This window comes from Neoalteromonas facilis (assembly GCF_002807665.1).
Classification (GTDB): Bacteria; Pseudomonadota; Gammaproteobacteria; order Enterobacterales; family Alteromonadaceae; genus Alteromonas_E; species Alteromonas_E facilis.
Genome location: NZ_PEAY01000001.1, coordinates 1095759 through 1153429, shown reverse-complemented (window position 1 = coordinate 1153429; position 57671 = coordinate 1095759). Strand labels below are relative to the sequence as shown.

58 protein-coding genes and 3 tRNA genes (2 of these 61 cut by a window edge) are annotated in these 57671 nt (G+C 45.4%); 52 read left to right on the top strand and 9 right to left on the bottom strand.

What is annotated here, in order from left to right; genetic code table 11:
• The 32 genes from CSH93_RS05270 to CSH93_RS05115 all read left to right on the top strand — a co-directional run.
• Positions 1-1023 carry the 3' portion of a sigma-54-dependent transcriptional regulator gene (locus CSH93_RS05270; protein WP_100642126.1) on the top strand. 327 nt of this gene lie to the left of the window's left edge, so 1023 of the gene's 1350 nt are visible here — the last part of the coding sequence; its start codon lies off the left edge, out of view; its stop codon occupies positions 1021-1023.
• A gap of 188 nt (positions 1024-1211) precedes the next feature.
• The gene (gene fliE / locus CSH93_RS05265) at positions 1212-1538 is read left to right on the top strand and encodes a flagellar hook-basal body complex protein FliE (RefSeq protein ID WP_100642125.1); all 327 of its coding nucleotides are present in this window, start codon (positions 1212-1214) and stop codon (positions 1536-1538) included.
• Positions 1539-1549: 11 nt separating this feature from the next.
• Positions 1550-3244, top strand: coding sequence for a flagellar basal-body MS-ring/collar protein FliF (fliF, locus tag CSH93_RS05260; RefSeq protein WP_100642124.1), 1695 nt, complete (start codon positions 1550-1552; stop codon positions 3242-3244).
• An 11-nt stretch (positions 3245-3255) separates the two neighbouring features.
• On the top strand, positions 3256-4296 hold the full coding sequence (gene fliG / locus CSH93_RS05255) for a flagellar motor switch protein FliG (protein ID WP_100642123.1): 1041 nt from the start codon (positions 3256-3258) through the stop codon (positions 4294-4296).
• A 23-nt stretch (positions 4297-4319) separates the two neighbouring features.
• Positions 4320-5096, top strand: a complete 777-nt coding sequence (gene fliH / locus CSH93_RS05250; RefSeq protein ID WP_100642122.1) for a flagellar assembly protein FliH — start codon at positions 4320-4322, stop codon at positions 5094-5096.
• A complete protein-coding gene (gene fliI / locus CSH93_RS05245) occupies positions 5089-6453 on the top strand; it encodes a flagellar protein export ATPase FliI (protein ID WP_100642121.1) in 1365 nt (454 codons plus the stop codon). Before fliH ends, fliI begins: the two co-directional genes overlap by 8 nt.
• Positions 6453-6896: a flagellar export protein FliJ gene (gene fliJ / locus CSH93_RS05240; protein ID WP_100642120.1), complete on the top strand. Its 444-nt coding sequence runs from the start codon at positions 6453-6455 to the stop codon at positions 6894-6896. Before fliI ends, fliJ begins: the two co-directional genes overlap by 1 nt.
• A gap of 128 nt (positions 6897-7024) precedes the next feature.
• Positions 7025-9013, top strand: a complete 1989-nt coding sequence (locus tag CSH93_RS05235; RefSeq protein WP_100642119.1) for a flagellar hook-length control protein FliK — start codon at positions 7025-7027, stop codon at positions 9011-9013.
• A gap of 77 nt (positions 9014-9090) precedes the next feature.
• Positions 9091-9615, top strand: a complete 525-nt coding sequence (gene fliL, locus CSH93_RS05230) for a flagellar basal body-associated protein FliL (protein ID WP_100642118.1) — start codon at positions 9091-9093, stop codon at positions 9613-9615.
• Positions 9616-9627: 12 nt separating this feature from the next.
• The gene (fliM, locus tag CSH93_RS05225; protein WP_100642117.1) at positions 9628-10686 is read left to right on the top strand and encodes a flagellar motor switch protein FliM; all 1059 of its coding nucleotides are present in this window, start codon (positions 9628-9630) and stop codon (positions 10684-10686) included.
• 15 nt (positions 10687-10701) lie between these two features.
• Positions 10702-11127 (top strand): flagellar motor switch protein FliN, encoded by a 426-nt coding sequence (gene fliN, locus CSH93_RS05220; protein ID WP_100642116.1) that lies wholly within the window; start codon positions 10702-10704, stop codon positions 11125-11127.
• Entirely contained in the window at positions 11087-11581 is a 495-nt protein-coding gene (fliO, locus tag CSH93_RS05215) for a flagellar biosynthetic protein FliO (RefSeq protein ID WP_100642115.1), read from the top strand. Before fliN ends, fliO begins: the two co-directional genes overlap by 41 nt.
• Positions 11582-11637: 56 nt before the next feature.
• Positions 11638-12333, top strand: a complete 696-nt coding sequence (gene fliP / locus CSH93_RS05210; RefSeq protein ID WP_240615506.1) for a flagellar type III secretion system pore protein FliP — start codon at positions 11638-11640, stop codon at positions 12331-12333.
• A gap of 9 nt (positions 12334-12342) precedes the next feature.
• Positions 12343-12612, top strand: a complete 270-nt coding sequence (gene fliQ, locus CSH93_RS05205) for a flagellar biosynthesis protein FliQ (RefSeq protein WP_100642113.1) — start codon at positions 12343-12345, stop codon at positions 12610-12612.
• A 25-nt stretch (positions 12613-12637) separates the two neighbouring features.
• Positions 12638-13396, top strand: a complete 759-nt coding sequence (gene fliR, locus CSH93_RS05200; RefSeq protein WP_100642353.1) for a flagellar biosynthetic protein FliR — start codon at positions 12638-12640, stop codon at positions 13394-13396.
• Positions 13397-13402: 6 nt separating this feature from the next.
• Positions 13403-14527, top strand: a complete 1125-nt coding sequence (flhB, locus tag CSH93_RS05195) for a flagellar biosynthesis protein FlhB (protein ID WP_100642112.1) — start codon at positions 13403-13405, stop codon at positions 14525-14527.
• 114 nt (positions 14528-14641) lie between these two features.
• Positions 14642-16741, top strand: coding sequence for a flagellar biosynthesis protein FlhA (gene flhA, locus CSH93_RS05190; RefSeq protein WP_100642111.1), 2100 nt, complete (start codon positions 14642-14644; stop codon positions 16739-16741).
• Positions 16742-16770: 29 nt separating this feature from the next.
• Complete coding sequence (flhF, locus tag CSH93_RS05185) at positions 16771-18105, top strand: flagellar biosynthesis GTPase FlhF (protein WP_100642110.1); 1335 nt, start codon at positions 16771-16773, stop codon at positions 18103-18105.
• Positions 18102-18968 (top strand): MinD/ParA family protein, encoded by an 867-nt coding sequence (locus CSH93_RS05180; RefSeq protein WP_100642109.1) that lies wholly within the window; start codon positions 18102-18104, stop codon positions 18966-18968. The genes flhF and CSH93_RS05180 overlap by 4 nt, the downstream gene beginning before the upstream one ends.
• On the top strand, positions 18965-19696 hold the full coding sequence (locus CSH93_RS05175; RefSeq protein ID WP_100642108.1) for an RNA polymerase sigma factor FliA: 732 nt from the start codon (positions 18965-18967) through the stop codon (positions 19694-19696). The genes CSH93_RS05180 and CSH93_RS05175 overlap by 4 nt, the downstream gene beginning before the upstream one ends.
• Before the next feature lie 36 nt (positions 19697-19732).
• Positions 19733-20116, top strand: coding sequence for a chemotaxis response regulator CheY (gene cheY, locus CSH93_RS05170; protein ID WP_100642107.1), 384 nt, complete (start codon positions 19733-19735; stop codon positions 20114-20116).
• Positions 20117-20149: 33 nt separating this feature from the next.
• Positions 20150-20896 (top strand): protein phosphatase CheZ, encoded by a 747-nt coding sequence (locus tag CSH93_RS05165; protein WP_100642106.1) that lies wholly within the window; start codon positions 20150-20152, stop codon positions 20894-20896.
• Between the two features lie 12 nt (positions 20897-20908).
• Positions 20909-23167, top strand: a complete 2259-nt coding sequence (locus CSH93_RS05160) for a chemotaxis protein CheA (RefSeq protein ID WP_100642105.1) — start codon at positions 20909-20911, stop codon at positions 23165-23167.
• Positions 23168-23232: 65 nt separating this feature from the next.
• Positions 23233-24360 carry a protein-glutamate methylesterase/protein-glutamine glutaminase gene (locus CSH93_RS05155; protein ID WP_100642104.1) on the top strand — a complete coding sequence of 376 codons (1128 nt, stop codon included), beginning with the start codon at positions 23233-23235 and terminating at the stop codon, positions 24358-24360.
• Between the two features lie 2 nt (positions 24361-24362).
• Positions 24363-25130 carry a ParA family protein gene (locus CSH93_RS05150; RefSeq protein ID WP_100642103.1) on the top strand — a complete coding sequence of 256 codons (768 nt, stop codon included), beginning with the start codon at positions 24363-24365 and terminating at the stop codon, positions 25128-25130.
• Positions 25131-25133: 3 nt separating this feature from the next.
• A complete protein-coding gene (locus tag CSH93_RS05145; protein WP_100642102.1) occupies positions 25134-25889 on the top strand; it encodes a chemotaxis protein CheW in 756 nt (251 codons plus the stop codon).
• Positions 25890-25916: 27 nt separating this feature from the next.
• Positions 25917-26411: a chemotaxis protein CheW gene (locus CSH93_RS05140; RefSeq protein ID WP_100642101.1), complete on the top strand. Its 495-nt coding sequence runs from the start codon at positions 25917-25919 to the stop codon at positions 26409-26411.
• 78 nt (positions 26412-26489) lie between these two features.
• Positions 26490-26933, top strand: a complete 444-nt coding sequence (locus tag CSH93_RS05135; RefSeq protein WP_100642100.1) for a DUF2802 domain-containing protein — start codon at positions 26490-26492, stop codon at positions 26931-26933.
• Between the two features lie 94 nt (positions 26934-27027).
• Entirely contained in the window at positions 27028-27954 is a 927-nt protein-coding gene (gene metA, locus CSH93_RS05130) for a homoserine O-acetyltransferase MetA (protein WP_100642099.1), read from the top strand.
• A gap of 32 nt (positions 27955-27986) precedes the next feature.
• Positions 27987-29039 (top strand): homocysteine S-methyltransferase family protein, encoded by a 1053-nt coding sequence (locus CSH93_RS05125; protein ID WP_100642098.1) that lies wholly within the window; start codon positions 27987-27989, stop codon positions 29037-29039.
• A 9-nt stretch (positions 29040-29048) separates the two neighbouring features.
• Complete coding sequence (gene metH, locus CSH93_RS05120; RefSeq protein WP_100642097.1) at positions 29049-31676, top strand: methionine synthase; 2628 nt, start codon at positions 29049-29051, stop codon at positions 31674-31676.
• A 4-nt stretch (positions 31677-31680) separates the two neighbouring features.
• On the top strand, positions 31681-32274 hold the full coding sequence (locus tag CSH93_RS05115) for a DUF938 domain-containing protein (protein ID WP_338063492.1): 594 nt from the start codon (positions 31681-31683) through the stop codon (positions 32272-32274).
• A gap of 38 nt (positions 32275-32312) precedes the next feature.
• Here CSH93_RS05115 and CSH93_RS05110 read toward each other — a convergent pair whose 3' ends face one another.
• Together CSH93_RS05110 and CSH93_RS05105 are read right to left on the bottom strand one after the other, a co-directional pair.
• Positions 32313-34394, bottom strand: coding sequence for a M13 family metallopeptidase (locus tag CSH93_RS05110; RefSeq protein ID WP_100642096.1), 2082 nt, complete (start codon positions 34392-34394; stop codon positions 32313-32315).
• Between the two features lie 43 nt (positions 34395-34437).
• Positions 34438-35583 (bottom strand): GNAT family N-acetyltransferase, encoded by a 1146-nt coding sequence (locus CSH93_RS05105; RefSeq protein ID WP_100642095.1) that lies wholly within the window; start codon positions 35581-35583, stop codon positions 34438-34440.
• A 71-nt stretch (positions 35584-35654) separates the two neighbouring features.
• Here CSH93_RS05105 and CSH93_RS05100 point away from each other — a divergent pair, with 71 nt between their 5' ends.
• The 14 genes from CSH93_RS05100 (at position 35655) to CSH93_RS05035 (ending at position 47179) form a co-directional block, all read left to right on the top strand.
• Positions 35655-36128: a regulatory protein RecX gene (locus tag CSH93_RS05100; protein WP_100642094.1), complete on the top strand. Its 474-nt coding sequence runs from the start codon at positions 35655-35657 to the stop codon at positions 36126-36128.
• A gap of 98 nt (positions 36129-36226) precedes the next feature.
• A complete protein-coding gene (gene alaS, locus CSH93_RS05095) occupies positions 36227-38824 on the top strand; it encodes an alanine--tRNA ligase (RefSeq protein ID WP_100642093.1) in 2598 nt (865 codons plus the stop codon).
• A gap of 123 nt (positions 38825-38947) precedes the next feature.
• Positions 38948-39148: a carbon storage regulator CsrA gene (gene csrA / locus CSH93_RS05090; RefSeq protein ID WP_100642092.1), complete on the top strand. Its 201-nt coding sequence runs from the start codon at positions 38948-38950 to the stop codon at positions 39146-39148.
• A gap of 200 nt (positions 39149-39348) precedes the next feature.
• A tRNA-Ser gene (locus CSH93_RS05085) sits at positions 39349-39439 on the top strand.
• A 12-nt stretch (positions 39440-39451) separates the two neighbouring features.
• Positions 39452-39528, top strand: a tRNA-Arg gene (locus CSH93_RS05080).
• A gap of 41 nt (positions 39529-39569) precedes the next feature.
• Positions 39570-39646: transfer RNA gene (locus tag CSH93_RS05075), tRNA-Arg, on the top strand.
• 332 nt (positions 39647-39978) lie between these two features.
• Complete coding sequence (locus CSH93_RS05070) at positions 39979-40638, top strand: response regulator (RefSeq protein ID WP_100642091.1); 660 nt, start codon at positions 39979-39981, stop codon at positions 40636-40638.
• Entirely contained in the window at positions 40638-41987 is a 1350-nt protein-coding gene (locus tag CSH93_RS05065; protein WP_100642090.1) for a sensor histidine kinase, read from the top strand. Before CSH93_RS05070 ends, CSH93_RS05065 begins: the two co-directional genes overlap by 1 nt.
• Positions 41984-42340 (top strand): cupredoxin domain-containing protein, encoded by a 357-nt coding sequence (locus tag CSH93_RS05060; protein ID WP_100642089.1) that lies wholly within the window; start codon positions 41984-41986, stop codon positions 42338-42340. Before CSH93_RS05065 ends, CSH93_RS05060 begins: the two co-directional genes overlap by 4 nt.
• Entirely contained in the window at positions 42330-43118 is a 789-nt protein-coding gene (locus CSH93_RS05055; protein ID WP_100642088.1) for a hypothetical protein, read from the top strand. The genes CSH93_RS05060 and CSH93_RS05055 overlap by 11 nt, the downstream gene beginning before the upstream one ends.
• Positions 43105-43806 carry a hypothetical protein gene (locus tag CSH93_RS05050; protein ID WP_100642087.1) on the top strand — a complete coding sequence of 234 codons (702 nt, stop codon included), beginning with the start codon at positions 43105-43107 and terminating at the stop codon, positions 43804-43806. Before CSH93_RS05055 ends, CSH93_RS05050 begins: the two co-directional genes overlap by 14 nt.
• 179 nt (positions 43807-43985) lie before the next feature.
• The gene (locus tag CSH93_RS05045; protein ID WP_100642086.1) at positions 43986-44246 is read left to right on the top strand and encodes an OadG family protein; all 261 of its coding nucleotides are present in this window, start codon (positions 43986-43988) and stop codon (positions 44244-44246) included.
• Positions 44247-44261: 15 nt separating this feature from the next.
• A complete protein-coding gene (gene oadA / locus CSH93_RS05040) occupies positions 44262-46046 on the top strand; it encodes a sodium-extruding oxaloacetate decarboxylase subunit alpha (protein ID WP_100642085.1) in 1785 nt (594 codons plus the stop codon).
• Between the two features lie 2 nt (positions 46047-46048).
• Positions 46049-47179 carry a sodium ion-translocating decarboxylase subunit beta gene (locus tag CSH93_RS05035; RefSeq protein WP_100642084.1) on the top strand — a complete coding sequence of 377 codons (1131 nt, stop codon included), beginning with the start codon at positions 46049-46051 and terminating at the stop codon, positions 47177-47179.
• Positions 47180-47355: 176 nt separating this feature from the next.
• On the opposite strand, the gene CSH93_RS05030 is transcribed toward CSH93_RS05035, so the two are convergent.
• Complete coding sequence (locus CSH93_RS05030; RefSeq protein WP_100642083.1) at positions 47356-47880, bottom strand: winged helix-turn-helix transcriptional regulator; 525 nt, start codon at positions 47878-47880, stop codon at positions 47356-47358.
• Positions 47881-47993: 113 nt separating this feature from the next.
• Here CSH93_RS05030 and CSH93_RS05025 point away from each other — a divergent pair, with 113 nt between their 5' ends.
• Both CSH93_RS05025 and CSH93_RS17820 read left to right on the top strand, forming a co-directional pair.
• A complete protein-coding gene (locus CSH93_RS05025) occupies positions 47994-48362 on the top strand; it encodes a hypothetical protein (protein ID WP_100642082.1) in 369 nt (122 codons plus the stop codon).
• 71 nt (positions 48363-48433) lie between these two features.
• The gene (locus CSH93_RS17820; RefSeq protein ID WP_124748937.1) at positions 48434-48673 is read left to right on the top strand and encodes a hypothetical protein; all 240 of its coding nucleotides are present in this window, start codon (positions 48434-48436) and stop codon (positions 48671-48673) included.
• A gap of 96 nt (positions 48674-48769) precedes the next feature.
• On the opposite strand, the gene CSH93_RS05020 is transcribed toward CSH93_RS17820, so the two are convergent.
• From CSH93_RS05020 to pspF, 6 genes are read right to left on the bottom strand one after another with little or no spacing between them, the layout of a single operon-like run.
• Positions 48770-49588: an ATP-binding cassette domain-containing protein gene (locus CSH93_RS05020; protein WP_100642081.1), complete on the bottom strand. Its 819-nt coding sequence runs from the start codon at positions 49586-49588 to the stop codon at positions 48770-48772.
• Positions 49585-50580: an oligopeptide/dipeptide ABC transporter ATP-binding protein gene (locus tag CSH93_RS05015; protein WP_100642080.1), complete on the bottom strand. Its 996-nt coding sequence runs from the start codon at positions 50578-50580 to the stop codon at positions 49585-49587. The genes CSH93_RS05020 and CSH93_RS05015 overlap by 4 nt, the downstream gene beginning before the upstream one ends.
• Positions 50580-51473: an ABC transporter permease subunit gene (locus CSH93_RS05010; RefSeq protein ID WP_100642079.1), complete on the bottom strand. Its 894-nt coding sequence runs from the start codon at positions 51471-51473 to the stop codon at positions 50580-50582. The genes CSH93_RS05015 and CSH93_RS05010 overlap by 1 nt, the downstream gene beginning before the upstream one ends.
• Positions 51460-52470: an ABC transporter permease subunit gene (locus tag CSH93_RS05005; protein WP_100642078.1), complete on the bottom strand. Its 1011-nt coding sequence runs from the start codon at positions 52468-52470 to the stop codon at positions 51460-51462. Before CSH93_RS05005 ends, CSH93_RS05010 begins: the two co-directional genes overlap by 14 nt.
• Complete coding sequence (locus CSH93_RS05000; RefSeq protein ID WP_100642077.1) at positions 52463-54073, bottom strand: ABC transporter substrate-binding protein; 1611 nt, start codon at positions 54071-54073, stop codon at positions 52463-52465. The genes CSH93_RS05005 and CSH93_RS05000 overlap by 8 nt, the downstream gene beginning before the upstream one ends.
• Positions 54066-55184, bottom strand: a complete 1119-nt coding sequence (gene pspF / locus CSH93_RS04995) for a phage shock protein operon transcriptional activator (protein WP_100642076.1) — start codon at positions 55182-55184, stop codon at positions 54066-54068. The genes CSH93_RS05000 and pspF overlap by 8 nt, the downstream gene beginning before the upstream one ends.
• Before the next feature lie 189 nt (positions 55185-55373).
• On the opposite strand from pspF, the gene pspA reads away from it, so the two are divergent.
• The 4 genes from pspA to phhA form a co-directional block, all read left to right on the top strand.
• Positions 55374-56048 carry a phage shock protein PspA gene (pspA, locus tag CSH93_RS04990; RefSeq protein WP_100642075.1) on the top strand — a complete coding sequence of 225 codons (675 nt, stop codon included), beginning with the start codon at positions 55374-55376 and terminating at the stop codon, positions 56046-56048.
• Between the two features lie 49 nt (positions 56049-56097).
• Complete coding sequence (gene pspB, locus CSH93_RS04985) at positions 56098-56337, top strand: envelope stress response membrane protein PspB (protein ID WP_100642074.1); 240 nt, start codon at positions 56098-56100, stop codon at positions 56335-56337.
• The gene (gene pspC / locus CSH93_RS04980) at positions 56334-56780 is read left to right on the top strand and encodes an envelope stress response membrane protein PspC (RefSeq protein WP_100642073.1); all 447 of its coding nucleotides are present in this window, start codon (positions 56334-56336) and stop codon (positions 56778-56780) included. Before pspB ends, pspC begins: the two co-directional genes overlap by 4 nt.
• A gap of 170 nt (positions 56781-56950) precedes the next feature.
• A protein-coding gene (gene phhA / locus CSH93_RS04975) for a phenylalanine 4-monooxygenase (RefSeq protein ID WP_100642351.1) crosses the window boundary here: on the top strand, positions 56951-57671 show its 5' portion. It continues 80 nt past the right edge of the window; only the first 721 of its 801 coding nucleotides appear in the window; it begins with the start codon at positions 56951-56953; its stop codon lies off the right edge, out of view.

Genomic DNA, 57671 nt, shown 5'->3' with positions numbered 1-57671 from the left:
GTGTTACTTAACCTTGTTAGTCGCTATGCACCTGCTCAAAAAGTCGTGTCGCGCACCCCGGTTGTGGGCGATACATCCAGTAAAGCATTACTTGAGTTAGCCGGCAAAGTCGCGCGCTCTGATGCCACTGTAATGGTACTTGGCCCGTCGGGCTCGGGTAAGGAAGTTATATCACGCTACATTCATGATTTATCGCCTCGCGCTGAGGCACCCTTTGTCGCGATTAACTGTGCCGCCATCCCTGAAAATATGCTTGAGGCCACATTGTTTGGCTATGAAAAAGGTGCCTTTACAGGCGCGATTCAAGCGTGCCCTGGTAAGTTCGAGCAGGCACAAAACGGAACCTTGTTACTCGACGAAATTACCGAAATGGATATGTCGTTGCAGGCGAAATTATTAAGGGTTTTACAAGAGAAGGAAGTTGAGCGCTTGGGTTCGCGAAAAACCGTAGCGTTAGATGTAAGAGTTATTGCAACGAGTAACCGTGATTTACGACAAGCTGTTGAGCGCGGAGAGTTCCGCGAGGATTTATATTATCGCTTGAATGTATTCCCTATTACTTGGATGCCATTACACAAACGCGTTGGTGATATTTTGCCTTTGGCAGAGCATTTGATCCAGCGCCATGCAACAGCCAATGGACAAGAAGTGCCCAAGCTCACCGCAGCTGCACGCAATAAATTATTGAGTCATAAATGGCCTGGGAATGTGCGAGAGCTTGAAAATGTGATCCAGCGTGCGTTGATCCTGTGTGATCCTAGCCAGATTGATGCCAATGATTTGATGATTGAATTTAACGATGGGGCTGACTTGAATAGAGCTATCGAGCCGTCTGCTCCTGCAGACGACGCTAGTTTATTAGGCTCTGAGCTTCGCCAGCAAGAGCATCAAATAATTCTCGATACCTTAGTATCTTGTAACGGGAAGCGTAAAGATGTCGCTGAGAAACTGGGTATTAGTCCAAGAACGTTGCGCTATAAACTTGCCAGAATGCGGGAAGACGGTATTGACGTACCAGCATAAATGCTAGTTCTTTGACGCATTCTTCGTTTTAAAAAACCGCTTCGAGCGGTTTTTTTATGTCAAAAAAATGACTGAATCATAACAGTCGCAGCAAATGTGTGTAACCTATTGAAAATTAAGGGGTATTAATTTTGGCTTATGTTTTGCAGTGTCAATTCAGCGTAATTTAATTGTTTCAGGTGTATGTGATGGATATTAAAGCAAATGCCCTTTATCAAGAGATGCAGTCCATGATGGTTGAAGCTCGACCAAACATTGAGCAAGTACCAGGCGTCAACGTGAACAAAGGCAGCGACAACTTCGCAGACATGCTGGCTGATGCGGTTAACAATGTGAACAACCTACAGCTCGAATCTCGCAATACTCAGAAAGCATTCGAAATGGGTGCGCCAGGGCTTAGCCTCGCTGACGTGATGGTAATGAAAGAGAAATCGGGCATTGCCTTTGAGGCGACTCTTCAAGTGCGGAATAAGTTACTTGAAGCCTATAAACAAATCATGAACATGCCAGTATAAGGTGATTAATTGTGGCTGAGGCAACCAGTACAGAACTTGCTGTCAGTGACGGTTACGGAAACGACACTGAAGTAGAACAAAAATCGGGGTTTATGGACACCCTTGGATCCGCTGACATGATGCGCCAGCTGATGTTAGTCGTGGCCTTGGTTATTTGTGTCGCTATCGCTATATTTATTTTGATGTGGACTCAAGAGCCAGATTATCGCCCATTGGCTAAGATGGAAACGGCTGAGCTCATCGAGACACTGGATTATTTCGATCAAAATCAAATTGACTATCGCTTGGACGGTAACATTGTTTATGTCCGAGATGATCAAATTCAAAACATTCGCTTGGGCATGGCACGTCAGGGCATTACACAAGACGCTTCCCAAGGCACCGATATCATCATGCAAGATATGGGGTTCGGGGTTAGTCAACGCGTTGAGATGGAGCGCCTCAAGCATGCCCGTGAACAACAAATTGCCAGAACCATAGAAGATATTGCTGCGATATCAAAAGCCCGTGTATTGCTGGCTATGCCGAAAGAAAATGTTTTTGCTCGTCGAGAGAAGAAAGCTAGCGCGACAGTGGTTCTTACCCCGATGCGCGGCTCTGTGATCTCAGGCGAAGAAGTCGATGCTGTGGTGGACATCGTAGCCTCTGCGGTACAAGGCATGGAGCCTAGTCGCGTAACAGTAACAGACAGCAATGGCCGCTTACTCAACTCGGGTTCACAAGATTCAATGAGTGCACGTGCTCGTAAAGAATATGAAATCGAGAAAGCGCGAGAAGACGAGTATCTGCAGAAAATTGATTCTATTTTGATCCCGGTATTAGGTGTGGGGAATTACACTGCTCAGGCTGATGTAACCATGGACTTTACCGCGGTGGAGCAAACCCAGCGCCGCTACAATCCAGATTTACCTGCTGTGCGCAGTGAAATGATCATCGAGGAAAACAGTACCGGTTCAAGCGTAGGCGGTATACCCGGCGCATTAACCAATCAACCACCACTGGACTCCAATATTCCTGAAAATGCGACTGGTGGTAATGCTCAACAATCAGTACCTGGACGCAATAGCAAAGAGCAAACACGTAATTATGAACTCGATACAACCATCAGCCATACTAAACAACAAACGGGTGTAATTCGCCGATTGAGCGTATCGGTTGCTGTTGATTATGTGTCAAGCACGGGTGAAGACGGTACGGTTACCAGTTCACCTCGCGAGCAAGCTGAACTGTTAAATATTCGTCGTTTATTGCAGGGCGGTATAGGCTTTGATGTCACTCGCGGTGATAGTTTAGAAGTCGTCAGTATTCCCTTTAGCCGCATTGATACCGGGGAAGTTGCTGAGGTGCCAATTTGGGAGCAACCTCAGTTCATGCCTATACTTAAAATTGTGGTAGGTGGGCTAGTTATTATCGTGTTGATCCTAGCGGTTGTGCGCCCAATGCTTCGTAAGTTGATACACCCAGATGCCGATATTGATGCGGATAATTTCGAAGCTGATTCAGCGCTAGATTTAGGTGACGAAACAATCAGTATGTTGTCGCAGGAGTTTGATGAAGGGCAGGTAGGTTTTGCGCCAGATGGTTCGTTGATGTTACCTGACTTACACAAAGATGAAGATGTATTAAAAGCAGTTCGAGCGTTAGTCGCTAATGAACCTGAGTTGTCTGCGCAGGTTGTAAAGGGCTGGTTGTTGCAAGATGAATAGAGGATAAGCGTATGGCAAATGAACTCGCCCCTGCAGATGATGTAACCTATGATGTTGGCAAGCTCGAAGGTGTCGATAAAGCGGCTATTTTATTACTCAGTTTATCCGAAGAAGATGCTGCACAGATCCTCAAGCACTTAGAGCCCAAACAGGTTCAAAAGTTAGGTACAGCCATGGCCAAAATTGAGGACATGACACAACCTAAAATAACCGCAGTACATAAACACTTTATCGAAGAAATCCAAAACTACAGTACCATTGGTTTCCAAAGTCAGGATTTCGTCAAGCGTGCTTTAACAGCAGCATTGGGTGAAGATAAAGCTGCCAACTTGATTGACCAAATTCTAATGGGATCTGGTGCGAAAGGTTTAGACTCATTGAAATGGATGGATTCCAAGCAAGTCGCCAGTATTATTCGTAACGAACACCCGCAAATACAAACCATTGTTATGTCATATTTAGAGCCGGAGCAATCAGCTGAAATTTTATCTCAGTTCCCGGAAAAAGTGCGTTTGGATTTGTTGATGCGTGTGGCGAATTTAGAAGAAGTTCAGCCAGCTGCACTGCAGGAATTAAACGAGATCATGGAGAAACAGTTCGCCGGTCAAGCGGGTGCTCAGGCTGCGAAAATGGGCGGCTTGAAGTCTGCTGCCGATATCATGAACTACCTCGATACCAATATCGAAGGTCAGTTAATGGATGCTATTCGTGAGCAAGACGAAGAAATGAGTCAGCAAATTCAAGATCTTATGTTTGTCTTCGACAATCTTGTGGATGTGGATGATAGAGGGATACAAACTATCTTGCGTGAAGTTCAACAAGAATCTCTACTCAAAGCTATCAAAGGAGCAGACGAAGAACTCAAACAGAAAATCACCAAAAACATGTCTAAAAGAGCGGCTGAGATGTTACTTGACGATCTTGAGGCATTGGGGCCAGTGCGCGTTAGTGAAGTGGAAACTGCCCAGAAAGAAATTTTGTCTGTTGCTCGACGCTTGGCTGATGCTGGAGAGATCATGCTTGGCGGCGGTGGCGGTGACGAGTTCCTATAACAGAACAAGAATGAGTATCGCAAATGAGTAGTTCACGGTTGCATAAGTTGTCGGCTGAAGATGCCCGTTCATGGGACCTACCTTTTGTTGAAGAAGAACTTGATGTTGATGAAAGCAAAACCAATGCTTTTAACCGCCGTTCAGATTGGAAATACGAACCGCCGGAAGAAGATGAGGAAGTCCTTCCTCCCACTGCCGAAGAGATAGAGCAGATCCGAGCTTCGGCCTATCAAGAAGGTTATGAAGAGGGCAAACAAGCCGGACTGCAAGCGGGTCATGCTGAAGGGTTAGAGCAAGGACGGCAAGAAGGTACGGAGCAAGGGCTGGAAGAAGGTCGAAACGAAGGGCTAGCTCAGGCGCAAGAGGATATTGAACGTCAACGTCAAACGTGGGAAGCGCTGATCAATGAGTTACACAAACCCGTCGTGTTGGCACAAAAGGAAGCTCAAAGACAATTAGTTTTGCTTGCCGTATCGCTGGCTAAAGCTGTTATTCGTCGCGAGGTTGAGACACAGCCTGATGTTATTCAGACTGCGCTTGAGGAAGCGATCAAAACGCTCCCTATCAATGATCAAAGTATACATATTCGGATGCATCCAGACGATATCGCATATATCGAAGAACAATTTGGCGCAGAAGCCATTGCGGAACGCCATTGGCACTTAGTTAGTTCACCCGATATGTCGCGCGGTGGGTGTGATATATCGACTCAAAACAATGCGGTTGATCACTCTATTGAGCGCAGAAGCAAAGCGGTTCTTGATACATTCCTAGTCCAGCAAGGCTTGACTGATGGTTAACGAAAATACGACAGAAGATGTCAAAATTTTCATTGAGCATGTCACTAAATTAGCTCAACAAGTACCACAATCAGCGCCGTTATGTGCGGGTAAATTAGTCAGAGGGATCGGCTTGACACTTGAAGCTGTGGGTTGTCAGTTGCCGGTTGGCAGTCAGTGCCTGGTACAAACAATTGACGGTCAAATTGAAGCTGAAGTGGTCGGGTTTGGAGAAGATATTACTTATTTAATGCCAACCGAGGCGGTCAAAGGTATCGTGCCAGGCTCCAGAGTAGAGCCGTTGTCGAGAGAACCTGGTTTACCGGTAGGTTTAGGGCTGCTAGGTCGCGTTGTGGATGCCAACGCTCAACCTTTGGATGGTTTAGGGGCCATTGAAACTCAAACACGAGTATCAACCAATAAACCGCCCATCAACCCGTTGACGCGCCGTCCAATTGAGCAGCCACTCGATGTTGGTGTACGTGCAATCAATAGCATGATAACGGTGGGTACAGGTCAGCGAATGGGACTGTTTGCGGGTAGCGGTGTAGGTAAGAGTGTGTTACTCGGTATGATGACTCGAGGAACCAGCGCTGATGTCGTTGTCGTGGGCTTAGTTGGGGAGCGGGGTCGAGAAGTTAAAGAATTCATTCATGATATTCTGACTGAAGAAGAGCGCAAGCGGGCTGTTATTGTTGCATCACCCGCGGATACCTCACCCTTAATGCGTTTAAAAGGCTGTGAAACCGCAGTTACGATTGCTGAGTATTTTCGAGACCAGGGGCTTAATGTGTTATTGCTGGTTGATTCTTTAACGCGGTATGCCATGGCACAACGAGAAATCGCGCTCGCTGTCGGCGAGCCGCCTGCAACTAAAGGCTATCCGCCTTCAGTCTTCGCTCGATTACCGGCACTGGTAGAACGGGCTGGAAATGGTGGAGATGGTCAAGGTTCTATCACTGCTTTTTTCACCGTTTTGACAGAAGGTGACGACCTACAGGATCCTATTGCGGATGCTGCCAGAGCGATCCTTGATGGGCATATTGTATTGTCGCGTGAACTTGCCGACAGTGGTCACTATCCCGCAATCGATGTGCCATCATCGATTAGTCGTGTAATGCCACAAGTCGTGAGTGAAGAGCACTTAAATAGTATGCGTCGCATTCGACAAGTGTATTCACTATATCAACAGAACCGCGATCTTATTGCCATTGGGGCCTATACCAAAGGAACGGATCAGCGAATTGATCTGGCCATTCAAGCAGAACCTGCGATTAATGCGTTTTTTCAGCAAGGAATGAAGCAAGTTATCCCGTACGATGAGTGTATGCAGGCTATGCAAGCGCTCTTTGCCGGCTTACAAGGCGGTGGCAACTAATGGCTAATGAGCAATTGCAAAAGGTCGCCGATTGGGAACGTCAAAAGGAAGAGCGATGCGCAGGCGCGTTTCATTTGGCACAACAATATGTGCAACAACAACGCGATCGCTTAAGCAGCATTGAGCGATACCGCATCGAATACATTCAATCCATTACACAGAATGGCCAATCTGGTCTGCAGGCGCGAACTTATACTCAGCATTTGAGTTTTGTTGCCCAGCTTGATCAGGCGTGTCATCAACAAAATAAGATCATAAGCCAAGCTATCTTGGTCGCAGACCAACGAAAACAGGAATGGTTGGTGCAACAGCGCAAGCGAAAAGCGATAGAACATGTGATTGAGAAAAAACGCTTGGCACGCGAGCACCGACTGGCAAAGTATGAGCAACAGCAAGCCGATGAGTTCGCCCTGCAACGCTTTATTCGTAACGCCTCAGCATAGTGTTAGGTTAGATTTTAATAGGTTGGAACGGTCTTTGCACAATACATCCTTAAGAATGCAAACAAAACCGACATTTATTTGTAACGTGTTGAAAATTAATAAAATGTTGGGCTGAGGAATTTCGTATTATGCAACAAATTGCCCCTTTGCAAACAGATATTGCCGCTAAGTCTGACGCTGTATTTGAAGCTGACAAACAATGGTTCGCTAGCGCAGACAATAGGCAAGACCAATTTGGTTCTTTGTTGGGTCAAGAAAGAGCCCAACAAGAGAGAAATGTGCGCTCTACGACCTCTGAACGGCCAAATGCAGCCTCAGCTAAAGAAAAAACGCGAGAATCAAGTTCTACTCACAGAAGTGAAGACAAGCAAGAGGCTGGTGCCACACGTAAAGATCCTGCTGAACGTACAGAGCAAGAGAAACCCGTTGCCAAGGACGAGGTTGCGGAGAAAACGACAGCAACCGCTAAAACCGGGGATAAAACTGCTGAGGCGGAAAAGTCCAATGGCGATCAGGCTGAAATTGAGCAACCCGATGTTGTGGCAACTGACAGCGTGGCGGATAGCCCTGAAGTGGTGGAAGAAGAAATTAATTGGGTTGATTGGATTGAGCAAGTTAAAGCCATAAATCATGGGGACGGTGAAAAGGCGATTGATTGGGATGGCGAAATTGCGGATTTGAAAGCACTTAAAGACAAGACGCTACCGATAGAAATCACAGTGAATGAAGAGGGTGAGAAAACCATCACCATTACGTTGCCAGAAGATTTAGATCTTCGTCCTTTGGATGCTTCTGCTTTGAAGGATTTTATTAAAGATATTGTCAAACAAATCAATCAGCAAGAAGGGGATTCAGACGTAATTCCCAATGACTTGTACATCAGCCCTGTGGATCCTAGTTTGGAGTCTTTACTCGCCGATCTTGCCCCACAGAATGGATCTTCAGATGCCGATGAGCATGAGCAGTTGAATGATGCTTTACTGGCTATTTTATTCTCCAATCAGTCTCAAGGTGAGCTAGATGATTCATCTGATATTCACGATCAAGTGAGTGCTGAAGATGCTGCCATTCCATTGGATATTGAAACCGACGTTATAGTGCAAGAGGAAGAGGTAGACGAGCTCATTGCGCAAGTTTTAAATGACGTTGAGGTGAACGCTAACACTCCAGAGATAGCGACAGACGCATCGCTGCCAAGTAATAGTGAAACCCAAGAAAAAGTAGATAACAATGTTATTGTTGTGGATGTATCCCCTAAAAAAGCGATTGAGTTGATAGTTGAGTTGCCTGAGCAACAGCAGCGTCAAGCGGTGCAAGCAATCGTTGAGGATATTGTTGCCAAAAGCCCGGTACCCGTAACCCCTCAACAGCAACAGTCGTTTATCAATGCGTTGCAAGCGGGGATTGAAGAATTTAAGCAGCAACTGAGTCAAGGGCGAGAGCCGGGACTGAATTTAAAAGCCATAATTTCTGACGCAATTGCGGCTTCCAGTATTACAGAACAAGCGCCGTTGCAAGCTACAGTCTCACAAGTGACGGATCAAGTGTTGCAAACCTTGTCGCTAGCAGATGCAATTAAGCAACAAGGTAAAACTCCTGGTGAGTATTTGGCGGCCGCTACTCGAGCCGATGCTATAAATGTAGATAGTGCGGTCCAGACTGAAAATCAACGCAGCGCTGCAGCGCAAAGCTTGATTGATAAACCTGTCAATATTATTAAACCTGAAGGTCAGACTCAGTTCGCAGAAAAAATACGCTGGATGGTAAATGCCCGCTCATCGTTTGCGGAAATTCGACTAGATCCACCCGATCTTGGCAGTGTCAAAGTGAAAGTGAGTATGTCAGGCGAAGCGGCACAGGTGAATTTCATTGTCCAATCTCCACAAGCGCGTGACGCTTTAGATCAGGCGATTCCGCGTTTAAAAGACATGCTGAATCAGCAAGGCATTGAATTAGGACAGTCATTTGTTCAGCAAGATAGCCAACAACAGCAAGGAGAGCAGAGTGGAGAGTTTAGTCAAGGTCACGCTGATGAAGCAATGGAAGAAGTTGCCAGTGAGGTTATTGAACAGCGTGTTGTGAACGGCAGAGCTGGTGGTATCGATTTTTATGCCTGATGCAGTAATTGATCTAAACATTGTGATTTATCGTCAAGCTACCGATAATACTAATATCCCAATGTGAGAAATAAGTCATGGCTGAAGAAGAATTAAAAATCGAAGAAGGCGGTAAAAAAGGCAAGTTGATCTTAATTATTGCCATTGCACTGGTTGTTGTAATTGGTGCGGGTGCTGCATATTTCCTGATGGGCGGTGATGATGCTGATATGGGAGATGTTTCAGCAGTGCAAACCAGTGGCGGAGGTGGTTCTTCAAGCTCATCTTCGTCTGCAAATAATGGAACTGCTCTGTATGTTGCGATGCCACGGCCTTTTGTACTGAATGTGCCAGGCAATGGTCGTGATAGGTTGGTCGAAATAAAAGTGCAATTGATGGTAAGAGGCTCGGATAGTGAAGAAATTGCAAAGTCTCATATTCCGTTAATTGAAGGAACATTGTTGCAAGTGTTTAGCAGTAGTAACGCAGATGATCTGGTTACCGAAGCGGGAAAAATTGCTTTGCGGGAACAATCAGTAAGAGACGTTCAAGCTAAGATGCAGGAAGTAGCTGGCAAGAATATCGTTGAAGAAGTGTTATTCACTGGTTTTGTAATGCAATAGTTAAGGTGAATTGTGAGCGATTTATTATCTCAAGATGAAATAGACGCACTACTCCACGGAGTTGACGACGTCGAAGAGGAAGAAGTTAACGAAAGTGACGTTGATTCTGACGCGCTGGAATATGACTTCTCCTCACAGGACCGTATTGTCCGTGGTCGGATGCCGACTCTTGAGATCGTTAACGAGCGGTTTGCCCGTCACATGCGTGTTAGCTTATTCAACATGATGCGTCGTTCGGCTGAAGTGTCAATCAATGGCATTCAGATGATCAAGTTTGGTGAATATATTCATACGCTATTCGTTCCAACCAGTTTAAACATGGTGAGATTTCGCCCTCTAAAGGGGACCGGTCTGATTACCATGGAAGCACGACTCGTGTTTATTTTGGTGGACAACTTTTTTGGCGGAGATGGGCGTTATCATGCCAAAATTGAAGGGCGTGAATTTACTCCGACGGAGCGTCGGATTATCCAGATGCTGCTTAAGTTGATTTTTGAGGACTACAAAGAAGCCTGGGCCCCAGTTATGGATGTGTCTTTTGAATATTTGGATTCAGAAGTTAACCCTGCTATGGCCAATATTGTAAGCCCTACTGAAGTGGTGGTGATCAGTTCATTTCACATCGAGTTAGACGGCGGGGGCGGTGATTTCCACGTCAGTTTACCGTATTCGATGTTAGAGCCGATTCGAGAGTTGCTCGATGCGGGCGTACAAAGTGATAAAGAGGATACTGATTTCCGTTGGTCTAAAGCCCTGCGTGATGAAATTATGGATGTTCACGTGGATTTGAGTACGCACATGTTGGACGTAGTCATTCCGCTGCATCAAGTGATGGAATTAAAAGCCGGCGACATCATTCCAATAGAGATGCCAGAACACATTACGGTAATGATTGAGGAATTGCCTACATTCCGGGCTAAGTTAGGTCGCTCTAGAGATAATATAGCGCTGAAAATAACGGAAAAGATTGAACGACCCACTTCTGTTAAATCGGAGCTGCAGCTATTGACCCGTGGTGGTCGAGTAATAGATAACGATGCCGAATTATCGGTATTAGAAGAAGATTTGTAATAAGAGGATAACGTCATGAGTGAAGAAGACGGTATGGACGATTGGGCTGCGGCCATGGCTGAACAGGCGGAGTCTGAAGAAGGCGAACAAGCCGAACCAGCCGAGACCGCAGAGGGTGATGACGTTCAAGTCGCTGAGTTAGATGAGTTATCCAGCGAAGAGTCGATTACACCTGCCGAAAAGAAAAAACTGGATACCATTCTTGATATTCCTGTCACTATCTCGATGGAAGTGGGGCGAAGCTCGATTAGTATTCGAAACTTGCTCCAATTGAACCAAGGGTCTGTGGTTGAATTAGACCGAGTTGCGGGTGAACCGTTAGACGTATTAGTGAATGGCACGTTGATTGCTCATGGAGAAGTAGTAGTGGTCAACGATAAATTCGGTATTCGGTTAACGGATGTTATTAGTCAAATCGAGAGAATCAAAAAGCTCAGGTAGCTTAAATAAAAAAAGCGTAGTCAAATCAATTGGCTACGCACTTCCTTTCATCGCCCTTAGTAGCTTCTCCTCCGTCGCGTTTGCGACAGAAACCCAAAGCAGCATGTCTAGCGCTGGCGATATAGTGTCAATTTTTCTATCACTTTTGGTGGTTGTCGGCATTATTTTCGCGCTCGCCTTTGTTATGCGTCGGTTTAATGTCGCTCATACTGGTCAGGGTGACTTAAAAGTGGTTGCCAGTATGGTAGCGGGCACTAAAGAGCGCGTAATGGTTGTCGAAGTGGGCGACGAGCAGTATCTACTGGGAGTGACGGCACACAACATCAGCCATTTGGCGACGTTACCCAATAAAATTACGCCTAAAAAGTCCGAAGTGGCGGATCAGTTTAAACAAAAACTGGTTCAAGCTATGGCCGGGAAGCTCAACCCCGCCAGCATCGGAGAAAAACCATGAAGTTTATTGGGTGGGGAGCGCTTATAGCGCTAGCATTGGGATTTGTGAGCCCAGTGATGGCGCAGCAAGGCATATCTGCAGTGACCGTGACGACGGGGGCCGATGGTGCGCAAGAGTACTCTATGACGCTACAAGCGTTATTTATCATGTCCGCGCTGAGCCTTATCCCAGCATTTGTCATGATGATGACGTCGTTTACGCGAATAATCGTCGTGCTGTCAATTTTACGTCAGGCCATTGGTCTTCAACAGTCTCCATCAAACCAAATACTCATAGGCGTTAGTCTTTTCTTGAGTATGTTTATCATGGCTCCCGTGTTTGATGAAATTAATGAAACAGCATTACAACCCTATTTATCAGAGAGCATGACTTCAAAACAGGCGTTCGAAGCCGCTAAAATTCCGATGCGTGAATTTATGCTATCCCAAACCCGGGTTAAGGATCTTGAAACCTTTGTACGTATCGGTGGATATGAAGGACAATTTGACGATCCTGCCGATGTGCCAATGACCGTTTTGATCCCAGCTTTTGTCACAAGTGAACTCAAAACAGCATTTCAAATTGGATTTATGCTGTTTATCCCTTTCTTGATTTTGGATCTAGTCGTGGCCTCTGTATTGATGGCGATGGGTATGATGATGCTGTCACCGATGATTGTATCCTTGCCATTTAAACTCATGTTGTTTGTGTTGGTCGATGGCTGGAACCTTATTTTCGGTACGCTCGCAACGAGCTTTGGCATGGGAACCTAGGAGAATCTTATGAGTCCAGAGGCTTTTGTCGAGATATTAAGAGAATCGATGTTTATCGTAATCCTGTTGGTTTCAGCGATCATCTTGCCCAGTTTATTTGTTGGTTTGATCGTAGCTGTTTTCCAAGCTGCAACGTCCATCAACGAACAAACCATGAGTTTTTTACCGCGTCTAATTGTGACACTTTTGGCATTGAGCTATGGCGGTAACTGGTTGGTGCAGAAATTGATGGATTTTACTTTCACAATGGTGGAACAGATACCGCAGGTGGTCGGCTAACGTGGTTATCGCTGAAGCGACAATTATGCAGTTCTTGGCAGACTATTTACTGCCATTTTGTCGCATTTCGGGCATGTTTGCATCAATGGCAGGGTTAAGTGCTAAAAGTATCCCAACACCGATTAAAACACTATTGGCTGTTTTATTAACCTTTATGATTATGCCCATGATCCCCCCAGCGCCAGTCGCCGATTTGGTGAATTTGGGGTCATTTGTGGAAGTGATAAAACAGCTCATCATTGGTATTGGTCTAGGTTTCTTATCCATGATGGTGCTCAATACTTTTGTGCTTGCAGGACAAATCGTTGCAATGCAAACCGGTTTAGGCTTTGCGTCTATCGTAGACCCTGTGAACGGTATTAACGTACCTGCTGTGGGTCAGTTTTATCTCATCTTGGCAACGTTGCTATTTTGGACGCTTGACGGCCATTTGGCGATGATCCAAATGGTGACAATGAGCTTCCAAGCCTTTCCTGTAGGTGAAGGCTGGTGGCAGCCAGAGCAGTTTCAAGCAATTGCGCATTGGGCTGGGTGGTTGTTCACATCAGCGGTTGTGATGACACTCGCACCTATTGTGTCGCTACTTATTGTGAACTTAGCCTTTGGTGTTATGACCAAAGCTGCGCCTCAATTGAACATATTCAGTATTGGTTTCTCGATAGCGCAGATAATGGGCTTAGTGATTATCTGGATCACTATGGCAAACTTTACCAGTCACTTTGAACAACAATGGCAACGTGCACAAATTATGATGTGTCAACTTGTTCAGGTTTGCGGGACGTAATAGTGCATGTCTGATTCATACGAAAAAACCGAAGAACCCACGTCCAAAAAAATCCAGGAAGCGCGTCGCAAAGGTCAACTAGCGCGCTCAAGAGAATTGTCGACGGCGCTGGTTTTGATTGCGAGCGCGCTAGCCTTTTTACTCATGGGCTCACACATTGCGACGGCAATGTTCAGTGTCATGCAGAGAACCTTCACCCTGTCACGAGATGAAACGTACGACATTAATCACATGTTTCAGGCCTGGGGCAATGCGTTTAGTGAAGTCAGCACACCGGTTTTATTCTATTTAATCATTGCCATGATCGCGGGTATTTACGGCTCTATTGCACTGGGTGGCTATAATTTCACCTGGGAGTCGACGAAGCCTAAGAGTGAAAAAATAAATCCTATCAATGGGTTTAAACGCATGTTTGGTGTTGAAGGGCTTATCGAACTGTTAAAGGCCATCGGTAAATTTGTTGTTGTTGCAACGGCTGCATATATCTCCTTGCTGTTATTCAAGGATGAAGCGTTACACCTCGATCAAGAGCTGTTTCCACTGAGCATTTTCCATGCATTAGACATGATTGAATGGGCATTTTTAATTCTGTGTTGTGCTTTGATCCCAATTGTTGCCATTGATGTGCCGTACCAGCAATATAAGCATCATGAACAAATGAAAATGACCAAGCAAGAGGTCAAAGATGAGCGTAAAAATGCAGAGGGTGATCCGCAAGTAAAAGGACGCATTCGCAGATTGCAATTCCAAGCAGCAGCTAGACGCATGATGCAGGCCGTTCCTGAAGCCGATGTGGTTGTTACAAACCCAACGCATTATTCTGTGGCCCTAAAATATGATGAAAATGGCAACCGAGCGCCTGTACTAGTGGCTAAAGGCGTCGATGAATTGGCAATGCATATTCGGAAAATTGCGACCGCCAATGATGTCCCCCTTATTCCTTCGCCAATGTTAGCGCGAGCTATTTATTATTCGACTGAAACAGACCATGAAGTACCGAGTAAGTTGTTCATGGCTGTAGCACAGGTTTTGGCGTACGTATACCAGTTGAAGGCCTTTAAATCTGGTAAGGGCGCCCGTCCGAAGCCGCTGAAAAAAGACTTACCCATCCCACCAGAGTATCGCCGTTAATCGTATCAACCGCGAAATTATTGCTCCATATTGAGAGAGTGGCACGCTTGTTGAAATACAGTTAGGCAGAGCATTTTTTGCGTCAAAATTCCGTTATTGGGGGTAGCTAACAAAATGGAATTAACCGCTTACTGGCAGAAGTTCGATAAAAATCGAGTCAAGAGATTTACCTCGGGGTTAGGTGCTCCTTTGGTACTGCTTGCGATTATGGGCATGGTTATTTTACCTATGCCGCCTTTTTTACTGGATGTTTTGTTCAGTTTTAATATCGCGTTATCTCTAGTGATTATTTTGGTTGCGGTTTTTACACAGAAGCCTGTCGACTTCGGTATTTTTCCTTTAGTGCTCCTGATTGCAACAGTCTTGCGGCTGGCATTAAATGTGGCCTCGACTCGTGTCGTGTTGTTATATGGGCACGAAGGTGGGGATGCCGCAGGTAAAGTTATCCAAGCCTTTGGTGAAGTGGTCATCGGTGGTAATTTTGCAGTCGGTGTCGTTGTCTTTGCCATCCTCCTTATCATTAACTTCAAAGTTGTAACTGCCGGTGCGGGAAGAATTTCAGAAGTTAGCGCCCGTTTTACTCTTGATGCAATGCCCGGTAAACAGATGGCGATCGATGCCGATTTGAATGCCGGCTATATTGACCAAGATGAAGCCCGCAGTAGACGCGAAGAAATCACGCAGGAAGCAGATTTCTACGGGTCAATGGACGGTGCGTCGAAATTTGTTAAAGGCGATGCCATCGCGGGTTTATTTATCATGTTGATAAATATAGTCGGTGGACTTTTTATTGGTTTAGTCCAGCACGACTTGTCATTTAGTAACGCCCTAGAGGTGTACACTATTTTGACCATTGGTGATGGATTGGTCGCGCAGATCCCATCGTTGCTACTGTCTGTAGCGACGGCGATTATTGTTACACGCGAAAATGAAACTCAGGAAATGGGTCAAGAGCTTGATAAGCAACTTACCGATCCTCGAGCGCTCTATATAGCTTCTGGCATATTATTCGTCATGGGTATTGTACCGGGTATGCCGCACCTCGCATTTTTGAGCTTCAGCTTTATTGTTGGTGGGTTGGCGTATTTCCGTAAGCGGCAGTCAGAACAACCACAAGAAGTTAAAAAGGACGGCGAACTTATGCCTGCTGATACGCAGGCACCCGCTGAAATCAAAGATCTCGGTTGGGATGACGTGCAGCAGGTCGACACAATTGGTTTAGAAGTTGGATATCGTTTAATACCGCTGGTTGACAAGGCGCAAGGCGGTGAACTCCTCACACGTATTAAAGGGGTGAGAAAGAAACTTTCACAAGAATTGGGCTTTCTTATTCCGCCGGTTCATATTCGCGACAATCTCGACCTCAATCCGACCACATACACCATTGCGATGCTAGGGGTAAATGTCGGTGAGGCGGATATTAACCACGATAGCGAGCTCGCAATTAACCCCGGTCAGGTATTCGGTAAACTAGACGGTAAACCGACTAAAGATCCCGCCTTCGGTTTAGACGCGGTATGGATCAAACCTTCGCAAAGAGAGCATGCACAAACGTTAGGCTATACCGTTGTTGATACAGCAACGGTTGTGGCGACACATTTGAGCCAATTGCTTACCACAAATGCCTACCAGCTATTAGGTCATGAAGAAGTGCAGCAGTTGCTTGATATGTTAGCGAAAAGCAATCCTAAGCTAGTCGAGGGCTTAGTACCCGATATTTTATCTCTGAGCACGGTAGTTAAAGTGCTGCGCACTTTACTTTATGAAGGCGTTCCGATTCGTGACATGCGCACCATTGTTCAGACGTTGTGTGAATACGGTCCTAAGAGTCAAGATCCTGACGTATTAGTGTCTGCTGTACGTATATCCTTGAAGCGTCTGATCATTCAGGAAATCAATAATGGTGGGGCAGAGCTGCCTGTCATAACTTTGGCGCCAGAGTTGGAACAAATACTGCACAAGTCATTGCAAGCAGGTGGAGAAGATGGTGCAGGCATCGAACCTGGGCTAGCAGATCGTATTCAACAATCATTGAGTGAAGCGACTCAGCAACAAGAGCTAGCAGGCGAACCATCTGTGCTATTGACATCAGGCATGTTGCGTCCCGTGTTGTCGCGATTCCTGAAGCATGCGGTGACAGGGCTGCATGTGTTGTCTTATCAGGAGATACCTGATGATAAGCAAATTCGTATCGTAAGCGCCGTTGGGCAATAAGAAATACTCAGCTATGTGGAGCATAAGCTATGAAAATTAGACGATTTGTCGGCAAAGATATGCGAGAAGCATTACGTCAAGTAAAGGACGAGCTGGGTGCTGATGCCGTTATTATGTCCACGCGCAAAACCAGCGCTGGAATAGAGTTGGTTGCGGCCTATGACAGGCATACTGAAGAGCAAAAGGCGGCCGGTGCGATGAATGCAGGAAAAGCCTCTAAAGCAACGCCTACGCTCAGTGAGATAATTGGAGATGATGGCCCTGACAGCCTAAAACAATTATTGGAAAAGCAACAAGCGGCACAAGCGAAAAAGCAGGCAAGTGGTTCTCAGCAGCCTCAAAGCGAAAAGGCCGCACCGTCAATGGAAGGTAACTACAAACCGATTGCTAAACCACAACCGATGCCGCAGCCACAGGTTCAAGCGTCAGCAGAGTTGCCACAACAACTGTCAGAGATGAAGCAAGAGTTAGCATCATTACGCAATATTTTATCGTTTCAAGTGGCAGCACTGACTGAACAACGTAAACAATTGAAAAACCCGTTGCATGGATACTTATATGAGCAATTGCTTGCTATGGGAATCAATGCGTCTTTGAGTGATCAGTTGATGAGTTATTTGCCAGCGGAGGCCAATGAGCGCGAAGCGTGGCTAATGCTGTTGAAATTACTTGCTAATCGATTGCATATGGGCGGGCAGCGTTTGTTGTCACAATCTGGCGTTGTTGCCATGGTGGGACCAACAGGTGTTGGTAAGACAACAACGGTTGCAAAGCTTGCCGCACGTTATGCACAAAAGTACGGTGCGGATCAAATTGCGATGGTAACGATAGACAGTTATCGAATCGGTGCATTTGAGCAGTTATCCACCTACGGCAAGATCATTGGTTGTGCGGTTAAAAAAGCGCATAGCGGCGAAGAATTATCGAATGTATTGCATCAACTTCGAAACAAGCAGATGATACTGATTGATACAGCAGGGTTCTCACAACGGGACGCACGCTTAATTGGTCAGTTGCAAGAGTTCTCGAGGGGAATTAATATGCCCGTTAACTACTATTTAGTAGCTCAGGCCAATGCTCAATATGCCACTCTTCAAGGTGTCGTTAATGCCTACAAAAATGTGCAACTTCAAGGATGTATTTTTACCAAACTGGATGAATGTTACTCATTGGGTGAAATGTTGAGTGTTGCTATAAACTACAACTTACCGTTAAGCTTTGTTACGGATGGTCAGAAAGTACCTGAAGATATCTCTGTTGCGAATGGAAAAAATCTTATTTCTCTTGCAGCAAGGCTTTATAAAAAGTACAAGTTGCACCATACTAGCAACCATATAGCGGCAAATACAGCAAAAGCAGTATGATTGAAGATCAGGCTAGCGGCTTACGAAGAATGAAACAGTCACGTTTAATTAAAGTTATAGCGGTCACTGGAGGTAAAGGTGGGGTTGGGAAAACCAACATCACTTTGAATACTGCTGTGGCTATGGCGAAGCAAGGGCAACGCGTATTAGTCCTGGACGCCGATTTAGGGCTAGCCAACGTCGACGTGATGTTAGGCCTTCGAGTCGACAAAAACTTGTCTCATGTACTCTCTGGTGAATGCACACTAGATGAAGTACTTGTCACAGGCCCCCACGGAATCAAAATTGCCCCAGCCACCTCTGGCTCGCAGAGCATGACTGAACTGACGCCAACTCAGCACGCTGGGTTGATTCGCGCGTTTAGTGAACTGAAAACGCCAATAGACGTACTAATTGTCGATACCGCTGCTGGTATTTCAGACATGGTTTTGAGTTTCAGTCGTGCCGCACAAGACATTTTAGTGGTTGTCTGTGATGAACCAACCTCGCTTACGGATGCCTATGCACTGATCAAGATATTAAATCGTGAGCATGGCGTATTTAAGTTTAAAGTTGTCGCAAATATGGTGCGCAATGAGCGGGAAGGTCGAGAACTTTTTAATAAACTTTCAAAAGTCACTGGGCGATTTCTCGATGTTGCACTAGAGTTAGTGGCAACAGTCCCTTTTGATGAGAATATTCGCAAAGCAGTACGTAAACAAACACCAATTGTTGATGCGTTTCCTGCATCGCCTGCAGCGCTTGCCATTAGTGATTTGGCGCGAGCTGCAGGGCAATGGCCAATCCCTGAACAACCAGGTGGTCATTTGGAGTTCTTTTTAGAGCAATTGCTAACACGAAAGGCGGTAGGTGATAACGGGTGAGTAGTAAGGTGGCAGCATACCAGCAAAGTGTCGATCTAAACGCTATCGTAGAGCGTCATGCTCCGTTAGTGAAGAGAATCGCTCACCATTTGATGGCTCGTTTACCCGCCAGTGTCATCGTTGATGATTTAATTCAGTCTGGGATGATCGGATTGCTTGAAGCCGCGAAAAATTTTGACGGCTCTAAAGGTGCTAGTTTTGAGACATTCGCCGGTATCCGAATTCGCGGTGCTATGTTGGATGAAATTCGCAAAGGTGATTGGACACCACGCTCGGTGCACAAAAATAGCCGAACTATCATGGAGGCGATTGCGCAAGTTGAACGTGAAACCGGCGCAGACGCACGAGATGTCGATATCGCAGCTAAATTGAACGTGTCGTTGGGCCAATATCATCAAATGCTCAACGAAGTAAACGCGGGCAAATTGGTCGCGATAGAAGACTTAGGTGTTTCAGAAGACGTTATCGGAGACGAGAAGAGCAAAGGCTCAGATGCGCCATTTGAAGATTTAATGCAGGGCGCGTTTCAAAAGGCACTGGCTCATGCGATCACAACGTTGCCAGAGCGTGAAGCAATTGTATTGTCTCTGTACTATGATGAAGAATTGAATTTACGAGAGATTGGCGAAGTACTTGAAGTAAGCGAATCTCGTGTGAGTCAGATACACAGCCAGGCTATGCTAAAATTAAAAGCGCGTATGCAGGCTTGGCGTATGACTGAAGCTTAACAATAACAATCATAATGTTCCTCAGTGGAGGCTGTTTTGGATAAAAATATGAAAATTCTTGTTGTTGATGACTTTTCAACAATGAGACGCATCATAAAAAACCTGCTTAAGGATCTTGGCTTTACTAACATCCAGGAAGCAGACGATGGAAGTACTGCATTACCAATGCTACAACAAGGTGATTTTGATTTTGTTGTAACCGACTGGAATATGCCGGGTATGCAGGGTATCGACTTGTTGCGCGCTATCCGTTCAGATGACGGGTTAAAGCACCTTCCAGTGCTGATGGTGACGGCAGAAGCGAAAAAGGAACAGATAGTTGCTGCGGCACAGGCCGGTGTGAATGGATATGTCGTAAAACCGTTCACGGCAGCGACGTTAAAAGAAAAGCTCGAAAAGATTTTCGAACGCTTGGGTTAATCCAGACGGTCTTTTAACAAAAGGAGACACTGGATGCCTGATAAATCCACAGTGCCAATTTCATTAGAAGAAGCTAAACAGCTAGTTGCATATTTAGAAGAAGGCGACACAGATTCTGCAAATGCGATTCTGGAAGTTGCCTCAATGAAAGAATCTATTGAGTTGTTTGCCGAGGTGGGAAAATTAACTCGCCAGTTACACGATTCACTCAATAGTTTTCAGATTGATGATCGGATTAAAGGTCTGGCGAGTGAAGAAATCCCAGACGCTCAATCTCGACTCTTATATGTAATAGAAGAAACTGAAAAAGCAGCAAACACTACGATGGATGCGGTTGAGACAAGCATGCCGATTGCTGAGAAACTCAACGAACGTATTGCGGAAGTGCTTCCTGAGTGGAAGAAATTAATGTCTCGTCAGCTGGAAGTTGGTGAGTTTAAGACGTTGTGTGGGGATTTAGACAAACTACTTGAAGATGCTTCGACCGATTCTGCAAAGCTAACGTCTTTGTTAACCGAAGTGCTCATGGCTCAAGGTTATCAAGATCTCACGGGTCAGGTTATTCGCCGTGTAATTGAGCTTGTCAAAGAGGTTGAAGATAGCCTGGTAAACATGCTGACAATGTTTGGTGACCCAGAATTGAAGCAAAGTCCTCAAAAATCTAAGAAAAAGACCGATACAGTGGAAGCGGAAGGTCCAATTATCGATGCTGAAACGCGTGACGACGTTGTCAGCGGCCAAGATGATGTAGATGACCTGTTATCGAGCTTGGGATTTTAGGAGAGCGTATTAATGGCGTTTGATGTGGACGAGGAAATATTGCAAGACTTTCTGGTAGAAGCCGGAGAGATACTTGAACAATTACAAGAACAACTCGTTGATCTGGAGAATAATCCTGAAGACACCGATTTGTTGAATGCTATTTTCCGCGGTTATCATACTGTGAAGGGTGGTGCCGGTTTCCTTTCCCTCACCGAACTTGTTGATATTTGTCATGGTGCTGAGAACGTATTCGATGTAATGCGTAATGGGCAACGCACCCTGACACCTGACTTGATGGACGTTATTCTTCGTGCAACTGACGTTGTGGTTGAAATGTTCGACAAAGTTAAATCAAGAGACCCGCTTGAGCCTGCAGATCCAGAACTTATCGACCTTTTACACAAACTCAGTAAGCCTGAAACCGCCGATGAACAGATTTTTGCGTCAGATGCAGGCGCGACAGGTGAAGTAGCTGAAGAAATAGAATTTGCGGTTGAAGAAGAACCCGATGAGCCGGCTGAGTCAGAGTCGCAAGTGGAATCGGCCGCTTCAAGCGACGGTGGCAGTATCGATGAAATTACTGAAGATGAATTCGAAGCGCTGCTTGACGAATTGCATGGCAGTAGTGCACCCGGCGCCGCAAAAGCAGCAGCTGAGCCTACCCCCCCATCCGCGCCCACTGATAGTGGTGACGGCGATGAAGATATCAGTGATGATGAATTTGAAGCGCTTCTTGACCAACTGCACGGTAAAGGTAAGTTTGAAGGTGCAGCGTCTGAACCCACAGAAAAGTCAGCGCCGAAAGAAGCATCCAGTGAGTCCGCTGACAGTGATGAAATCTCCGACGACGAGTTTGAATCTTTGCTTGACCAGTTGCATGGCCATGGCCAAGGCCCTGGTAGTAAAGCTGAAGAAGTAAAAGTTGAAAAACCAGTTGAACCTCCTAAAGAGGATAAGCCTGCGCAAGACAGTAAGCCTGCGTCAACTGAGAAAAAAGCACCAGAAAAAGCACCTGCGCCAGCAGCAAAAGCCAGCGAACCAGCTGCTGCTAAGGCTGCGCCTAAACCGGTACCTAAAAAAGACGATAAGAAAGCGGCTGCGGCACCTCCGCCAGCAGAAACGACTGTTCGTGTAGATACTAAACGACTTGACCAAATCATGAATATGGTTGGGGAGCTCGTATTGGTTCGGAACCGTTTGTTGAGCCTTGGGATCAACGTAAACGACGAAAGCATGAGCAAGGCAATAGCCAACCTCGATGTCGTAACGGGCGACCTTCAGGGTGCGGTTATGAAAACGCGCATGCAACCGATCAAAAAAGTATTTGGTCGTTTCCCTCGCGTTGTTCGTGACCTCGCACGTAGTCTTAAAAAAGAAATCACCCTCGAACTAGAAGGGGAAGAGACTGATTTAGATAAAAACCTGGTTGAGGCGTTGGCCGATCCACTCGTGCATTTGGTTAGAAACTCTGTCGATCACGGTATTGAAATGCCGGACGATCGTCAAGCCGCAGGTAAACCGCGCATGGGTACGGTTAAACTGTCGGCCTCACAAGAAGGTGACCATATACTGCTTACTATCGATGATGATGGTAAGGGAATGGATCCTGAGAAGCTCAAAGAGATAGCGATTAATCGAGGCGTGCTTGACGCTGACGCTGCGGCACGTATGTCAGACGTAGAAGCCTTTAATCTCATTTTTGCGCCAGGATTCTCGACTAAGACTGAGATCAGCGATATTTCCGGTCGTGGTGTTGGTATGGATGTGGTGAAAACCAAAATCAACCAGCTAAACGGTAGCGTCAATATTGATTCGCAGCTTGGTCGTGGTACGCGCTTAGAAATCAAAGTGCCATTAACGTTAGCAATCTTGCCTACGTTAATGATTATCGTTGGTGAACAAACCTTCGCATTGCCGCTGGGTGCAGTGAACGAAATCATTAATATGGATATCAGCAAAACCAATACTGTTGATGGTCAATTAACGATGATAGTGCGCTCAAAAGCCATACCATTGTTCTACCTTGGAGAGTGGTTGCAACGTGGCAATAAAGCAGTGGATAAAAACAAAGGGCATGTAGTTGTAGTGCAAATTGGCACACAGCAAATGGGCTTTGTTGTGGATGCATTGATCGGCCAAGAAGAGGTTGTAATCAAACCGTTAGATGCCTTGTTACAAGGCACACCAGGCATGGCTGGTGCGACTATTACATCTGACGGCGGCATAGCGTTAATCTTGGACATCCCAGGCTTGTTGAAGCGTTATGCTCGGAAGGCACTGAATAAATAGAGCGCCAAACATCAATTTGTTTGGCGTTAAGCAAAAACCGTGGGTTAACAGGAATTTCATTCGTAATGTCACTTAAGGTTTTGGTGGTTGATGACTCGTCGTTTTATCGTCGTCGTGTACGCGAGATACTCAACCAAGATCCTGCATTAGAAGTGGTGGCCGAGGCGAGTAATGGCGAAATCGCTCTAGCAAAAATACAAGAGTTCTCTCCAGATGTAGTTACCATGGATGTCGAAATGCCTGTGATGGATGGTATTACGGCGGTTCGAAAAATCATGGCAACGTCGCCTGTGCCAATCCTTATGTTTTCTTCGATCACGCAAGACGGTGCTGAAGCGACTATTCAAGCATTAGAAGCTGGGGCGCTAGATTTTCTGCCTAAAAACTTTGAAGATATTGCACGAGACCGTCGCGAAGCGACCATGGTGTTACGTTCGAAAGTAAGGGCAATTGCTAGCAGGCCGATGCGAGCTAGGCGTCCATTGTCGACCCCATTAACCACACCAGGTAAAACTGCCGCGACGCAAAAGTTTTTTAAGTCATCTTCCGTTATTAGTGGCCCATCTTCTACAACACCAACGCCGGCACAACCTTCTTATCGTTATAAGAGCAAAGCCTACAAATTACTGGCTATTGGTTCTTCTACCGGCGGACCGGTAGCGTTGCAAAAGGTATTGCAACCATTGCCTGCTAGCTTTTCGTTGCCCATTTTACTCGTGCAGCATATGCCGGGAACGTTCACTACAGCATTTGCTCAGCGTTTAAACAGTATTTGTAATATCACCGTCAAGGAAGCCGAACACGGTGATATTTTACGACCTGGGCACGCATATTTGGCTCCCGGTGGTAAGCAAATGTTAGTGGAAGGAACGGCTAATTCTCCGCGGCTTAAGATTGTGGATTCTGTGCCAGGAGAAGATTTGACCTACAAACCCAGTGTCGATTTAACTTTTAAATCCTGTGGTAAAGTTTTTGGCGGCGATATACTTGGCCTAGTGCTCACAGGCATGGGGGCTGATGGTAAATTAGGTAGTCAGGATATCAAGCGTCTTGGTGCCACTATATGGGCACAAGATGAAGCGACATGCGTAGTGTACGGAATGCCTCAGGCTGTCACGACAGCCAATATCTCAGAACGAAGTTTGCCGATTGAACGGTTTGCGACTGAGGTCATGGCTGAAGTCAAAGGCTGACTATGAAAATCTGGACTATTGCCAACCAAAAAGGCGGAGTAGGTAAAACTACAACGACAGTGACTTTGGGGGGCATTCTAGCGCAGCGCAAACATCGGGTTCTACTAATTGATACCGATCCCCATGCATCATTAAGCTATTATTTTGGTATCGACTCTGAAGCGCTGACTAAAAGTACATACGATATATTTGTGCACGATGGTCCAATCGACCAAGAGCTCGTACTGGATTGTTTGTGCCCGACAAAACTCGATACCTTGTTTGTTTTGCCGGCTACCATGAATTTGGCGACGCTGGATAGAAAGTTGGGCGCTAAAACAGGAATGGGGTTGGTGTTGACACGGGCATTAAAGGCAGTTGAAAACGAGTTCGATTATGTGTTGATTGATTGTCCGCCAGTATTAGGCGTATTGATGGTAAACGCACTAGCCGCATGTGATCGAATTTTGGTGCCAGTACAAACCGAGTTTTTAGCTCTGAAAGGACTGGACCGTATGATGCATACACTGGAGATTATGAGTCAGTCATTGCACAAAACATTTGACGCGTTAATTGTGCCTACTATGTATGATAAACGTGTCAATGCAGCGTTAGAGGCGTATCAAACATTAAAGCAAGACTATGCAGAGAATACGTGGAAAAGTACTGTACCGGTTGATACACGTTTTCGAGAAGCGAGCCAAGCGCAAACGCCCATATCGTTGTTTGCGCCGCGCTCGCGTGGCGCTTATGCCTACACAAAATTGTTATTAGAGTTGGAGTCTACGTAGTATATGAGTAAGGGCAGAAGCTTCGCCAAAGAAGAAGTCATGCATGAATATTTGGATGGCTTGTTGGTCGATCTTGCCGATCCAGTTGAGGCAACTCATCGTGTGGCGAAACTACTTGAAAAGGCGACAGTACCAGATGTCATTGAAGAAAAGACACCTGCAATTGAGGTACCTACTCCAGAAGTCAGCGTAGAGGCCCCAGCACCAGAATCTCATATAGTTGATGAACAAACTAAAGAAGCTGACAAAGCCGCCGAAATAGCTAATATAGAGTCTGAAACGTCAGTCAAAGTGGCACTTCAAGAGCGCCTTGAGAACCGCTTTCAAGCTCTCTTTTTTGATGTCGCGGGATTGACAATGGCTGTGCCGCTGATCGATTTGGGCGGTATCCATCAGATTGATAAAATTGGACCTCTGTTCGGTAAACCGGATTGGTTTATGGGAGTAATGTTGCATCGAGAAGAAAAAATTAGTGTAGTCGATGCGGCAAAATGGGTAATGCCTGAAAAATACACACAAATCGATGAAGACAAGCTACACTACAAATACATCATAATGCTATCTGAAAGTGAATGGGGACTTTCCAGTAACGCCTTGATTAATACCGTAGAGTTGGACAAACAAGACGTGAAATGGCGGGAAGCGGATGGAAAACGCCCTTGGTTAGCAGGAATGGTAAAGGAACGGATGTGTGCTTTAATTGATGTAAAGCAGTTAATTGATTTATTAAATGCCGGTTTGGACAGCAATCAGAAGTAATCACCGTCATTGTTGGGAGCATGAAGGATGAGTGAAAAAAGTACCAGTAGTAATACGGTCGTAGATAATAACGATGAAGTTCTGCAGTGGGTCACTTATCGCCTCGGCGAAGAGACTTACGGCATCAATGTAATGCAAGTTCAGGAAGTGCTTCGACACACCGAAATTGCTCCCGTGCCAGGTGCGCCAGATTATGTGCTCGGTATCATAAATCTGCGCGGTAACGTGGTAACTGTCATTGATACTCGTGCTCGTTTTGGTCTGCCACCAACGGATATAACCGACAACACTCGGATTGTTATCATTGAGTCAGACGAGCAGGTAGTCGGTATTCTTGTCGACAGTGTTGCAGAGGTTGTTTATCTGCGTTCATCTGAAATTGACAGCGCGCCTAACGTAGGCACTGAAGAGAGTGCTAAATTTATCCAAGGTGTTAGCAACAGAGATGGTGAACTTCTCATATTAGTTGACCTCAACAAGCTGTTGTCTGACGAAGAGTGGGACGAGATTTCCAGTCTATAACCCGTTCTACACATGCACGGCAAACGCTGTTTGCCGTCGTCTCTATATTTAACCCCTCTATGTTGATGACCAGACAGCATGACTGATATTAGTTTCATTGTTGCAATTCTAGCGTTGATCTCAGTCGCGATAAGCTGTTTCTTATTGGTACGCCGGGTGCGAAGCGCTGAAGTTAAAGCCAATGAACGTGATGAACAGCTGGAACATCAACTCACACTGCAAATGAATCATGCACACCAGCAGCTTCGCCAACAGCAGCAGAAAAGTCAGGAGCAAATAAGCGAGCTTTCGCAGCAACTGGACGAGATGGCAACTTCAATGGCTCAATTGCAACAACAGTTAAACGATGCCTTGATCAAGCTGGAAAATATAGAAAGTAATGATCCTGAAGTGAAACTCTATCAACAAGCAAGAAAGTTGATAGCAAGTGGAGCGGATATCGACGATATCATTGAAGCCTGCGGTATTCCGCGGGCTGAAATTGAACTGCTGATGTCGATGGACAGAAAAGCTGACACTTAGCTCTCTAAACGTTTAGACGTCTAGACGTAAATTAGTTGACAATTAAACAGAATACGGCACACTGTAACGCCTGTTAACGGTAAGAGTGTGACCCATGCCTATACGAATTCCCAGTGAGCTACCTGCACAAGATGTTCTGTCGCAAGAGAATATATTTTGTATGGATGCTGAGCGTGCGGCTCAACAGGATATTCGTCCATTAGAAGTTGGTATCTTGAATTTGATGCCAAATAAAATCGAAACAGAGATCCAAATTTTACGCTTATTATCGAATACGCCACTGCAAATAAACGTAGACCTTATTCGCATTGACGAGCAAGTGTCAAAACACACCTCAGAACAACATATGAACGCGTTTTATCATGCTTTCAGTGAGGTTGCGCACAAGCGCTATGATGGTTTAATTGTTACAGGTGCTCCATTAGCGCACCTAGATTATCAAGACGTTAAATATTGGTCTCATATGACACGTATTATGGATTGGGCAAAGCGACACGTTCAATCTACATTGTATTTATGTTGGGCGGCTCATGCGGCCATGTACCACTTCTATGGCAAGCAAAGAGTACTTCGCGAAGATAAATTGTGCGGAGTGTATGAGCACGCAGTGTTAGAGCCTACCAACGAGTTGGTGCGCGGATTTGATTCTGCGTTCAATGCACCACACTCACGTTATGGCTATATTGATGAAAAAGACTATGAATCGGTTCCCGGCTTGAAGGTTATCGCAAGATCGGATGTAACAGGGGCATACTTAGTTGCCTCTGACGACAAACGCATGGTGTTTTTAACCGGGCATCCAGAATATGATCCTGATACCTTACAACAGGAGTATTTGCGTGATTTCGATGCCGGTCTTGAGCCAAATATTCCAGTGAACTATTTTCCCAACGATGATGTTAACCAAGCGCCAATTGTGCGCTGGCGTAGCCATGGTAATCTCTTGTTTACAAACTGGCTGAATTACTATGTTTATCAAACAACGCCGTATAACTTAGATGACTTAAGCGCAAGTGCATAAACCATCACGTAAATTCACATTGAGATTTTGACATGAGTAAACAATCCGACCGTTTATACGATATTGCACAGCAGCGAGTACTGATTCTTGATGGTGCTATGGGCACGATGATCCAGCGACATAAACTCACAGAAGAGGACTATCGCGGTGAGCAATTTAAAGACTGGCATACCGATTTAAAAGGCAATAATGATCTATTGGTATTAACGCAGCCAGAAATTATCAAGGACATACATGGACAGTACCTTGAGGCTGGAGCGGACATCATTGAAACAAACACCTTTAATGCCACCACCATTTCAATGGCTGATTATGATATGCAAGCGCAATCGCGTGACATTAATATCGCAGCGGCGCGATTAGCAAAAGAAGTGGCTGAAGAATATACGCGTAAAACGCCGGATAAACCTCGCTATGTGGCAGGTGTTTTAGGCCCAACAAATAGAACCGCTTCTATTTCACCTGATGTGAATGACCCTGCTAAACGCAATATTACTTTCGACGAATTGGTCGAGGCTTATACCGAGTCTACATTAGCACTGATTGAAGGTGGCGCTGATATTATCCTAATAGAAACCATATTCGATACGCTCAATGCAAAAGCCGCAGCCTTTGCCGTACAAGGCGTGTTCGACACGCTGGGTTATACGTTACCGGTCATGATCTCTGGCACGATTACGGATGCGTCGGGTAGAACGCTGTCTGGACAAACGGCTGAGGCATTTTATTATTCGTTGCGTCATATAGAACCATTTTCTTTCGGACTAAATTGCGCGTTGGGGCCTGATCTACTGCGCCAATACGTAGCGGAGATAGCAAAAGTCAGTGAATGTTTTGTTTCAGCGCACCCTAACGCAGGGCTCCCCAACGAGTTTGGAGAATATGATATGCAAGGTGATGAAATGGCTGCACATATCAAAGAATGGGCGGAAAGTGGGCTGGTCAACATTGTGGGCGGTTGCTGTGGCAGCACGCCGGATCATATTCGTGCAATTGCGCTAGCGGTATCTGAAATTCCACCTCGCGTCTTGCCTCATTTAGAGGTGAAAATGCGTTTGTCTGGCCTTGAGCCGTTCGTTCACTAGGAGTCTACAGTGACAGCAGAATTTTCAACTTTTATAAACGTTGGTGAAAGGACAAACGTAACGGGCTCCGCTGTTTTCAAGCGCTTGATATTGAGTGGTGATTTTGAAGCCGCCTTAGATGTTGCGCGCCAACAGGTCGAGAATGGGGCGCAGATCATCGATATCAACATGGATGAAGCCATGTTGGATTCGAAAGCTGCAATGGTGCAGTTTTTAAATCTTATTGCCGCAGAGCCTGATATTTCGCGCGTACCGATCATGCTGGATTCTTCAAAATGGGACGTCATTGAAGCCGGTTTAAAATGTGTTCAAGGGAAAGCGATTGTTAACTCGATAAGCCTAAAGGAAGGTGAAGCTCAATTTATTGAACAGGCAAAATTAATCAAAAAATATGGCGCAGCGACGGTGGTCATGGCATTTGATGAAACGGGCCAAGCGGATACAGAAGATCGTAAAGTTGAGATTTGTACTCGGAGTTACCGGATTCTGACCGAGCAGGTCGGCTTTCCGCCAGAAGACATCATTTTCGACCCGAATATTTTTGCTGTTGCAACCGGTATTGAAGAACATGACCGATACGCAGTTGATTTCATTGAAGCTACACGGCGCATAAGACAAACCTTGCCGCATGTCCATGTGTCGGGCGGGTTGTCGAACATCTCGTTTTCGTTCCGAGGCAATAATCCAGTGCGAGAGGCGATGCATTCTGTGTTTCTATATCATGCCATTCGAGCAGGCATGGACATGGGGATCGTAAATGCCGGTCAATTAGAGGTTTATGACGAAATTCCACTTGAGTTACGAGATGCCGTTGAAGACGTCATTTTAAATAGACGAAGTGATGCCACCGAGCAACTGTTAGCGCTGGCACCGAAGTATCAGGGCGATGGTAAAGTCGCCGCGGCTGAAGACTTATCTTGGCGAGAGTGGCCGGTAAATAAACGCTTAGAGCATTCTCTCGTGAAAGGCATCACAGACTACATTGTTGATGATACCGAAGAGGCTAGACAGCAAGCAGAGCGACCACTACACGTGATCGAAGGGCCGTTAATGGATGGCATGAATGTGGTTGGCGATCTGTTCGGAGAAGGTAAAATGTTTTTACCGCAAGTGGTTAAATCTGCGCGGGTGATGAAAAAGGCTGTAGCGCATCTTCAACCCTATATTGAAGCTGAAAAGTCCGGTGGAGCAAGTAGCAATGGAAAAGTGCTAATGGCCACAGTGAAGGGCGACGTGCATGATATCGGCAAGAACATTGTGGGTGTGGTGCTGCAGTGTAACAACTTTGAAGTGATTGACTTGGGTGTCATGGTACCTTGTGCCAAAATTTTAGAAGAAGCAAAAGCCCAAAACGTCGATATGATTGGTCTATCCGGGCTGATAACCCCATCTCTCGATGAAATGGTCTATGTTGCGAGCGAGATGCAACGTCTTGGCTTTGACATTCCATTGCTTATTGGTGGCGCGACAACCTCTAAAGCGCATACAGCGGTTAAAATTGAACAGAACTATGATGGGCCTGTGGTCTATGTTCCGAACGCAAGTCGTGCCGTTGGTGTATGTCAAAAACTCATCTCCGAGACAACACGAGCTGAATATGAAACTCAATTAAGTGCCGAGTACGAGAAGGTGCGTGAACAACACGCCAATAAGCGACCGAGAACGAAGCCTGTTAATTTGGCGCAAGCACGTGCGAACAAATATGCAATTGACTGGCAGAGTTACACGCCACCAGTACCTAAGGCGTTGGGTGTTAAAGCAATATCTGTTGATATTAAAACATTGCGAGACTATATCGATTGGACCCCATTTTTCATGACGTGGTCATTGGCGGGTAAGTATCCGAACATCTTACAGGATGATGTTGTGGGAGAAGAGGCGACACAGTTGTTTCATGATGCAAATGCAATGTTAGATCAACTGGAAAAAGCCAAAACACTTAACCCGAAAGGGGTTATTGGTTTGTTCCCGGCGAATGCAGATGGCGACGATATCAGCGTATACAAAGATGAGTCCCGCAGTGAAGAGTTACTGCGTACGTTCCATTTACGTCAACAAACAGACAAGGCAGATAAAGCGAATTATTGTTTGAGTGATTTTGTTGCACCGCAAGAGAGTCACGTTAGCGACTATATTGGCGCCTTTGCGGTGACTGCGGGTGTTGAAGAAGATGCATTGGCAGATGCCTTCACAAAAGATGGAGATGACTATAACGCGATTATGCTTAAAGCTGTTTCTGATAGGCTGGCAGAAGCATTCGCCGAGTATTTGCATCAACAAGTAAGAACAACATTTTGGGGTTATGCGGCTTCTGAAAGTCTAGACAATGACGCATTGATAGCTGAAAAGTATCAGGGTATTCGGCCGGCTCCAGGTTATGCGGCCTGTCCAGAGCACACTGAGAAACAGCAAATCTGGGATTTGCTCGATGTAGAGCATCATACCGGTATGAAGTTAACCGAGAGCTACGCGATGTGGCCCGGCGCTTCAGTGTCGGGTTGGTACTTCTCGCACCCGGATTCACGTTATTTTGCGGTTGCCAAGATCCAACATGATCAGCTTGAAGATTATGCAACACGCAAAGGCTGGTCGATTGATGAAGCGCGTAAATGGTTGATGCCGAATCTGAGTGACTAATAATATGTCAATTGAAGCTCAACTGCCGTTTAGTCAGGCATGTGAAAACAATAAAGAGGTTATTCTAGATAAGCTTCGTGTTCATTTTTCGGATGTGACGGGCGTACTAGAAATTGGTTCTGGTACCGGCCAACATGCGGTGCACTTTGCCACTCATATGCCGCATCTTTTGTGGTTTCCGACCGACCGCGCAGTTCAGCTTGCGACATTGAATAAAAGGTTAGGTGTCATCGATGTCGCTAATATACAATCCGCCATCGCATTTTCTATTGGTGAAAATGAGTGGCCGTCGGTGCCTGTAGACGGTGTTTTTAGTGCTAACACCGCTCATATCATGCAGCCAAACGAAGTGGAATGTATGATGGGATTGATTGCGGAAAACCTTCCTGAAAATGGGGTGTTTTGCCAGTACGGCCCGTTTACGCAAGGTGGAGAGTTTATCAGCGAAAGCAACAAAGCATTCCATCATCATTTATTGGCACAAGGCTATGGTGGATATCGCGATATTAGCGAATTAAAACGTTGGGCGAGTGGGCTTACATTATCAGCTCATTACACAATGCCAGCCAACAATGAATTATTGATTTGGGTGAAATAAAAAAGCCGGGCATTGCCCGGCTTTTATTTAACTCTTCATTACCAGATGCGTACGCGATCTTCAGGTGCAAGATACAAAGCATCGCCCGGTTGAACGTTGAATGCTTCGTACCACGCATCATGGTTGCGTGGTGCTAGAGCGCGGTAGCGGCCCGGAGAGTGAGTACCACCGCGTAGCTGATTCAGCATGCTTTCTTCGGTGCGCTTTTCTTTCCACACTTGTGCCCAAGCCAGGAAGAAACGCTGGTCGCCGGTTGTGCCGTCGATGATAGGCGCTTCTTCTCCGTTTAAGCTTAACTTATACGCGTGATAAGCCATGGCCAAACCACCTACATCACCAATATTTTCGCCTAGACTGTTTTTGCCATTGACGAAGTTACCCTCAATTGGCTCATAAGCACTGTACTGTGCAATCAGCTGTTCAGTTTTTGCTTCAAACGCGGCGCGATCTTCTTCTGTCCACCAATTACGTTGAATACCCATGGCATCAGATTTTGACCCTTGATCATCAAAACCGTGTCCCATTTCATGACCAATGACCGCGCCTATAGCACCGTAATTGACCGCAGGATCGGCATTTGGATCGAAGAATGGAGGTTGTAGAATTGCTGCTGGGAATACAATTTCGTTGAACGAGCTGTTGTAGTATGCATTGACGCGTTGTGGCGTCATGCCCCAGCGATTACGATCAGTCGGCTCTAATTCTTGCTCCAATTCTTTAGCATGGAAGAATTGACGGATACTGTGCATGTTGGCCACGAGATCATCACGCGAGATATCTAAGCCGGTAAAGTCTTCCCATACATCTGGGTAACCGATTTTGGGATTAAATGCCGCTAGTTTAGCCTGTGCATTTTTCTTAGTTTCTTCACCCATCCAATCGAGGTTTTCAATACGCTCGCCTAATGCGGTACGTAAATTCTCAACCAGCTCGCTCATTTGCTGCTTAGAGCTTTCAGGGAAGAAACGGTCGACATACACTTTACCAATTGCAAAGCCAAGTGATTCAGTGCCTGACATCGCGCTGACAGCACGTTTCCAACGAGCACGTTGTTCTTGCTGACCACTTAGTGTCTTACCGTAAAAAGCAAAGCTCGCATTTGAGATATCTTCAGACAATAAATCTGAGTTGCTGTTGATAGTGTGGTAGCTCATGTAGGCTTTCCACGCATCAAGAGGTAATTCGTTGATCAGTGCAATAACGCCGTTTACCGGTTCTGGTTGGTTAATATTAAGTGTAGGTACTTGATAACCGGAAGATTCAAAGAATGCTGACCAATTAAAGTTCGGATATGCATCAGACAGGCCTTCACGCTCAATTTGATTCAATGTTAAGTCACGGTTACGACGTTTTTCACGAGGCCATTGAACTTCTGCAATTTTAGTTTCAAGCTCAAGGATTGCAGCTGCATCTTGTTCTGCGGTTTCACTGCCCGTGAACGCTAACATTTCAGCAATGTGAGCTTGGTAGGCTTCACGAATTTTAACGAAACGTTCGTCTTCGCTTAGGTAATAATCGCGATCAGGTAGCCCTAAACCACCAACGCCAACATTGACTTGGTATTTATTCGGATCGAGACGGTCATACCACATACCAGCCCAAAGCGGAGAAACACTGTCAGTCAACCATGCTTTACCAAATTCTCGTGTCAGATCATCAACGGAGGCGATTGCTTTGATATCGTCTAGTATTGGCTGGATCGGTGCTATACCCTTGGCATTCAGAGATTCAGTATCCATAAAACTGTGATAGAAATCAGCAATCAACTTGGCTTCGCCGGTAAGATCGGTTGCGTTGTTCAGTTCATCGATGATGCTTTTTACGCGTTCTTCGCTTCTATCAGCCAAAGCTGAAAATGCGCCGAAACGTGTTTTGTCTGCAGGTAATTCATAGTTATCATACCAATTACCAGAAGCGTACATAAAGAAGTCATCGCCAGGCTTTACTGCTTCATTTCGTGCAGTTAAATCAACGCCAAAGGAGCCAATTTCGGCAGCCGCAGCAGCGACAGGTTGCGCATTATCTGTGGTAGATGCTGTATTTTCTGATGTAGGGTTTGGGCTACAAGCGGCTAAACCTAAGCTTGTGGCTATAGTGAGTGCTAACAGTGATTTTTTCATTGAGCTTCCTGTGTTTCATTGGGTGATTTAAACATGGCGTTTATCACTCTGTTTTCTTAAAAGGCACAAAATCTTGTGCTTGAGCAAAATACTTTTCTATCGAATCTCGTTCTTGCTCGGTATACCGCGAGACTGCATCGTGAAAAGCAGGCTCACAACAATGATGGAAAGAATGGCACATGATAGGTTCGAAACCGCGCAATAGCTTGTGCTCTCCCTGGGTACCAGGATTAAACAGCGCTAACTCGTTTGCGATCGCGAACTCAATACCTTGATAGTAGCAACACTCGAAATGTAAGCCGTCTATATCTTCCAACGCACCCCAATATCGACCAAAAAGCCCTGATTCGTTGTAAAAGTAGAGGGCCGAGGCGATGGGTTGTTGCTCTTTATACGCCATTACCACCATCATCGCATCCTTTAAATTATCATAAAGTGCAACAAAAAATTCGTGATTGAGATAACCCGCATGCCCGCTGCGTTTAAAGTAAGTATTGCGGTAACAATGATAAAAAAACTCAATGTCTGACAATGCAAGCTCCGAGCCGCTCAATTGGCGAATGCTGACGCCTTGTTCACAAACCCTTCGTCTCTCTTTGCGAATATCTTTGCGTTTGCGGGAAGTAAAGCGAGCCATGAAATCGTCAAAAGACGTGTAGTCGAGGTTTTGCCATTGAAACTGAACCGAGCATCTCTGTGCTAGGTTCGTCGATTGGTAGGGCACCTGCTTTGGGAAATCAAATAACCAATGAAATGAAGACCAGTCTCGATCTTCGCACAGGTCACTGATGGCAACTGTTAGAAAAGCCAATACCGGCTGAATGTGCTCTGGCGCACACAACAATTTCGCCATCGTGACGGGGGTGAATGGAATTGCAACCAATAGTTTGGGGTAGTACTCAAGGCCATGTTGGTGATAAGCATTGGCCCATGCATGGTCAAACACATACTCTCCGTAACTATGATCTTTAGTATAAGCGGGTATGTAAGCGATATCAGTCTGTGACTGTGTATCGAAAACTCTAAGGTGTTTGGGGTGCCAGCCAGAGTCTGCGCCAACACTGCCGCTTCTTTCCATGGCACTTAAAAAAGCATACTGCAAAAAAGGCGGTTTATCTTGCGCCCACAGCTGCCAGCGTTCGGAGCATAGCTGAGTGATGGAATCGACAGTCTCTAACCCTAACTGCATGAGTACTTGTGCCCTGAAATTTATCTTTCTATCGTGAAATAACGCACACGATTGCTGGAAATAAGTGAACTATGCATAATGCCAACATGGAAGAAAAACAACAAATCTATCACTCTCTTATTCGCCTTCTCGCTCGTCGCGAGCATAGTCGTACAGAGCTAATACGCAAATTGCAGGCAAATGGTTTTGACCGCAATAAAGTCGATGACGTTTTGTCTGATATTCAACAGCAGGGGTTACAAAGTGATTCGCGTTACATCGAAATGATGGTGCGTTCTGCGGCATTAAAGGGGCATGGCGAAATGCGACTTATGCAACAATTGCAACAAAACGGCATTTCCCGTGCCGAAGTCCAAACCTGTCTAGAGAATGCTGACATAGACTGGTGGGCATTGGCACTGCAAGCAAAGCAAAAGAAATTTGGTGAACTACCAGAGCAAGATTTCAAGCTGAAGCAAAAGCAGCAACGATTTTTGGCTGGCAGAGGTTTTACCTTGGAGCAAATAAATTACGCGATTCACTTTAATCCTGAATCTGATGCTTAACAGGCATAAGGGATTCATGCTATCTTTGCGCCCTTAATTATGGGTTACTGCGCGTAGCGCGGGCATTTTTTTAATTCAACCACAACACAGGATTTTTCATGACGCTATCAACCGCTCAGATTCGAGGTAAGTTCATCGACTTCTTTGCTAAACAAGGTCACCAAGCGGTGGCAAGCTCTTCGTTGATCCCACATGATGATCCTACGCTTTTATTCACAAACGCAGGCATGAATCAGTTCAAAGATGTATTTCTAGGCACTGATAAACGTAGTTATTCTCGCGCAGTATCGTCACAGCGTTGTGTGCGGGCAGGTGGAAAGCACAACGATTTAGATAACGTAGGTTACACCGCGCGTCACCACACGTTTTTTGAAATGCTGGGGAATTTCAGCTTCGGTGATTATTTCAAAAAAGAGGCGATTCAATTTGCGTGGACTTTCTTAACTGACGAATTACAGCTACCCAAAGAGAAGTTATTGGTAACCGTGTATTCTGAAGATGATGAAGCGTACAACATTTGGTTGAATGATATCGGCGTCCCTGCTGAGAAAATTATACGTATTTCCACCTCCGACAATTTCTGGTCGATGGGAGATACAGGTCCTTGCGGTCCATGTTCAGAGATATTTTATGACCATGGCGAACATATTTGGGGCGGCCCTCCCGGCTCACCAGAAGAAGACGGTGACCGATTTATTGAAATTTGGAACTTGGTATTCATGCAATTCAACCGTCAAGCAAACGGTGACATGGAGCCTTTGCCGCGGCCATCGATTGATACCGGTATGGGGTTAGAGCGTATCAGCGCTATTTTGCAAAACGTTCATAGCAACTATGAGATTGATCTATTCCAAGCGCTGATTAAAGGTGCTGCCGATATTGTAGGCACTAATGATTTAGAAGATAAATCGTTGCGTGTTATTGCTGACCATATTCGCTCTTGTAGCTTTTTGATCTGTGATGGTGCGATGCCATCGAATGAAGGACGCGGTTACGTGCTTCGTCGAATTATTCGTCGTGCGGTTCGCCACGGTTACAAACTCGGCGCGAAGGATATTTTCTTTTACAAATTAGTCGACGTTTTGTGTCAGCAAATGGGCGATGCGTATCCTGAACTGAATGAACAAAAAGTCGTAATCGAAAAGGTTCTACGTGTTGAAGAGGAGCAGTTTAGCCGAACCTTAGAGCGCGGCATGAACTTGCTTAATCAAGCGTTAGAAGAGCTTAATGGCGATACGGTACCGGGTGAAGTTGTATTTAAGCTTTATGATACTTATGGCTTCCCTGCAGACTTAACAGCGGATGTTGCGCGTGAAAAAGGTTTCACTATCGATGAAGCCGGTTTTGAGCAAAACATGCAGCAACAACGCGAAAGAGCTCAACAGTCAAGCCAATTTGGTGCTGACTATGCCAACGTAGTGAGCGTTGACAGCGTGACGCAATTTACTGGCTATGAGCAGGTAGAATCAACCAGTGTTGTCGAAGCGATTATTGTCGATGGTGAAAAAGTTGATAGTGCAACAGATGCAAAAGACGTATTGGTTATCTTGGATTCTACACCGTTTTACGCTGAATCAGGTGGCCAAGTAGGTGATACCGGAACGTTAACGGGAGAGCAGTCTTCAGTCGCTATTGTAGATACCATAAAGCTAGGTGCAGCATTTGCGCATAAAGGTACTATTCAAGGCACCTTATCAGTCGGTGACAGCGTTAATGCCAAGATCGATGCAGCATTACGCCAAAGCATTAAGTTAAACCACAGTGCGACCCACTTAGTGCACGCAGCGTTACGCAAAGTACTCGGCGAGCATGTGAGTCAAAAAGGGAGCTTAGTGGATAGCGAAAAGCTTCGTTTTGACTTTTCTCATTTTGAATCAGTGAGTGAAGAGCAGTTACTCACGATTGAACGCATGGTGAATCAACAAATTCGCGCAAACCATACGTTAACAACGCGTTTAATGGATTTAGAAGAAGCCAAAGCGGCCGGAGCAATGGCGCTGTTTGGTGAAAAGTATGACGATGAAGTGCGCGTAATCACTATGGGCGATTTCTCAATCGAACTGTGTGGTGGAACTCACGTTGAACGCACGGGTGATATTGGTTTATTTAAGATTGTTTCTGAAAGCGGTATTGCATCAGGGGTTCGCCGACTAGAAGCGATTACCGGTGATGCTGCACTTGCATATATTCAGCAGCAACAAGCGCGTGTTGCGCAGATTGCACAATTGGTTAAAGCGGAACCGAGTGCAGTGATTGATCGTGTTAAAGGCCTTCTTCAGTCAACTCGAGACTTGGAAAAAACAAATCAGCAATTAACCCAGAAGCTAAATGCTCAAAAGGGCGCTGATGTTTTATCTAAGGCGGTTGATATCAACGGTGTTAAAGTATTAGTGACTGAAATGCCGGGGATTGAGAGTAAGGCATTGCGCGGTATTCTCGATGATCTGAAGAATAAGATGGGATCTGGTGTTATCTGTATCGGCACCGCAAGTGACGATAAAGTTGGCCTAATTGCTGGCGTAACACAAGATTTAATCAGCAAGGTTAAAGCCGGAGAACTGGTGAACCACGTAGCCGCACAAGTGGGTGGCAAAGGTGGCGGAAGACCTGATATGGCGCAAGCAGGAGGTTCTCAACCAGAAAACTTGGCAAAAGCGCTAGATTCAGTCAATACTTGGTTACAGGATAGGCTGTAAAATTAGTGAGTGGTTTGCAGTGACATCAAACCACATGGAGCACTATCGCTAGTGGCTTGAGCTGAGTCGTTAGCGTTGAAACGAAAGGATGTGACTTAACAATTAAGGAACAGGAGCAATAGAATGCTTATTTTGACCCGTCGTGTAGGTGAAACATTAATGGTTGGTGACGAAGTAACCGTTACCGTACTTGGTGTAAAAGGTAATCAGGTTCGTATCGGTGTGAATGCACCCAAAGAGGTTTCTGTGCATAGAGAAGAAATCTACATGCGAATTCAAGCGGAAAAGGGTGGTAACGGTTCGAAATCCGCTGACAGCGAATAATTTCTGCAAGTGATAAGAAAGCCGAGTTAAATATGACTTGGCTTTTTTTATGCCTGTATTTTGTGTGAAGAATGTACGGCGATTGTGCGATTTTTATCGCTTTATAGTTCAATTGGTTAAAATATCTTCGACCCGTCATTTATACGCTAAAAAAGCGTTGACTTCCCTTTGTGAATCATTAAACTGCGACTCCACATTTTGGAGAGGTGGGTGAGTGGCTGAAACCAGTTCCCTGCTAAGGAACCATACGTATTGCGCGTATCGAGGGTTCGAATCCCTCCCTCTCCGCCATTGTGCCTGTACGCGTGTGTAGCTCAGCTGGATAGAGTACCTGGCTACGAACCAGGCGGTCGGAGGTTCGAATCCTTCCACACGCGCCACTTGCTTAATGGTATAAATGGTCTAAATTGAAAGTATCTGCGCGTGTGTAGCTCAGCTGGATAGAGTACCTGGCTACGAACCAGGCGGTCGGAGGTTCGAATCCTTCCACACGCGCCATTCCCCCTAATTTAAGTTATTCCATGGCTAGGGCGTTCGGCCCGGTGACCGGAGAGGTGAACCCTTCCACACGCGCCATTCCCTCTAATTTAAGTTATTCCATGGCTAGGGCGTTCGGCCCGGTGACCGGAGAGGTGAACCCTTCCACACGCGCCACTCCCCCTAATTTAAGCCATTCCATGGCTAGGGCGTTCGGCCCCATTCTAATGCGGCATTCTTCCTGATATTTCTCAAAACTTAAGTTAACCTTAAGGTAGGCTATGTAATTTACTGCACGTGGAAATAGTCTCCGCTATTATCCATATTGATGTTGCAAAGGAGACTACACATCAATGCGAATTTTATTGGTTGAGGATGATGCACCATTAGCCGAAGGGCTTAAACGCTCTTTAAAGCGAGAGCAATACAGTGTGGATTGGGTTGATACGGGCAAATATGCCATCAATGCGATTACCACTAAGACTGCAGATATGGTGATCTTAGATCTAGGGTTGCCAGATATGGATGGTTTGGATGTCCTAAAATTATCTAAGCGCACCGACCCAAACCTTCCTGTACTCGTATTAACGGCCAGAGATGGTATTGATAGCAAAGTCAAAGGGCTTGATTTAGGCGCTGATGATTATCTAGCGAAGCCCTTTGATATGGCAGAATTGCTGGCGCGCATAAGAGTAATAGAAAGGCGCCTTGGTACCGCTAATACTTCTATTATCGAAATCAATGGCGTCACGTTAGATACCGCAGCCAACCAAGTATCCATTCAAGGTAGTCCGGTGCCATTATCTCGTCGTGAATACATGATCGTTAAGTCTCTGATCGAGGGGGCTGGTCGAATCCAATCAAAGACGCAGCTCGAAACCAAGTTGTATGAATGGGGGGAAGAGGTGAGCAGTAACACGATTGAAGTGCATGTTCACAATGCGCGCAAGAAATTGCCGGACGGTTTTATTCAGACTGTACGGGGCGTTGGTTACGTGGTGAGAACTCAATAGTGTCGATTAAACGTCAACTGACGTTGTTAACCATATCTGTTGTTGTGCTAGCAACATTTTTTGCTGCGCTCCATGGTTACCGAAATAGCCTCAAGCAACTGGATAACATCTTTGACCAAGAATTGCATACAGTCGCTAGCCTTTTGATGAACCTGGTCGACTCAGGCTCAACAATTCCTATCACCTTCGATGGCGAAATCGGTTTTCAGGTTTTCCAAAAAGGAGAAATGACTCACACCAGTACTAATGCAACAAGTCGACCCGTGTCTAATACAGCTGAGGGGTTTTCGATTCAAAACCATCAGGGTAAACGATGGCGCGTATTTGTAATCGAACAATCGGATGTGAAAGTCGTGACGATGCAACCGTTAAACCTACGGGCGGCCTCAGCAGAGTCAATATTGTTGGTCACTATTACACCACTTGTGGTAGTGATCCCGATAATCGCACTGTTAATTTACTATATTATCAACCGAAGCTTGTCAGGGCTTACGAGTTTGTCTACTCAATTAAAGAGAAAAACTGCAGATGATCTGACGACTATAACCTTAATCGATACACCTGATGAGCTGGCACCGGTTCTATCGCGTCTGAATAATCTATTTGTACGTTTGGAGCAAGCGTTTGAGCGTGAAAGGCAACTAACGGCTAATGCTGCTCATGAGTTACGTACGCCAGTTAGTGTGTTGACCTTAACAGCTCACAACATGCAACAAGACTTTGAGAACGAGCAATTAACCTCTGCAGCCTTTAGTGAGCTAAAACAAAACATTCAGCGCATGGCACACGTTATAGAGCAAATGATAGCGTTGTATCGATTTACGCCTGAGCAGTTTGCTCGCGAAAAGCAGCCAGTTGAACTCCAACGCGTGTTGCAGGATGTGATCAGTAATAACTTTACAGATCTCGACAATCATCAGCAAACGATTGAATTGAATGCGTCAGAGGCAACTGTTTTGGGAGAGCCGTTCGCGCTCAATACTTTGTTTGAGAATATATTGCGTAACTCAATTAAATACTCAGGCAACGCAACACAAATTAAAGTGTCAGTTGAGCGTGATAACGACGTCACTACTGTTGTGATAGAAGACTCAGGGAAGGGGATTGAAGATGCGCAACTGGACAAAATATTTGAACGTTTTTATCGCGTAGAAGCGACCCAAAAGCGAGAAAAAGGTTCTGGCTTAGGTTTGTCTATCGCATGGCATATTATGGCACTACACCATGGCAAAATTTGGTGCTCGCGCTCATCGTTAGGCGGATTAAAAACAACCATGCAATTTCCGCATGTTCCTGCTGAAAGTGAAACGAAATTGCACCAACCTCCGCCGCTAGAGGGAGAGTCATGAAACGCCGTTTCAGCCGCTACGTGAGCGGGTTAATGCTATGGTGTCTTGGCGTCATGTCTGCCTGGGCAGAGACGCCCGTATTTCGACTTGAGCTTCGCGAAAATACCTTTACGCCATCAGAGTTAGTTATTCCGGCTAACACTAAGGTTCGCTTGGTCATTACCAATATGGATGACACCGCCGAAGAGTTTGATAGCTTTGACCTAAATCGTGAACGGGTAATTTTTGCCAATAGCAGTTCAACCATATTTATCGGGCCACTGCCTCCTGGCCGCTATGAATATTTCGGTGAATACCACCCTGTATCAGCTCGAGGGTTTGTTGTCGTTGAGGAGGTACAAAGTGTTAACTAATACAGTGATTGTCTTCCTGAGGGATTTTTTGCCAATCTTTATTTTGCTGACTTACTTGACCGTATTTACCCGGGCACCAATGTTTTCTATGCGTGTCTGGGCACCCTGGGTTATCCCTGGTCTCTTACTCGCCTTTGCTGGGCTTACAATTATTGAAGCCATTGCACAAACATTTGACGGAGCAGGGTTGGAAATTACCAACAGCGCACTACTTCTGCTTAGTTTTGTCGCATTGCTTGTAGCCTCTATTATGTTGATGCATGAAAGCAAAAATAGGTCAGCGCAATGGATGTTGCTGTGTGGCACTTGCCTGTTTGTTACATACAAGTTGATTGAGCTATTTATCTTCTTTGGGGTGTTTTGGCAAAAAGTCGATTCGCTACAAGACCTGCTAATCGGCTGCATTGTTGGAGTGGGAATATGTGTTAGCTTTTCCGCACTTTTACACTTTTTGCTGACCGAATTGTTTGTGTCTCGTTTACGACACATCGTTATCGTCATGTGGTGTGCTTTTCTCGCCGGTCAGTTTGGACAAATCACAGGGTTGTTATCTCAAGTTGATTTGTTGTCGCTTGGGGCACCTGTGTTCAATTTTAATCAAGTTATTGCGGATAGCTCTGAATATGGGCATGTGCTAAATGCACTGGTTGGTTATGAAGCCTCTCCAACCTCTGGTTTTCTATGGGTTTACTTTATATGTTTCGCATGTGCAACAGCACTGTGTATAGGCTGGGACCGTATGTTGTCTCGCGGGTCTAGGAGCAATGAAAATGAATAGATGGCTCTATAGTTTAGGATTGGTAATCGTTTCCTTACAAGCGTTGGCTGATGGAATGGTGGTAGACAAGGTTTATCATCCTTATGTCACCGCTAACGAACAAGAGTTTGAGTGGCGATTTATGTCGAGTCAAACCGACAACGACAATGTGCTTGCCCAGCGATTAGGGTATGGGCAGGCCATCACTGAAAATGTTGCCGTAGAGTTTTATGTGTTTGGCGAGCGTGATGAACAATCTAATTTTGAAGTCGCCGGTTATGAAATTGAATCCCGATGGATGCTGACCCAACAAGGTCAATATTGGGCTGATTGGGGAGCGGTTTTTGAGTTTGAAAAACGTAAAGCTCTGGATGACTACGAAGCAACGGCAGGACTCATTTTTGAAAAGGAAATCGGCAGAACCAGTGTAACCATGAACCTCTTCTTAATACGGGAATGGGGCGAAACGGTCAAAAGTGAGTGGGAAACAGAGTTTAGGTTTCAATATCGTTACCGTTATCTTCCCGCTGTTCAGCCGTCGTTTGAACTATACTCAGGCGAAGACTTCATTGGTATAGGCCCCGGGTTTATGGGGGTTTACCGTATTGATGGTCAAGAGCAAATAAAATGGGAGTCAGGCTTTATTACTGAAATAGCGCATTCGGGTAAGAATCATACGTTGAGATTTGCCATTGAGTATGAGTTTTAATCAACGTGATTGTGATAAATATGTAAAAATAATGAATAAATACTGATTAAGTCGCTGCTTATTCGTTTTTATTTGAATTTATATGCTTTCTGCCTGCTCCGGTATGTTGCAAACAGTCTATCCCCATGTTACTTATGTAGCCACTAATCGTCGGGTAAAACACGCGCTAAGGATTTGTCATGCAAGCCGTTTCTTCCGTTTCTTCTCAATTGGCTGAAGCCGCTGTTTTAATGGGCGTGGGCATGCTTTTCGTGTTTGCGTTTTTAACCTTGTTGATCCTGGCTATGGGTGGGCTCAAGCGTTTTGTCGCTCAATTCCCTGGGCAGACAGAGCAAACAACAAGCGCCTCGAAGTCTACCCAACCTGTCGATAAACCTGAGCAAGCGGTGATTGCTGCTATTAGTGCTGCTATCCATCAATACCGACAATCTAAAGATTAATTCCAAGGAGTTTTTATGCGCAAGCCATTAGCGTTAACTGAGTTGGTGCTCAGAGATGCTCATCAGTCATTATTGGCTACACGGATGCGAATAGAGGATATGTTACCTATTGCTGAACAGCTCGATAAAGCAGGGTATTGGTCGGTTGAATCGTGGGGCGGGGCTACGTTTGATGCGTGTATTCGATATTTAGGAGAAGATCCCTGGGAGCGTATTAGAGCGCTGAAAGCGGCTATGCCGAATACGCGTCAACAGATGTTGTTACGCGGGCAAAACCTTCTAGGTTATCGACACTATGCTGATGATGTTGTCGCTAAATTTGTTGAGCGCGCGCATCAAAATGGTGTGGATGTGTTTCGTATATTCGATGCCATGAATGATGTGCGGAATTTAAAAACGGCGATTAAGACGGCCGTTGATATCGGGGCACATGCCCAAGGCACAATTTCTTATACCGTTAGCCCGGTGCACACCCTCGACATGTGGCTGGACATGGCAAAAGCACTTGAGGATTTAGGGGTCCATTCCATTTGTATTAAAGATATGGCGGGTCTACTAAAGCCTTATGAGTGTGAAACCTTGATCTTAAAGCTCAAACAAACAGTCGATGTGCCAATCGCCATGCAGTGTCATGCTACGACGGGGCTAAGTACAGCAACTTATCAGAAGGCAATCGATGCTGGCATTGATATGCTGGATACTGCGATATCCCCTATGAGTATGACCTATGGCCATACTGCGACTGAAACCATAGTCGCTATTCTTCAAGACAGCGAAAGAGACACCGGCATATCATTAGACACATTGGCGCCTATTGCTGATTACTTCCGCGAGGTCAGAGCAAAGTATGCGAAGTTTGAAGGCAGCCTTAAAGGGGTTGATGCGCGTATTTTATCGGCACAAGTGCCCGGCGGTATGCTAACGAATATGGAAAGTCAGCTTAAAGAGCAGGGAGCAGAGGATAAATTTGCCGATGTTTTAGCTGAAATTCCGCGTGTAAGAGAAGATTTAGGCTATATCCCACTGGTAACGCCGACTTCGCAGATTGTGGGTACTCAAGCTGTAATGAACGTACTGTCCGGCGAGCGCTACAAAGGCATTAGCAAAGAAACAGCAGGCGTTCTCAAAGGAGAATATGGTGCAACACCTGCACCAGTCAATAATGCATTACAGTCTCGCGTCCTCGAGGGGGCTGAACCGATTACAGACCGTCCTGCAGATCATATTCCGCCTGAGCTGAGTAATTTACAGTCAGAACTTGAGCAATTAGCAAATGAAGAATCCTTTAGTCTTGCTCAAGAGATTGTGGATGACACCTTGACGTACGCATTGTTTCCACAAGTTGGGTTGAAGTTTCTTAAAAATCGAGGCAACAAAGATGCTTTTGAACCGGCGCCAAGTAAAGAGGAGCCTGCTGCAGCGCATTCAACTGCACAAGCTACCGCTTCGCCAAAAGATCAATCTGCGACATATGATGTGAATGTAAACGGCACCCTATATCATGTTGCCGTTGCGTCAAGTGGTGAGTTACAAGATGTTAAAGTGGCTGCTCCAGCAGCATCGCAAACGCCTCTCGCTACGTCATCTGAAGGTCAATCTGTAAACGCGCCTTTGTCAGGCAATATTTTAAAGATATTAGTAAAACCCGGTGAACAGGTTAACGAGGGAGACGTTGTTGTCATTCTAGAAGCCATGAAAATGGAAACTGAAGTTAGAAGTGCAATATCGGGCGTAGTGTCACTCATATCCATATCTGAAGGCGATACGGTTCAGTCTGGTCAAACGTTAATAGTGATGTAGTTATGGATAAATTATTGATCTTATGGCAAAGCACAGCACTTCCCCATTTTTCGCTTGGACAAGTGGTTATGATGGTGGTTGGCTTACTGTTGCTATACCTTGCGATCGTCAGAAAATTTGAACCCTTGCTACTTGTACCCATTGGTTTCGGTGCTTTACTCACAAATATTCCGTTAGCGGGATTCTCAGAGGCGGGTGGCCTACTGCATTATATTTATGAGGTCGGTATTGAAACTGGCGTATTCCCACTCCTGATCTTCATGGGCGTTGGGGCCATGACAGACTTTGGTGCATTGATTGCCAACCCGAGAATGTTGCTGCTAGGAGCAGCAGCCCAATTTGGTATATTTGCAACGTTGTTTGGCGCAATTGCTCTGAACGCCGTTCCCGGTTTTGAGTTCACCCTGAAAGACGCAGCCGCGATAGCCATCATTGGTGGTGCTGATGGGCCTACAGCAATCTTTCTGGCATCCAGATTAGCACCTGATCTACTCGGTGCTATAGCGGTTGCAGCCTATTCATACATGGCACTAGTACCGATTATTCAGCCACCCATTATGAAGGCTCTGACGAGTCCTGAAGAGCGTGCCATAAAGATGGAACAATTGCGGGTTGTGTCTCAGCGCGAAAAGATATTGTTTCCATTGGCGGTATTGTTGTTAACAATTTTGTTTCTGCCTACAGCAACCCCTTTAGTCGGTATGTTTTGTTTTGGGAACCTACTTCGTGAATGTGGAGTAGTGGATCGTTTAAGCAATACGGCACGCAATGAGCTGATCAATATTGTTACTATTTTCCTAGGTCTAGCGGTGGGCTCTAAGTTGTCTGCTGATAAATTTCTTACGGTTGAAACGCTGGGTATCTTAGCGCTTGGTGCAATTGCATTTGGAATTGGCACGGCTGCAGGTGTGTTGATGGCGAAAGTCATGAGTAAGTTGAGCGGTGGCTCTATCAACCCATTGATCGGTGCAGCAGGTGTTAGCGCTGTTCCCATGGCCGCTCGCGTAGTCAATAAAGTGGGGTTAGAGTCGAATCCGCATAATTTCCTGCTGATGCATGCAATGGGCCCCAACGTTGCTGGCGTGCTCGGCTCCGCGGTGGCCGCTGGGATCTTGTTATCTTTAGTGGGGTAAAGATACCCTTGCATTACTTAGCATATAAGTGAGGGGTAGGCTTTATCCCTCACAATCAAATTAATAGACTTTCCATTTAATGTGTTCTCCCAATAGATTCAGCAGGGATTATGGGAAAAATTTATACCGTAACTCCTCGCGCTCAAATGTGCTTTAGCGATAACGTTTATGGGTGTTTAACCTTCTTCATTAATCAATCGCTTATACAACATTTGGTCACCTTCACTCATGTCTCCGCGAGCATGTTTGGCTGCAATTCCGGGCCCCACTTTTAGTTTCATATTGTTAAGATTTAAAGGTTTATTGCAACAAGAGCAACACAGCGTTGGTGTCATCATATTGCCGCATTCTTGATGTTCATATTGCATCGGGATCCCATCGCCATCACACATCCATTTGTCGCCCCATTGAGCCAGCGTGATAAGCACTGGATATAGGTCGAGTCCTTTTTCCGTTAAGCGGTAATCAAAGCGATTGTATTTATCATCATAGAGATGCTTAAACACTAATCCCTCTTCAATTAAACGATTCAAGCGATCGGTCAGTCGGTGCTTCGTAATGCCCAATGATTTCTGTATATCCGAGAAGCGTCTAAGGCCCAAAAACAATTGACGAACGATGAGTAGTGTCCATCGATCACCAAAGACAGAAGAAGCTTTTGCAATGGAGCAGGTTTGCTCACTGATGTCTTCCCAACGCATACAAAACTTACCGTATAAAAATATTATTTTATAAGAATACTTGACAGGTTCCATTTTGCAACCAATAATCAAGGTTCCAAAATGAAACTCAATATAGCCAACAAGGAGGCGTCATGAATCGTTTGGGCATTTTAGGTATTACCGGATTACTTTTATTAACTTCGTTACCAACTTGGGCGCAGTCAAAAATTAGCCAAACACAGCTTAAACAGAGCGCAGTAACGTTATGTTCACAGGCTGCGGTTGAAACTTATGGTGAGGAAGCCATTGTAGCTATCAACAATCGCGTGGAATGGCACCGACCAGTAAGTCGACTTAGTTGGCATGATGGACTGGGAGCCAGTGTAAGGATCGTTTTAAAGGTTGAAGAATCAAACCTATCCAGAGTGGTTTGTTTGGTCGATCAGCGTCATAACGTTAGTTTGTTGAAGGATGGAGAGGCATCCATACTCGAAGCAGGCTTGCTAACGGCTAAGCAATAAAACACCCTCAGCGTTAAGCAAAATGGAATTGCACATAGTGTATTTAGGCTAGAATAAAATTGTTATCTAAAATGGTCGAATTACACTGTGTGCAAACGCCAAACGCCAAACGCCAAACGCCAAACGCCAAACGCCAAACGCCAAACGCCAAACGCCAAACGCCAAACGCCAAACGCCAAACGCCAAACGCCAAACGCCAAACGCCAAACGCCAAACGCCAAACGCTTGATGTTGTACCCCCTGTTATATGCAAGTATTCACATGATTTTGTGATGTATGACGTTAAAAGGGGAGGGCATCTCTTCTATTAAACGTGTTCAGTGAGAAATGTTCAGTTTACTTTGAGGTAAATTAGCTGCATCGTTCTCTAATTAGAACGTAAACAGCTTTTATCAATTAGATAGGGGTTATTTTTGACGTTGAGACTGAGGCAGTAATGATTGGTGAGCAGATATCAATTTCTTGGTTACGTCGTGCTTTGGCCAGCGAAAAAGCGTATCCGTTTTTCCTGATTCTACAATTTGCCCATTTTCTAATACGATCATTCTATCGGCGATATGTCTAACGATGCCAAGGTTATGGCTGATGAAAACGAACGATAAACCTAGCTCACGTTGTAATCGCAGGATCATGTTGACTGTTTGTGAGCGTACAGAGGGATCAAGCGCTGCAAAGGGTTCATCCGCTACGATAATGCTAGGATTCAAGATGAGCGCTCTGGCCATTGCTACGCGTTGTTGTTGTCCATCAGACAGCATATGCGGATAAAAAAAGTAGTGTTCACGTAATAACCCAACTTGGATCAATGTTTGTTCAATACGCTCATCGATTTCAGCCGCTGACAATTGAGTGTTTAATTTTAGGGGCTCTTGCAGAATACCCCCAATCGTAAGCGCGGGGTTAAGTGATTCAGAGCTGCGTTGAAATATCATGCGAACCTGGCTGTTTTGCCATTGCTGTTGCTCTTTTCCGCTCATACTTCCCTCACTTTGAGAGGGGTCTTGATGGAAGACAATCTCACCAGATGTTGGCGCTAAAGCACCACATAATAATTTCGCTAAAACAGATTTACCTGAACGGTTTCCGCCAATGATCGCTACGGTTTCGGCGCGCTCTATTGATAAGTCGATAGGGCCTAATACGAACGCTTTGCCAGAGTCGCGCTCAAAAAAGGAGCGTCGTTTGGGGTTAAACGTCAGTGCGCGCGCGGAGAGTAATGTATTCATGTTATTTTCGTATGCAAAGGAAAATGACAACTGTATTCATGGTCATGAATTTTACGCACATTCGGCGTTTGAACACAGGTCTTCTGAGCACGGCTACAGCGCGGGCCTAGACGGCAACCAATTGGCAAATGCTGCAGTGTTGGAATGGTTCCAGGTAACGTAACCAAGGGAGATTTTGGGGCCAAGTCGGCTCGAAAGCTCGGCGCACTGTCTAAGAGTGCTTTGGTGTACGGGTGCAAAGGCCGTTTCTGTAAATGCTTTAAAGGGCCTGATTCTACGGTTTGCCCGCTGTATAACACCGTCATCGAGTCAGCCATGCTAGAAATGGCGAGTAAATCATGTCCAACAAACAGAATACTTAAGCCTTTGGTTTGGTTCAGTCGTTTAAATAACTTCAGTATCTGGGTTTTAGTTGTCGCTTCCATTCCCCGCGTAGGATCATCGGCAATTAATAGAGCGGGCTGTGACACAAGAGCCATGGCAATCATAAATTTCTGACCAATATCGTTGGTGATTTGGTGCGGGTATGCACGCAAAACGCTAACATGATCTTTAATGCCGACTTTGTGTACCAATTGTATCGCAATTTTGCGACGTTGCTGTGCCTTTTGCCAGAACCATCCACTCCCAACAAATTCATGCGGCACACTCTCTTCAAGTTGCTCACCTAGCGAAACGGTGGGGTCTAACGTAGCAAGTGGGTCTTGGTATACTACAGCAATGTCGCGTCGCATGATTTCCCGTCGTTCTGCGCTGGTCATCGCAAGAAGGTTATCACCCCGCCAAGTAAGGCGGTCAGCGGTTAAGCGCATTTGCTGCGGCAGTCCGCCAGAGATAGCCCTCACAATCAGGCTTTTGCCCGAACCAGATTCGCCCACCAACGCTTGTATTTCACCATCTTTGACGGTCAAATTGACTTTATCCAGTGCTTTTATCCAACCGTTCTCGGTATCGATGTCGAGCGTTAGGTTTTTGATGTCGAGTAATGGCATTAGTGTCTCAACCGTCGATTCAAAGCTGCGCGTAAGCCGTCACCGACAACATTAATGGAAAAAACCATTAAGAATATTGTCAATCCGGGGAGTGCAATGTTCCAAGGGGCAATATAAACAACATTCAAGCTTTCTGCGAGCATTGCGCCGAGTTCAATTGTTGAGCCTTGTGCGCCCAGATTTAGAAAGCCCAATGCACTGATATCGAGAACTGCAATGGATAACGCAATAGTGCCCTGTACAACTAGCATCTCAATCATGTTAGGTAACAGTGAATAGAAAAAAATATGCGTTTTGCTCGCGCCATCGAGCTTAGTTGCGATAATGAATTCTTTTTTCATTAGCTCGCGCACAGTATTGCGAGTGTGGTGCACGAAATGTGGTATCAAGGCTAACGTAATGGCCCACATGCTATTGACCAAGCCTGTGCCTAAGATCGCAACAATGATAATGGCAAGCAGTAATGTAGGGATCACCATCAAAGCGTCAAGAAGGTGATTGATAACGCTCGCTCTTACACCATCACTCATGCCCGCCATTACGCCTATTGCGACACCAATTAACATCGCAACGAGAACTAGCATGACACTGGTTCCAAAGGTGACTTGTGCGCCATGGATCAAACGAGAAAACAAATCACGCCCTAATGCATCGGTGCCCAAGATGTACCGTACAGTACCACTGGGATCCCACGAAGGAGGAATTAGCGTCGTATCCGTATTTTGTAACAGGGGATCATAAGGGGTAATGAGCGGACCAATGACAGCGATTAGCGCGAATAGTCCAAGCATCAGAACACCCGTCATGGCGACATGACTGTCCTTGAACTCTCGCCACGTTTGCTGCCAGGGAGAGGGGTGTGGCTCGTCTTGATAAAGGTCAAATCGTGACACGTTCAAACTTCTCCCTGCTTGGATCAATCATGCGATTCAGCAATTCAATAAATATAGTAACCATTACAACAGCACCGGCTACAGCTAGCATTCCTGCTCGAATCGCGGGGTAATCTTGCTGGTAAATCGCCTGCAAAAGCCAATTGCCGATACCTGGCCACGAGAATATTGATTCGACGATCATAACGTTGGTAATGATCGTTGTGACCTGCATAGCTAAAATGGGCAATATCGGTAACAACGCATTACGAAAACCGTGTTTGAGGAAAATCTGCGTGTTGCTTAAGCCTCTTGATTGCGCCGCGATGATGTAGGGTTTGCGCATAACCTCTAGCGTGGATCGCCTAACGGCACGAATGATTGTAGCCATAGTGATAATGGATACTGATACCGTTGGCAGAACGAGGTGCTTAAGTGCATTACTAAATGCGACTGAGCGATCAATATCCTCCGCCAAATAAATATCCAGCAGGATAAACCCAGTGTTCTCTGGCACGTCCATTAACAGATTGATCCGCCCTGACATCGGAAGTAAACCCAATTCTAAACTGAACACCAGAACAAATAACATGGCGAGCCAGAATACAGGGAAAGAATACATCACGGCACTGACCCCGAGCACCGAATAGTCGACACTCTTGTGAGGCTTCAGGCCTGCCCAAAAACCACACGGTAATCCAACGAAAAGCGCCAATAACAGCGCATATAGGCTTAACTCCAGTGTTGCAGGTAGGGTTTTGGTTATTTCTTCATACAGCGGTTGCCCGGTCATTGAACTTTGGCCCCATTGCCCATCAACAACGGCGCCAATGTATTGTTTGAACGCGTCAAAAGCACTCAATGCATGAAATGCCTGTTTACCTGCAGTATCGGTCAACCCTGTTAAATTGGTGTACGGGTCGCCCGGAAACAAAAACGCGAGGCCAAATGAAAACACAGTCAATACTAACAAGGTTATGACTAATAGATTGAGGTAACGTAACAGGATCTTAATCATTGTTTTTAACGACCGCCCCCAATCTAACACCACCAAATGTATTGATGGTCACGTTTTCAATACTGCGTCTTTGCGCTTGATATCTGAAAGCATGAGCAATAGGCATGAGTGGCATTTCTTCATACAACATTCGATTGGCTTGAGCATAGAGCTGTTTGCGGCGATCGTTGTCGTTCACCAGAAGCGCTTGTTCAATTAGATCGTCGTAACCTTCGTTACACCACATGGCACGATTAGTTCCACTTGGAATCGCGCTACAGGTCAATAACGGACGGTAGAAGTTATCTGGATCTACGTTGTCTGCTGACCAACCAATCAGTACAGAATCGTGCATACCTTGTTGAAGGTTGTTACGGAAGGTGGTCCAGTCGTAACTCACGATAGTGGCATTGACACCAACGTCAGCCAAATACGACTGCATCAGACGGGCCATCTTCATTGCATTGGGATTGTACGCACGTTGAACGGGCATGGCCCATAGCGTCATTCTAAAGCCCGGTTGAATACCCGAAGCGCGCAACAAACGTTCCGCTTGAACTGGATTGTAGTTGATGTCATCAGCACTGCTTTGATAGGCCCAAGATGTGGGGGGAAGGATACTGGTGGCGCGTTTGGCGCTACCAAAATAGACCGTATCTAACAGGGTGTTCTTGTCGATAGCCATTGCGAGTGCGCGACGGACATTGGGATTATCAAAAGGGGGTTTCTGCGTATTGAAAGCCCAAAAGCCAACGTTCAACCCCGGACGTTCCAGTAGGGAAAGCTCTTCATTTTCCCTGATAGTGTCAAGCTCACTTTGCGCTGGAAATACTGAAATATCGCATTCACCGGTAATCAGCTTTGCCAAGCGTAAAGCACTCTTGGGCGTGATATCAAAAACCAAGTGCTTGTTTGAAACAGATTCTCGCCAATAGTCAGAATGGCTTTCAAAACGTACAAAGTGATTGGGACGGTAGGCGACAAAACGATAAGGACCGGTGCCAATTGGCTGTTTGTCAATCATCTCAGGGTTGCCGCTTTGCAATAACTGAAGGGCATATTCCTCTGACAAAATAACGGCAAAATCGGTTGCTAAGTTGGCTAAAAATGAAGAATCCGGCTTATGTAAATGAATTTCAACGCGGTATCCGTTGATCCGTTTTACATCGGCAATGTTGTCCGCCAAATCCAGGCTTTGAAAATACGGGTAACGGCCGCCCGATACAGAGTGAAACGGATGCTCTTGTTGTCGCCAACGGTTGATGCTAAACAAAACATCATTCGCATTAAAACTGCGTGTTGGCGTAAAGTATTCAGTGGCATGGAACTGCACGTTTCGTTGCAATTGAAAGGTATACACTAAACCGTCGTCACTGATTAGCCAGCTATCGGCTAGCGCTGGCATAAGATTACCTGTGTCGGTATCGAAGTCTAGCAAGCGGTCGTATATCTGGTGAGCGGTAGCATCTGCAGTAGTGCCTGACGTATCCAGTTGCGGATTAAATGTCGTTGGGTCGCTCTCTGAGCAAAACACTACTCCGCTATTTGTTCCAAGCGTTGAACTATGTGGGTTACATCCACTGAGCAGCAACAGCAATGGCAATGCAATATAGCGATTAAGCATCTTCTTCACTGTCGACAGCACTGTTTGAATCAAGCAAGTTGTATTTCTTTAAGTAGCCTCGCAGCTGATGGTATGTCAGCGACAGCTTTTCAGCTGTTTTCTTTTGATTAAACTGACTATCTTTAAGTGCTTGCTGGATCATATTAATTTCAAACGTCTGCGACTGCTGTTTTAAGTCTATCGGGTAGTCTACAACCTCACCAGTCGAAATGGTTGAAATATGATTTTCATTCTCCTCGGCGGGAGTAATAGGCTCAGGTGCTGAAGTTGCGGCTGGGACATCTGCACTGGATTGTCGATCCAAGGTTTTGATACGTTTCTTGGGGCGGAAAACCGACTCGAAGGGATCTAAAACGATTTCGTGCACCGGCAGATGAGGGTTGTTGGCTCTATAAACTGCCCGCTCCACTACATTTTTTAGTTCACGAATATTGCCTGGCCAATCGTAGTCGAGGAGGGTACGCTTGGCCTTTTCGGTAAAGCCACTGAATAATTCAAGCTCCAATTCGCGCGTCATATTAATGGCAAAGTGTTCAGCCAGCATTAAAATATCTTCGCGTCTTTCGCGCAGCGGAGGAATGGTAATAACGTCAAAGGCCAACCGATCCAATAAGTCAGCCCTAAACTCTCCACCTTCGGCTAAACTGGGCAAGTCCTCGTTTGTAGCTGCGATCAAGCGCACGTCTACTTTTACTGGGCGAGATCCACCAACGCGTTCAAACTCACCGTATTCGATCACGCGTAATAACTTTTCTTGGATCATGCCTGATGTATTGGCTAGCTCGTCTAAAAATAACGTGCCGTTATGGGCTACTTCAAAGCGACCTTCTCGACGTTTTGTGGCGCCGGTAAATGCTCCTGCTTCATATCCAAACAATTCGGATTCAAGTAAACTTTCACTCAATGCAGCACAATTCAGCTTTAAATAATTCTGATCCCATCTTTTTGAGAGAAAGTGCAGACGCGCAGCGACGAGTTCTTTACCGGTACCACGCTCACCGATGACGAGTACAGGTTTGTTTAAGGGCGCTATTTGGGATATTTGTTCGAGTACTTCTAAAAAGGCGTTTGCTTGGCCTAATAAGTTATCTTGTTTGCTAAATCGACTCATTGTCTAAGTGAGGTTGGTTAATTTCACTAACAGTTAGTGTAATTGATTACGTGAGAAATGACAGTGTTTTTACGATATAAGTTAAAATGCATAAAAAACAGATGGTTACACTCAATGGCTAATTGGCATCCTTATTGAATATGTATTGGCAGGTTCAATAATTTTAGTTTTAACCAAGAGGTAATAGACATGGGAATTTTCTCTCGTTTCTCAGACATTGTGAATTCAAATATAAACGCATTACTGGATAAAGCAGAAGATCCTGAAAAAATGGTTAGACTGATTATTCAGGAAATGGAAGATACATTGGTTGAGGTGCGTTCAGCATCGGCTAAAACCATTGCATCGAAAAAGGAAGTAAGTGCTCAGATTAGCAAGCTACAAGCCGAAGCTCAGGATTGGGAAGCAAAGGCTGAGTTAGCACTCAATAAAGAACGTGAGGACTTGGCGCGAGCAGCGCTTCAAGAGAAAAATAAGTGTCAAGAAGCGGCTGAAGCTCTACAAAAGGAATTTGCCATTATTGAAGAGCAAATCAGTAAACTGCAAGACGAAACCGCGCAGTTGCAAGACAAATTGGCAGATGCTAAAGCGAGACAAAAAACGATTATCATGCGTCAAAAGACAGCGTCTTCACGTTTGGAAGTCAAGAAAAGTCTTGATAGCGGCAAAGTCGATTCTGCCATGGGCCGTTTTGAGCAGTATGAGCGCAAAATTGATGATTTAGAGTCTCAAGTTGAAGCTTATGACTTGGGCAAAAAGACGCTAAATGACGAATTTGCTGATTTAGCAGCTGACGGTAAAGTTGACGATGAGTTAGCAGCCTTGAAAAAGAAATTGCAGTCTAAGTCAAAAAGTAAAAAATAAGCTGTCTAGTTGTAAAGCAAACACGCGTTGATTGATTGAGGAGTAAATAATGGACGAGGGAATTTTAGCAATAATAGTTGCGCCGATAGTACTATTTCTTGTCTTTGTGGCACCTATTTGGTTGATTCTTCATTACCGCAGTAAGAAGCAGGTAAACCAAGGGTTAAGCCAAGAGGAATACATGAGATTGCAAGACCTGGCTAATAAAGCAGAACAAATGAGCGACAGAATTAATACGCTTGAAGCAATCTTAGACACAGAGGCCCCACAGTGGAGGGATAAAGCATGAACCTGAATAGAACACTTTATCGTGATGAAGCAAATGGCAAAATTGCGGGTGTGTGTGCAGGGATTGCGGAATACTTCGGTATAGAAATATGGTTGGTGCGGATACTAACGGTTACAAGTTTCTTCTTACTCGCCGGTCCATTTATTTTCGTAGCCTATATTGCTTGCTGGTTCATCATGGATAAAAAGCCACGGGGTGGCGATGCATATAGCACTGGCTATAAGATGGGTAAAAAAGTGATGGGCTCAGGCAAAGGTTGGGTTAATAGCGAAAGCAAGCCGATTGAAGTGAAAGCAAGAGTTTGGCAATCGGGTGAACCACCAAAGCAGGCGTTTTATGATATCCAACAACGATTCAGAAGCGCGGAAGAGCGCCTACGCAAAATTGAATCGTACGTGACGTCAAAGGAATTTCAGTTGAACCGTGAATTGAGCCGCTTATAAACGTTTCGCGACTTACTCGTACACTAAAAAACAAAAGCCACCTTTATAGGTGGTTTTTTTGTGTGTAAAAAAACTGTTACAAAGACGTGAATGCCAGATGTGGTTCAAGACTGATGTTCCGGACACAAAGGATTAAACTATGTGCTTCAAATTACGAAGTGTTAGTGATTATGGCGAAACAAACAAAATATCAATCTAAGCAGTCTGATGCCAACGGCATAATTGACTGGACAGATGAAGAAAATCAGATCTGGTCTGAATTATATGCACGACAAGTAAAGTTATTAGATGGCAGAGCATGCGATCAGTACATGCGCGGTTTGGAATTATTGGGCATGGATGAGCACAAAGTGCCGCAATTGCCCGATGTGAATAAAGTGCTTCAAGAAACAACGGGATGGAAAACCGCTGAGGTGCCGGCGTTAATTCCGTTTGGCGAATTTTTCCGCTTGTTAGCTAACAAAGAATTTCCAGTTGCAACGTTTATCCGTACTCGCGAAGAGTTTGACTATCTGCAAGAGCCGGATATTTTTCATGAATTGTTTGGGCATTGTCCGCTATTGACCAACCCTGCATTTGCGCACTTTACTCACGTGTATGGAAAGTTAGGACTAGAAGCGAGTAAAGAAGACCGCGTGTTTTTAGCTAGACTTTACTGGTTCACAGTAGAGTTTGGTTTGATGAAAACCGATAAGGGCTTGCGTATTTACGGTGGTGGTATTTTATCCTCACCTGGTGAGACTATTTATGCCCTTGAAAGTGATAAACCAGAGCGAAAAGCCTTCAATCCTATAGACGTTTTGAGAACACCCTATCGTATCGATATTATGCAGCCAATCTATTATATCTTGGAGCAAGCGGATGATTTAGATGCATTGGCTGATCAAGACA

What these genes read in the sequence shown, in the direction of transcription:
- fliE (WP_100642125.1), top strand. Translation starts at nt 1,212, where the DNA reads ATGGATATTAAAGCAAATGCCCTTTATCAAGAGATGCAGTCCATGATG.
- fliG (WP_100642123.1), top strand. Translation starts at nt 3,256, where the DNA reads ATGGCAAATGAACTCGCCCCTGCAGATGATGTAACCTATGATGTTGGC.
- fliH (WP_100642122.1), top strand. Translation starts at nt 4,320, where the DNA reads ATGAGTAGTTCACGGTTGCATAAGTTGTCGGCTGAAGATGCCCGTTCA.
- fliI (WP_100642121.1), top strand. Translation starts at nt 5,089, where the DNA reads ATGGTTAACGAAAATACGACAGAAGATGTCAAAATTTTCATTGAGCAT.
- fliJ (WP_100642120.1), top strand. Translation starts at nt 6,453, where the DNA reads ATGGCTAATGAGCAATTGCAAAAGGTCGCCGATTGGGAACGTCAAAAG.
- CSH93_RS05235 (WP_100642119.1), top strand. Translation starts at nt 7,025, where the DNA reads ATGCAACAAATTGCCCCTTTGCAAACAGATATTGCCGCTAAGTCTGAC.
- fliL (WP_100642118.1), top strand. Translation starts at nt 9,091, where the DNA reads ATGGCTGAAGAAGAATTAAAAATCGAAGAAGGCGGTAAAAAAGGCAAG.
- fliN (WP_100642116.1), top strand. Translation starts at nt 10,702, where the DNA reads ATGAGTGAAGAAGACGGTATGGACGATTGGGCTGCGGCCATGGCTGAA.
- fliO (WP_100642115.1), top strand. Translation starts at nt 11,087, where the DNA reads ATGTTATTAGTCAAATCGAGAGAATCAAAAAGCTCAGGTAGCTTAAAT.
- fliP (WP_240615506.1), top strand. Translation starts at nt 11,638, where the DNA reads ATGGCGCAGCAAGGCATATCTGCAGTGACCGTGACGACGGGGGCCGAT.
- fliQ (WP_100642113.1), top strand. Translation starts at nt 12,343, where the DNA reads ATGAGTCCAGAGGCTTTTGTCGAGATATTAAGAGAATCGATGTTTATC.
- fliR (WP_100642353.1), top strand. Translation starts at nt 12,638, where the DNA reads ATGCAGTTCTTGGCAGACTATTTACTGCCATTTTGTCGCATTTCGGGC.
- flhB (WP_100642112.1), top strand. Translation starts at nt 13,403, where the DNA reads ATGTCTGATTCATACGAAAAAACCGAAGAACCCACGTCCAAAAAAATC.
- flhA (WP_100642111.1), top strand. Translation starts at nt 14,642, where the DNA reads ATGGAATTAACCGCTTACTGGCAGAAGTTCGATAAAAATCGAGTCAAG.
- flhF (WP_100642110.1), top strand. Translation starts at nt 16,771, where the DNA reads ATGAAAATTAGACGATTTGTCGGCAAAGATATGCGAGAAGCATTACGT.
- CSH93_RS05180 (WP_100642109.1), top strand. Translation starts at nt 18,102, where the DNA reads ATGATTGAAGATCAGGCTAGCGGCTTACGAAGAATGAAACAGTCACGT.
- CSH93_RS05165 (WP_100642106.1), top strand. Translation starts at nt 20,150, where the DNA reads ATGCCTGATAAATCCACAGTGCCAATTTCATTAGAAGAAGCTAAACAG.
- CSH93_RS05160 (WP_100642105.1), top strand. Translation starts at nt 20,909, where the DNA reads ATGGCGTTTGATGTGGACGAGGAAATATTGCAAGACTTTCTGGTAGAA.
- CSH93_RS05155 (WP_100642104.1), top strand. Translation starts at nt 23,233, where the DNA reads ATGTCACTTAAGGTTTTGGTGGTTGATGACTCGTCGTTTTATCGTCGT.
- CSH93_RS05150 (WP_100642103.1), top strand. Translation starts at nt 24,363, where the DNA reads ATGAAAATCTGGACTATTGCCAACCAAAAAGGCGGAGTAGGTAAAACT.
- CSH93_RS05145 (WP_100642102.1), top strand. Translation starts at nt 25,134, where the DNA reads ATGAGTAAGGGCAGAAGCTTCGCCAAAGAAGAAGTCATGCATGAATAT.
- CSH93_RS05140 (WP_100642101.1), top strand. Translation starts at nt 25,917, where the DNA reads ATGAGTGAAAAAAGTACCAGTAGTAATACGGTCGTAGATAATAACGAT.
- CSH93_RS05135 (WP_100642100.1), top strand. Translation starts at nt 26,490, where the DNA reads ATGACTGATATTAGTTTCATTGTTGCAATTCTAGCGTTGATCTCAGTC.
- metA (WP_100642099.1), top strand. Translation starts at nt 27,028, where the DNA reads ATGCCTATACGAATTCCCAGTGAGCTACCTGCACAAGATGTTCTGTCG.
- CSH93_RS05125 (WP_100642098.1), top strand. Translation starts at nt 27,987, where the DNA reads ATGAGTAAACAATCCGACCGTTTATACGATATTGCACAGCAGCGAGTA.
- CSH93_RS05115 (WP_338063492.1), top strand. Translation starts at nt 31,681, where the DNA reads ATGTCAATTGAAGCTCAACTGCCGTTTAGTCAGGCATGTGAAAACAAT.
- CSH93_RS05110 (WP_100642096.1), bottom strand. Translation starts at nt 34,394, where the DNA reads ATGAAAAAATCACTGTTAGCACTCACTATAGCCACAAGCTTAGGTTTA.
- CSH93_RS05105 (WP_100642095.1), bottom strand. Translation starts at nt 35,583, where the DNA reads ATGCAGTTAGGGTTAGAGACTGTCGATTCCATCACTCAGCTATGCTCC.
- CSH93_RS05100 (WP_100642094.1), top strand. Translation starts at nt 35,655, where the DNA reads ATGCATAATGCCAACATGGAAGAAAAACAACAAATCTATCACTCTCTT.
- alaS (WP_100642093.1), top strand. Translation starts at nt 36,227, where the DNA reads ATGACGCTATCAACCGCTCAGATTCGAGGTAAGTTCATCGACTTCTTT.
- csrA (WP_100642092.1), top strand. Translation starts at nt 38,948, where the DNA reads ATGCTTATTTTGACCCGTCGTGTAGGTGAAACATTAATGGTTGGTGAC.
- CSH93_RS05070 (WP_100642091.1), top strand. Translation starts at nt 39,979, where the DNA reads ATGCGAATTTTATTGGTTGAGGATGATGCACCATTAGCCGAAGGGCTT.
- CSH93_RS05060 (WP_100642089.1), top strand. Translation starts at nt 41,984, where the DNA reads ATGAAACGCCGTTTCAGCCGCTACGTGAGCGGGTTAATGCTATGGTGT.
- CSH93_RS05050 (WP_100642087.1), top strand. Translation starts at nt 43,105, where the DNA reads ATGAAAATGAATAGATGGCTCTATAGTTTAGGATTGGTAATCGTTTCC.
- CSH93_RS05045 (WP_100642086.1), top strand. Translation starts at nt 43,986, where the DNA reads ATGCAAGCCGTTTCTTCCGTTTCTTCTCAATTGGCTGAAGCCGCTGTT.
- oadA (WP_100642085.1), top strand. Translation starts at nt 44,262, where the DNA reads ATGCGCAAGCCATTAGCGTTAACTGAGTTGGTGCTCAGAGATGCTCAT.
- CSH93_RS05035 (WP_100642084.1), top strand. Translation starts at nt 46,049, where the DNA reads ATGGATAAATTATTGATCTTATGGCAAAGCACAGCACTTCCCCATTTT.
- CSH93_RS05030 (WP_100642083.1), bottom strand. Translation starts at nt 47,880, where the DNA reads ATGCGTTGGGAAGACATCAGTGAGCAAACCTGCTCCATTGCAAAAGCT.
- CSH93_RS05025 (WP_100642082.1), top strand. Translation starts at nt 47,994, where the DNA reads ATGAATCGTTTGGGCATTTTAGGTATTACCGGATTACTTTTATTAACT.
- CSH93_RS17820 (WP_124748937.1), top strand. Translation starts at nt 48,434, where the DNA reads ATGGTCGAATTACACTGTGTGCAAACGCCAAACGCCAAACGCCAAACG.
- CSH93_RS05020 (WP_100642081.1), bottom strand. Translation starts at nt 49,588, where the DNA reads ATGAATACATTACTCTCCGCGCGCGCACTGACGTTTAACCCCAAACGA.
- CSH93_RS05015 (WP_100642080.1), bottom strand. Translation starts at nt 50,580, where the DNA reads ATGCCATTACTCGACATCAAAAACCTAACGCTCGACATCGATACCGAG.
- CSH93_RS05005 (WP_100642078.1), bottom strand. Translation starts at nt 52,470, where the DNA reads ATGATTAAGATCCTGTTACGTTACCTCAATCTATTAGTCATAACCTTG.
- CSH93_RS05000 (WP_100642077.1), bottom strand. Translation starts at nt 54,073, where the DNA reads ATGCTTAATCGCTATATTGCATTGCCATTGCTGTTGCTGCTCAGTGGA.
- pspF (WP_100642076.1), bottom strand. Translation starts at nt 55,184, where the DNA reads ATGAGTCGATTTAGCAAACAAGATAACTTATTAGGCCAAGCAAACGCC.
- pspA (WP_100642075.1), top strand. Translation starts at nt 55,374, where the DNA reads ATGGGAATTTTCTCTCGTTTCTCAGACATTGTGAATTCAAATATAAAC.
- pspB (WP_100642074.1), top strand. Translation starts at nt 56,098, where the DNA reads ATGGACGAGGGAATTTTAGCAATAATAGTTGCGCCGATAGTACTATTT.
- pspC (WP_100642073.1), top strand. Translation starts at nt 56,334, where the DNA reads ATGAACCTGAATAGAACACTTTATCGTGATGAAGCAAATGGCAAAATT.